This is a genomic window from Puerhibacterium sp. TATVAM-FAB25 (assembly GCF_046535855.1).
In the GTDB taxonomy this organism is placed as follows: domain Bacteria; phylum Actinomycetota; class Actinomycetes; order Actinomycetales; family Cellulomonadaceae; genus Puerhibacterium; species Puerhibacterium variabilis_A.
This window is the reverse complement of sequence record NZ_JAXUAK010000019.1, coordinates 1-57,671: the sequence shown is the minus strand read 5'-3', so window position 1 is coordinate 57,671 and position 57,671 is coordinate 1. Positions and strand designations below refer to the sequence as shown.

Here is a 57,671-nt window from a genome sequence, read left to right as displayed (position 1 = left end):
GTCGGCATCGAGCACGCCGAGCCGCTCGACGGGCCGTTCGTGACGCACCTGCGCGCGCTGGCCCGCGAGCACGGCCTCGCGATCGTCGCCGGCACCACGCTGCCCGGCACGACGCCGGTCGCCGGCGCGCCCGGGGGCGGCGCGCCCGGGGCCGACGGCGCGCCCGCCCGCCTGCGGGCGGTCAACGCCGTCGTCGCCGTGGCGGCGTCCGGGGAGCCGGCCGGGGTGTACCGCAAGGTGCACCTGTACGACGCGTTCGGCGGCCGGGAGTCGGACACCCTCGAGCCGGGCCCGGCCGCGGCGCCGCCGCTGACGCTGACCGTCGGCGACCTCACGTTCGGCGTGCTGACGTGCTACGACCTGCGCTTCCCGGAGGCGGCGCGGCGCGTGGTCGACGCCGGGGCGCAGGTGCTGCTCGTGCCCGCGGCCTGGGTGGCGGGGCCGCTCAAGGCGGACCACTGGCGCACGCTGCTGCGGGCGCGGGCGATCGAGAACACCGCCGTGGTGATCGGCGTCGGCATGGCGGGCGGCGGCGTCACGGGGCGGTCGCTGCTCGTGGGCCCAGACGGCGTCGTCGGCCTCGAGCTCGGCGAGGCGCCCGACGTGCGGACGGTCGACCTCGACCCGGAGCCGCTGGCCGCCGAGCGGCTGCGCAACCCGTCGCTGGCGAACCGCCGCTACCGCGTCGTGCCCGCCTGAGGGCGGCGAGCGGGAGGGGCGGCCGGCGTCAGAGGGCGGCGAGGAAGATCGCCACCGTGTGGCAGGCGAAGCCCACCACGGTCAGGGCGTGGAAGATCTCGTGGAACCCGAACCAGCGCGGCGACGGGTCGGGGAACCGGGTGCCGTAGACGACGGCGCCGAGGGTGTAGGCCAGCCCGCCGCCGGCCACGAGCCACACGACCGCGGGCCCGCCGGTGGCCCAGAACTGGCCCATGTAGGCCACGGCCACCCAGCCCAGCGCCACGTACACCGGCACGTAGACCCAGCGCGGCGCGCCCATCCACAGCACGCGGGCGAGCAGGCCGACGACGGCGCCGACCCAGACGATGGTCAGCAGGGCCGTCGCCGTGGGCGGGTCGAGCAGCAGCACCGCCAGGGGCGTGTAGGTGCCGGCGATGATGAGGAAGATGTTCGAGTGGTCCGTGCGCCGCAGCGCGGCGGCGACCCGGGGCGACCAGGTGCCGCGGTGGTAGACGGCGCTGGTGCCGAACAGCATGAGGGCGGTCAGCGCGAAGACGCCGGCCGCGACCTTGCCCGCCACCGGCGGGGCGAGCACCACGAGCACGATGCCGGCCACGAGCACGAGGGGCGCGGTGACGGCGTGGATCCACCCGCGCAGCCGCGGCTTGACCTGCGCGGCGGCGGTGCTGACGGTCTCGACGACGGCGGAGCGGGCCTCGCGGGCGCCGTCGGCCGCCGAGGCCATCGCCTGCTGCGCGCCGGCGGCGGCGTGCCGGGCGACGTCGACGGGGTCGGGGACGTCGGAGCGGCGGTGGGTGGCTGCGGCCACAGGGGGTTCTCCTGGCTCGTCGGGTGCAGCGGTCACAACCTACGGTCGCGTAGGTTACGCAACCGTAGCCTACGGCGGTCCGCGGCCGCCCGCACGGCGGCGGGCGTCCTGTGAAGATCGTGCGACAGGCCCCGCCGCAGCCCGCCGAGCAGCGGGGAACGCCCCGGCCGGGCGGTAGCGTGTCACCGTGCGCCTGCCCCATCCGCTCTACGGCCTCTACGAGCGGCGTCTCGCCGCCTCGCTGCTGCCGGACCGGATGCCCCGCCACGTGGGCGTCATCCTCGACGGCAACCGCCGCTGGGCGAAGTCCTTCGGCGAGCCGGCCGCCGCCGGCCACCGGCGCGGCGCCGACAAGATCGCGGAGTTCCTCGGCTGGGCCGAGGAGCTGGGCATCGACGTCGTGACGCTGTGGATGCTGTCCACCGACAACCTCGCGCGCTCGGCCGAGGAGCTGGGCGACCTCATGGAGATCCTCGAGGACGCCGTGCGCGACCTGGCCGCGTCGGGCCGCTGGCGGCTGCGCGTCGCGGGGCGGACCGAGCTGCTGCCGGCCCCGCTGGCCGCCGCGCTGCGCGAGGCCGAGGAGGCGACGGCCGACGTCGAGGGCCTCGAGGTCAACGTGGCCATCGGGTACGGCGGCCGCCACGAGATCGCCGACGCGGTGCGCTCGTTCCTGCGCGAGCAGGCCGGCCGCGGCGCGACGCTCGCCGAGCTCGCCGAGAGCATCGACGTCGAGCACATCGCCGAGCACCTGTACACCAAGGGCCAGCCCGACCCCGAGCTGGTCATCCGCACCTCGGGGGAGCAGCGGATCGGCGGGTTCCTCATGTGGCAGTCGGCCCACTCGGAGCTGTACTTCTGCGAGGCGTACTGGCCCGACTTCCGGCGCCTGGACTTCCTGCGCGCCCTGCGCGACTACTCCCGCCGCGAGCGGCGCCTCGGGCGCTGACCGCCGGGACCGGACAGGAGGACCGCATGGACGACGACGCCCGCCGGGTCACCGCCGACGAGCGCACCGCCGCCGCCACGTGGGAGGCGCTGTTCCGCACCCAGGTGGTCGTGCTGCGCCGGCTGCAGGACGACCCGATCTGGGGCCAGGTCTCGATGCGCGAGTACGACGTGCTGTTCGTGCTCGTCGAGGGCGGCGGGGCGCTGCGGCTGCGCGAGCTCACCGAGGGCATCCTCCTGGCGCAGTCGTCGGTGTCCCGGCTCGTGGAGCGGATGGAGAAGCGCGGGCTCGTCACGCGCTCCACGCCGGCCGACGACGCCCGCGGCACGCTCGTGACGGTCACCGACCTCGGCCGGCGCCTGCAGCGCGAGACCGGCGCCGAGCACGTGCGCGCCATCGGCCGGTACGTCGGCGAGGCGCTCGACGACGACCAGCAGGCCCGGCTGCGGTCCCTGCTCGAGGCCCTGCGCGCCGCGCAGGCGGACATCCCGCCGGTGGACCGCGGGCCGCGGCGCGGCCGCCGCGGCTGAGCCGCGGGGCTGCGGCAGGCCCCGTCCGGAGGCCGGGGAGCGCGCCGAGGGCACTCACCTGCGCCGACGGCGGGGCGCGGCTGGCTATCCTCGGCCGCGTGACCGGTACCACGCAAGGGAGCGCGCCGGTGGTCGAGAGCCGCAGCAGCGCCGCGCCGCACGTCGTCGTCGCCCCCGACTCCTTCAAGGGCAGCCTGGCCGCCATTGACGTCGCCGCGGCCCTCGCCGCGGGGGTGCGGGACGCCGTCCCCGACGCCCGCGTCACCTGCTTGCCGATGGCCGACGGCGGCGAGGGCACGCTCGAGGCGCTCCTGGGGGTGTGGGGCGTCGAGGCGCACGGGCTGGCCACGGTCGACGCGATCGGCCGGCCCACCACGGCGCGCTGGGCCGTCTCCCCGGACGGCACGGTCGGCGTCGTCGAGCTGGCCGAGGCGAGCGGGCTGCCGCGGGTCGTCGACGCGCCGCCCCGGCCGCTGGGGGCGCACACCCGCGGCACGGGGGAGCTGGCCGCCGCCGTGCTCGACGCGGGGGTGGCCGAGGTCCTCGTCTGCCTGGGCGGGTCGGCCTCGACCGACGGCGGGGCGGGCCTGCTCACGGGCCTGGGCGCCCGGGTGCTCGACGCCGCGGGCGCACCGGTGCCCGACGGCGGCGCCGGGCTCGCGCAGGCCGCCGCGCTCGACCTGGCCGGCCTGCACCCGCGCGCCCGCCAGGTGCGCTGGCGCGTGGCCGTCGACGTGACGAACCCGCTCGTGGGCGACCTCGGCGCGGCGGCGGTGTTCGGGCCGCAGAAGGGCGCGACGCCCGCGGACGTCGCCGCCCTCGACGCCGCGCTCGGCGGCTGGGCGGACCTGCTCGAGCGGACCACCGGCGTGCGCACCCACGACCTGCCGGGTGCCGGGGCGGCCGGCGGCGTGCCCGCCGCGCTGGTCGCGGTGCTCGGCGCCGGGCTGGAGCGCGGCGCCGACCTCGTCGCCGACTTCGTGGGGCTGCCGGCCGCGCTCGCCGACGCCGCGCTCGTCCTCACCGGCGAGGGGTCGTTCGACTCCCAGTCGGTGCGCGGCAAGGTGGCCGACGGGGTCGCGCGGCGGGCCGCCGCCGCGCCGGCGCGCCCGCCCGTCGTCGTCGTGGCCGGGCGGGTGCTGCTGCCCGCGGCCGAGGCCCGCGCCGCGGGCGTCACCGCGGCGTTCTCCATCGCCCCGGGCCCCGTCGCGCTCGACGAGCTGCTGGAGCGCACCGCCGAGCGGCTGCGCGAGACGGCGGCGCACGTCACCGCCCTGACGCTGGCCCGCGACCCCGGCGACAGCCGCCGAACAGGTCCTGACAGGGCGTCGGTATAACGTCACGTCCTCCGGGGCCCGATCCGGGCGGAGCCGGAGCCGCAGGGGTGGAAAGATCGCAGGTATGCCGACGACCCCGACCACCGCGGCGCTGGACGTGCGCCCGTACGACGCCCTGCTGCTGTACTCCTTCGGCGGCCCGAACAAGCCGGAGGACGTCGTGCCGTTCCTCCGCAACGTGACGGCGGGCAAGGGCATCCCCGACTCGCGGCTCGAGGAGGTCGGCGAGCACTACTACGGCTTCGGCGGCCGCTCGCCCATCAACGAGCAGAACCTCGCCCTCAAGGCCGCCCTGGAGGCCGAGCTGGCCGAGCGCGGGATCGACCTGCCGATCGTGTGGGGCAACCGCAACTGGGAGCCGTACACCACCGACGCGGTCGACCAGCTCGAGGCGATGGGTGCCCAGCGCGCCGTCGCGCTGGTGACCTCGGCGTTCTCCAGCTACTCCGGCTGCCGGCAGTACCGCGAGGACCTCGCCGTCGTGCTCGAGAGGCGCGGCCAGCTGGACGAGAACGGCTCCACGACCGTCCAGTTCGACAAGATCCGCTCGTACTTCAACCACCCGGGCTTCGCCCAGGCCAACGTCGAGGCGGTGCTCGACGGCTACGCCGCGCTCGCCGAGAAGGGCGGGGACGGCGCGAAGGCCCGCCTGGTGTTCGTCACCCACTCCATCCCCGACACGATGGAGGCGGCCTCGCGCACCTCGTACGCCACCTACTCGGCCCAGCACCTCGACCTCGCCCGCGTCGTCGCGGCCCAGGTGTCCGAGCGGCTCGGCCACGACGTCGCGTGGGACCTGGCCTACTGCTCGCGCTCGGGCCCGCCGAGCCAGCCGTGGCTCGAGCCCGACGTCAACGACCACCTCGAGGCCCTGGCGGCCGAGGGCGTGCGCGACGTCGTGCTCTCGCCGATCGGCTTCGTCTCCGACCACATGGAGGTCGCCTACGACCTCGACACCGAGGCCATGGCGACGGCGGCCGGGCTCGGCATGACGGCCGTGCGCGCCGGCACCGTCGGCACCCGCCCGGCCTTCGTCGAGGGCCTGGTGGACCTGCTGCTCGAGCGGGCCGCGATGGCCCGTGGCGAGGAGGTCGCCGAGGCGAGGGTCGGCGAGCTGCCGGCGTTCCGCTCGGTGTGCGTCCCGGGCTGCTGCCTGCGCCGCGACGGCGAGCCGACCGACGTGCCGGCCCTCTGCGGACAGGAGCTGTACTGATGAGCGAGCGCCCCGTCCACGTCCACGGCGACACCGGCGCCGAGGTCGACACCACGAACCTCAACGAGACCGTCCGCTACGCGATGGTGGCCGCGTTCGCCACGACGCAGGCGCTGCCGGCCGACGCGGCCGAGCGGGCCGGCGTCGTCGCCGAGGCCGAGGACGCCCTGTGGGGCGGCCAGCCCGAGGCCGACCGCGACCCCGCGCGGGCCGAGGGCGACGTCGTGGTGCGCGGCACCTACGACGTCGGCGGCCTGCGGCACGACGCCGACCTCATGGTCTGGCTGCACGGCCCGACGGTCGAGTCCGTGCAGGGCGCCTACCACCGCCTGCGCGCCTCGAGCCTCGGGGCCGCGCTGGAGCCGGTGTGGTCGGTGGTCGCCGTCCACCGCGCCGCGGAGTTCAACAAGGCCCACGTGCCGGCGTTCCTCGCCGGCGAGCGGCCGCGCGACTACCTGTGCGTGTACCCGTTCGTCCGCTCCTACGAGTGGTACCTGCTGGCCGACGACGAGCGCCGCGTCATGCTGCGCGACCACGGCATGGCCGCGGCGGGCTACAAGGACGTGCGGGCCAACACCATGGCCACGTTCGCCCTGAGCGACTACGAGTGGCTGCTGGCCTTCGAGGCCGACGAGCTGCACCGGATCGTCGACCTCATGCGCGACCTGCGCGCCACCGAGGCGCGCCGGCACGTGCGCGAGGAGGTGCCGTTCTTCACCGGCCCGCGCGTGACGCTGGCCGCGTGGGCGGCGAACCAGCCCCTGGCGGACTGACCCGCGCCCGTCCCCGACCCCGAGACCCGGGTCCCTCGGGGGTGTCCGCCACCGGACGCCCCCGAGGACCCGGGTCTCGGCGTCTGTCGGGGTCCCGCGTCTCCGGGTTCTCGGCGCCGCTCAGCGCTCGCGGTTGCGGCGGCGGATCGCCTCGGTGAGCACGGTGGCGAACGTCGTCCACGCCGCGTACGGCACCAGGGCCGCCCCGGCGCCGGGCCGGGCGGCGCCGCTGCGGGCCGCCAGCCCCCAGGTGCTCGCGGCGAGCGCGCCGGCCACGGCGACGGCGGCGCCCTGGCGGCGGAACGCGAAGAACGTCCAGCACCAGCCGGCGTTGAGCGCCATGTTCACCGCCAGCGCGCGCTGGTAGGAGTCCTTCTCCGCGCCCCGCATCTCCCGCTGCGCCGCCAGCGAGGCGCCGATGCTCGACGCGTACAGCGCGGTCCACACGACGGGGAAGACCTCGGCGGGCGGCTGGAACGGCGGCTTGCGCAGCTCGCGGTACCAGGCCGAGCGCGCGCCGCGCGCGGAGGCCACGCTGCCCGCGACGGCGGCCGCGACGGGCAGGGCGACGGAGGTGATCACGTCTCGGGTCCTCATGCCGGAACGCTAGGGGCCGTCGTCGCCGCCCGCCTCCGGGCCCCGGCCGCCGTCGGCGTCGCCGGTCCGGAGGACGGCGGTCCCGACGACGGCGAGCGCGCCGGCGTCGTCGTCGCGCAGCACCCGCGGCGCCAGGCCCGCGGCCGCGACGGCCGCCGTCGCCGCGTCCACCTGACCCGCGCCGACCTCGAACAGCACCGACCCGCCCGGGGCGAGCCAGGCCGGGGCGCCGGCGACCACGCGGCGCACGACGTCGAGCCCGTCGGCGCCGCCGTCGAGGGCCGCCCGCGGCTCGTGCTCGCGCGCCTCGGGCGGCATCGTGGCGATCGCCGCCGTGGGCACGTACGGTGCGTGGCACAGCAGCACGTCGACCCGGCCGCGCAGGCCGGGCGGGAGCGCGGCGTAGAGGTCGCCCGTGGTCACCTCGCCCGCCCACGGGGCCACGTTCCGGGCGGCGACGGCGGCCGCGACGGGGTCGACGTCCGCCGCGTGCAGGGCCGGGCGGACGCCGCGGCCGGCCAGCCGCCGCGCCACGACCGCGCCGAGCACGCCCGCCCCGCAGCACAGGTCGGCGAGCACGGGCGCCCCCGGGTGCGCGCCCGCCGCGGCGGCGGCGAGCAGCGCCTCCGCCTCGGCGACCAGGAGCAGCGAGCGCTGCCGCGGCACGAAGACCCCGGGCGCGACGGCCCAGCGCTCGCCGTCGAGCTCCACCCAGCCGAGCAGGTGCTCCAGCGGCTCGCCCGCCGCCCGCCGCGCGACCAGGACCTCCAGGCCGGCGTCGTCGCCCGCGGCCTCGAGCAGCAGCGCCGCCTCGTCCTCGGCGAACACGCACCCGGCCGCCCGCAGCCGGGCGGCGACCCGGGCGGCGGCGGCGGCCTCCTCCGCCGCGGGGCCCGCCGTCACGGGTAGAGGCCGCGGATCTGGTGCGCCTCGGCCACCCGCTTGACGCCGATCGTCAGCGCCGCGTCGCGCAGCGACAGCCCCTCGCGCCGGGCGTGCTGCGCGACGTCCTCGTAGGCCGCGACCATGCGGTGCTCGAGCTTCTGGGCGATCTCCTCGGCGGTCCACCAGTAGGCCTGGTTGGCCTGGACCCACTCGAAGTAGCTGACGACGACGCCGCCGGCGTTGGCGAGCACGTCGGGCACCACGGTGACGCCGTTCTTCGCCAGGATCCTGTCGCCCTCGGTGGTGGTGGGGCCGTTGGCGCCCTCCACGACGAACCGGGCCCGCACGTCCGGGGCGGTGTCGGCGTCGAGCACGCCCTGGATCGCGGCCGGCACGAGCACGTCCGCGTCGGTGCCCAGCAGCTCGGCGTTGCTCACCGGGTCGCCGCCGTCGAACCCGACCACCGAGCCCGTGGCGCCCACGTGCTCCAGCAGCCGCGTGACGTCCAGGCCGTCGTCGGCGCGCACGCCGCCGTGCTGGTCGCTCACGGCCACCACGCGGGCCCCGCGGCGGGCGAAGATCTGGGCGGCGTGGCCGCCGACCTTGCCGAAGCCCTGGATCGCCACCGTGGTGCCCTCGAGGCGCTCGCCCGCCTCCTGCAGCGCCGCCTCGGTGACGTGCACGATGCCGGCGCTCGTGGCGGTGCCGCGCCCCAGCGACCCGCCCACGGCGATCGGCTTGCCGGTCACCACGGCGGGGATCGTGTAGCCGCGGTTGACCGAGTAGGTGTCCATCACCCACGCCATGGTGCGCTCGTCCGTGCCCATGTCGGGCGCCATGATGTCGGTGTCCGGGCCGATCATCGGCATGATCTCCGACGTGTAGCGCCGGGTCACGCGCTCGAGCTCCGCCGTCGAGTGCTGCGCCGGGTCCACGGCGACGCCGCCCTTGGCGCCGCCGTACGGCAGGTCGACGATGGCGCACTTCCACGTCATCCACATGGCCAGCGCGCGCACCTCGTCGATGTCGACGGACGGGTGGAAGCGCAGGCCGCCCTTGCCGGGGCCGCGCGAGACGTTGTGCTGCACCCGGAAGCCGTGGAACAGCACCGTGGTGCCGTCGTCGCGGCGCAGCGGCACCGACACGTGGATCTCGCGGCGCGGGGTCGCGAGCATGGCGTGGATGCCGTCGTCGTACCCGAGGTGCTCGACGGCGCCGGCGAGCTGGGCGTGGGCGGTGGCGAGGGGCGACTGGTGGGTGGTGGCGGTGATCGACTGCGTCGTCACGAGAGCTCCTCCAAGCAGCGCCGCGGGTCCGCCGGCGGCGCGGGTTGCGCGGCGCGGGATGTGCGCCTCGTCACCCAACCTTGCCAGGCCGGGGGCGGGCCGTCGACGCCGCCGCGGGCCGGGACGCCGCGTCCCGGCAGGTGGGACGCGGCGCCCGCCGGGGCGAGCGGGGAGGGCTCAGTGCCCGAACTCGTCCGAGTCGGTCACGTGCTCCTCGCCGCGGTCGAGCCCGTCGAGCGCGGCGAGCTCGTCGTCGGCCAGCGCGAAGTCGAAGATCGCGAGGTTCTCCGCCTGCCGCTGCGGCGAGGCGGACTTGGGGATCGGCACGTAGCCGCGCTGGGTGTGCCAGCGCAGCACCACCTGCGCCGGGGTGCGCCCGTGCCGCTCGGCCAGCCCGGTCACGACCGGGTCGGCGAGCATCTCGGCCGGCTTGATGGGGCTCCAGGACTCGGTGACGACGCCGTGCCGCGCGTCGGCGGCGACGCTCGCCGCGCGGGTGGCGTACGGGTTGAGGTTGATCTGGTTGACGTCGGGCGCCACGCCGGTGGCCTCGACGATCCGCTCCAGGTGCGCCGGCTTGAAGTTCGAGGTCCCGATCGCGCGGACCTTGCCCTCCTCGAGCAGCCCGACGAGCCCCTCCCACGCCTGCGGGTAGGTGCCCTGGTCGGGGTTGGGCCAGTGGATGAGGAACAGGTCGAGGTACTCGACGCCGAGGCGCCGGACGCTGCGCTCCCACGCCGTGCGCACCCCGTCGACGCTGTGCCAGCGCCGGTTGAGCTTGGTGGTGAGGAAGACGTCCTCGCGCGGCACGCCGGCGTCGCGCAGGCCGCGCCCGACGCCCGCCTCGTTGCCGTAGTTCTCGGCGGTGTCGACGAGGCGGTAGCCCGCCTCCAGCGCCGTGCGCACCGCGGTGGCCGCGGCGTCGTCGTCCAGGGGCCAGGTGCCCAGGCCGATCGCGGGGAGCCGCGCGCCGTGGGCCAGGGGGAGGGTGGGGACCGTCGTCATGCCCGGCACGCTAGCGGGGCCCGCCGCGCGGCGCGCGAGGCGGGCCCCACCGGTGCCGGCGATCGTCCGGCGGCTCAGCGCGCGAGCCGCCACGCGGCCGGCAGCAGCGCGCCGGCCAGCAGCGCCTTGAGCGCGTCGCCGGCCAGGAACACCCCGGCGCCGGCCCACAGGGCCGCGGCCGGCGCCATGCCCGTGGTCAGCGCCAGCCACGGCACGCCGACGGCGTAGACCGCGGCGGTGCCGGCGGCGTACGCGGCCACGGTGGTCAGCACGCGGCGGTCGGCGCCCCGGCGGGCGAGGCGGCCGACGACGAACGAGGCGAGCACGAACCCGACGAGGTACCCGCCCGAGGCGCCGGCCACGGCCTCCCAGCCGGAGGCCCCGCCGGTGAACACCGGCAGCCCGACGACGCCCGCGGCGAGGTACAGGCCCTGGGCGAGCGCGCCACGGGCCGGGCCCAGCGCGGCGGCGCCGAGCAGCACCGCGAACGTCTGGCCGGTCACCGGCACGGGCAGCCCGGGCACCGGCACGCGGACCTGCGCGGCCAGCGCGGTCAGCGCCGCCAGGCCGACGACGAGCGCGACGTCGCGGGCCACGGCGCGGCCCCGGTCGGTCGCGGGCAGCAGGTCGGCCAGCACGAGGCCGGGGCGGGCGGGCAGGGGCAGGGCGGTCGGCGCGGTGGTCATGGCGCCGACGCTACGGGCGGCGGCGGCGGCCGCGGGCCGTGCGCGCGTGCAGCGTCCCGGGCGTCCCGTTGTGGGGACCCGCCAACTCCCTGGCGCCCGTCGCCGACCCGGGCGCCGGCCGGTTGTCGGGTTCCTCCACAGCGCAGGTCTCGGCGGGGCTTCGGCGGGTCCGCGGGGTCAGGCCCGCCGGGCGCGGCGCCGGAACGACGACGGCGTCTCGCCGGTGAGGCGGGCGAACTGGCGGGTGAACGACGGCTGGTCGTAGAACCCGGTCGCCGCCGCGACGTCGGCCAGGGGCGTCGTCGTCTCCGCCAGCAGGTGCGCGGCCCGGTCGACCCGCGCGCGCAGCACGAGCTGGCGCGGGGAGAGACCGAACACACGACGCACCCGGCGGTCGAGCGCGTCGGGGGAGCAGCCGGCCAGGGCGGCGAGGCCGGCCACGGTCAGCGGGGCCGACGGCGTGGCGTCGAGGTGCGCCTGGATCCCCGCCGCGAGCCGGCTCATCGCGTCCATCGTGGCGTCGTCGGCGTCCTGCGAGCGCAGGTCCTGCGAGACCGACACGAGCCCCACGACCGCGCCGTCGGGCGTGCGCACCGCGAGCTTGGAGGTGAGGAACCACCCGGGCGCGCCGCCCGAGCGGCGGATGAGCTCGAGCTCGCCGCGCAGCGGGCGGCCGGTGCGCAGCACCTCGGCGTCCTGCGCCTCGTAGCGCTCGGCGAGGTCGGGCACGAACAGGTCGCGCGCTCTGCGCCCGACGACGCCGCGGCGGGAGCGCTCGTGGGTGCGGCGCACGAACACCTCGTTGACCAGCACGTAGCGGCCCGTGGCGTCCTTCGCGCAGAACATCACCGCGCTCAGCTCGTCCATGAGCGCCACCATGGCCGGGGACAGCGCGGCCAGCAGCGCCTCGGCCTCCGGCCACGTCGTGTTGTCGGAATCCCGTGCCATGGCGGGGCCAACCGTACAAGACGAGCGGGCGGCGGCGGGGGCACCCTGGCCCCATGAGCACCGTCACCACGAACCCCGGCCCCGACGCCGGGCCGGGCCGGCCGGGTCACGAGCCCGCGCCGGCCCCGGGCCCCGCGCCCCGCCTGGCCGACCTCGTCGACGACGCCGTCGACCTGGCCGCCCGCTGGGCCGCCGCCTCCACCGCCGAGGGCGGCCCCACCACCCGCGCCGACCGCCGCGCCCGCGGCGACGCCGAGCGCCTCGGCCGCCTCGTCGCCGACCCGGCCGGCCTGCGCCTGGCGCTCGGCTTCGTCGACGACGTCGCCCGCCCGCAGGACGTGCGCGTGGCCGCCAAGGCCCTCGCCGGCCTCGGCGCGCGCGCCGGTGACGCCAGCTTCCTCGGCGCGGTGGACCGCACCCTGTTCCGCCTGGGCGCGAAGATGGCGCCCGCCCTGCCGTCGGTCGTCGTGCCCGCCGCACGCGTGCGGCTGCGCCAGCTCGTGGGCCACCTGGTCGCCGACGCCGGCGCCGGGCTCGGCAAGCACCTGGCCCGCACCCGGGCCGAGGGCTACACGCTCAACGTCAACCTCCTCGGCGAGGCCGTGCTCGGCGAGGACGAGGCCCGCGCCCGGCTGCAGCGCACCATCGACCTGGTGCGCCGGCCCGACGTCGACTACGTGTCGGTCAAGGTCTCCTCCGTCGCCGCGCAGCTGGTGACGTGGGACCTCGAGGGCAGCAGGCAGCGCGTCGTCGAGCGCCTGCTGCCGCTGTACCGCGCGGCGCGCGACCACGGGGTGTTCCTCAACCTCGACATGGAGGAGTACCGCGACCTGGCCCTGACCACCGCGGTGTTCACCGAGATCCTCGATCGCCCGGAGCTCCGCGACCTCGAGGCCGGCATCGTGCTGCAGGCCTACCTGCCCGACGCGCTCGGCGCGCTCGACGGCCTGACGGCCTGGGCCACGGAGCGCGTGGCCGCCGGCGGCGCCCGCATCAAGGTGCGCCTGGTCAAGGGTGCCAACCTCGCCATGGAGCAGGTGGAGGCCGAGCTGCACGGCTGGCCGCAGGCGCCCTACACCACCAAGGCCGACGTCGACGCGAACTACCTGCGGGTGCTGGACGCCGCCCTGACCCCGGAGCGCACCCGCGCCGTGCGCCTGGGCGTGGCCTCGCACAACCTGTTCCACGTGGCCCTGGCGGTGCTGCTGGCCCGCGGCCGCGGCGTGAGCGAGGGCATGGACCTCGAGATGCTGCAGGGCATGGCGCCCACCGAGGCGCGCGCCGTGCGCGCGGAGTTCGCCGAGGACGGCGGCCACGTCGTCCTCTACACCCCCGTGGTGCGCGACGAGGACTTCGACGTGGCCATCAGCTACCTGGTGCGCCGGCTGGAGGAGAACGCCGCCGAGCAGAACTTCCTGCACGCCATGTTCGCCGGGGCGGGCGAGGGCGGGCAGGGCGGTGAGGGCAGCCAGAGCGCCTCGGACGAGGCCATGGGCCGCCAGGAGCAGGCGTTCCGCGCCGCCGTCGGCGCGGCGGTGCCGTTCGCGCCCGAGGCCGTGGCCCCGCGCCGCCGCCCGAACCCCGCGCTGCTGCCGGGCGCCGCGGCGCCCGACGGCGCGCCCGCCGCGCCGCGCGAGTCCGGCACCGCGTTCCGCAACGCCGTCGACACCGACCCGGCCGTCGCCGAGCACCGGGCCTGGGCGCAGCGCGTCGTGGGCCCGGGGTCGGGCCACGTGCCGGTCCAGGCGCCCGCCGTCGCGACCACCGCGGAGGTCGACGCCGCGGTCGCCCGCGCCGTCGCCGCGCAGCGGGCGTGGGCGCAGGTGCCGCCGGCCGGCCGCGCCCGGGCCCTGCGGGCCGTCGCCCGCCGCCTGGAGCAGCGCCGCACCGACCTGGTGGCCGCGATGGTGCACGAGGCCGGCAAGACGGTCGCCGAGGCCGACCCCGAGGTCAGCGAGGCCGTCGACTTCGCGAGCTTCTACGCCACCTGCGCCGAGGCGCTCGAGCAGGTCGCCGGAGCCACCTTCACCCCGGACGGCGTCACGCTCGTCACCCCGCCGTGGAACTTCCCGGTCGCCATCCCCACCGGCGGCGTCGTCGCGGCGCTCGCGGCCGGGTCGGCCGTGCTGGCCAAGCCGGCCCCGCCCACCCCGCGCTGCTACGAGGTCGCGATCGAGGCGGTGCACGCCGGGCTCGCCGACGTCGCGGCCGGGCTCGGTCTCGCCGAGGACGTCGTGCGCGACGTCGTGCAGTACCTGCGCGTGCCCGACGGCGACCTGGGCCGCCACCTCGTCACCCACGAGGACGTGGCCCGCGTGCTGCTCACCGGCTCGATCGAGACGGCCGAGCTGTTCGCCGCCTGGCGGCCCGAGCGGCCCGTGCTGGCCGAGACCAGCGGCAAGAACGCCGTCGTCGTCACCCCGTCGGCCGACCTCGACCTCGCCGTCGCCGACGTGCTGCGCAGCGCCTTCGGCCACGCCGGCCAGAAGTGCTCGGCGGGCTCGCTGGTCATCCTCGTCGGCTCCGTCGGCGACCCGTCGACCACGACGGGCGAGCGGTTCCGGCGCCAGCTCGTCGACGCGGTACGCTCCGTGGCCGTCGGCCCGGCCACCGACCTGGCCACGGTCATGGGCCCGCTCACCGAGCCGGCCGAGGGCAAGCTGCTGCGCGCCCTGACGGCGCTCGAGCCGGGGGAGACGTGGCTCGTCGAGCCGCGCCGGCTGGACGCCGAGGCCGAGCGTGCGGGGCTGGAGCCCGGGCGGCTGTGGACGCCCGGCCTGCGCGACGGCGTCGCGCCCGGGTCGTTCTTCCACCTCACCGAGGCGTTCGGGCCCGTGCTGGGCATCATGCGCGCCCGCGACCTCGACGAGGCGCTCGCCCTGCAGAACCAGGTGGCGTTCGGCCTCACCGCGGGCCTGCACTCCCTCGACGACGAGGAGATCGCCACCTGGTGCGAGCGCGCCGAGGCGGGCAACCTCTACGTCAACCGGCACGTCACCGGCGCCATCGTGAACCGTCAGCCGTTCGGCGGCTGGAAGGCCTCGGTGGTGGGCCCCGGCGCCAAGGCGGGCGGACCCAACTACGTGGCCCAGCTCGGCGCGTGGTCCGACGCCGCGCCCGTGCCCTCGCGGGGGAACGACCCGGCCGGCTGGCTGGCCTGGGCCGAGGCCGACGACGCGCGCGTGTGGGCCGCCGACCTCGGCGCCGCGCACGACCCGTCCGGGCTGCGCGCCGAGGAGAACACGTTCCGCTACCGACCCGTGGACCGGGTGACCGTGCGCGTCGGCGACGGCGCCCTGCCGGTCGAGGTGCAGCGCGTGCTGGCCGCCGCCCGCACCGCCGGCGTGCCCGCGGTCGTCGTCCCCGAGTCCGACGCCGGCTGGGGCGTGCCCACGCAGGCGCCCGTCTCGCACGCGGACTTCGCCGCCGCCGTCGCCGAGGGCCGCGTCACCGGCCGGGTCCGGGTCGTGGGCGCCGCGCCCGGGCTGCGCGAGGCGGCCGCGCACCGGCTCGGCACGGTGACCGTGATCGACGGGCCGGTCCTGGCCAGCGGACGGCGCGAGCTGCTGACGTTCGTCCGCGAGCAGGCGGTCAGCCGCACGCGGCACCGGTACGGTCACGTGCGCGACTGACGTCGCCGACGGCCGGCGCCGCCGGCACGGCGGGCGGTGCCCGCTCCTCCTCCGGGGGCGCGGGCGCCGCCCGCCGTGCTGCGCCCGGCCCTGTGCGCCCGGCGGATTTCACCCTCGACTCGCCCGCGCGTGCGGGAACTCGGGCGCGACCTACGATGAATGGGCCATTCACGATCGGTGGTGCCCGCGGGGTAAGGTCTCCCGGCCGCCGGCGTACCGGCGGCCGCACGCACCCACGCTAGGAGCCCTCGCATGCAGCTCATGCGCCGCAGGTCGATCGAGGCCACGATCGCCTCGTCCGACGAGCCGGAACGCCACCTCAAGCGGACCCTGGGCGCCTGGGACCTGGTGGTCCTGGGCATCTCGGTGGTCATCGGCGCCGGCATCTTCTCGAAGGCGGCCCAGGTCTCGGCCACGCAGACCGGCCCGTCCGTCGTCATCTCGTTCGTCATCGCCGGCGTCGTCTGCGCGCTCGCCGCGCTGTGCTACGCCGAGTTCGCCTCCCACATGCCGGTCGCCGGCTCGGCGTACACCTTCTCGTACGCCTCGATGGGCGAGCTGCTGGCGTGGATCATCGGCTGGGACCTGATCCTCGAGATGTTCTTCGCCGCGGCCGTCGTGGCCAAGGCCTGGGGCCTGTACCTCGACAACTTCCTGAACGTCTTCGGCCTCGGCGGCGTGGACGCCAACGGCGTCGCCTCCGGCATCCACAACACCGTGCAGGTCGGCGGCGTCTCGTTCGACTGGGGCACCACGCTGCTCTTCGTCGTGCTGGCCGCGCTGCTGACCGCCGGCACCAAGCTCTCGACCCGGTTCACCGGCGTGCTGACCGCGATCAAGGTCGCGATCGTGCTGCTGATCATCGTGGTGGGCTTCGCGTTCTTCAGCGCCTCGAACCTCAGCCCGTTCGTCCCGAGCGCGGAGTCGTTCGGCGGCTCGAACGCCCACTCCACCGCGCTGACGCAGACGCTGTTCTCGTTCCTGGCCGGGGCGGAGCTGTCGGTCGGCGGGGTCATGGGCATCCTCGCCGGCGCCGGCACGGTGTTCTTCGCGTTCATCGGGTTCGACGTCGTGGCCACCGCCGCGGAGGAGACCAAGGACCCGCGCAGGAACGTGCCCCGCGGCATCCTCGGCGGCCTGGCCATCTGCACCGTGCTGTACATCCTGGTGTCGCTCGCGCTGTCCGGCATGGCCACGCCGCAGCAGCTGCGCGACGCGACGCCCGACAACGGCGCCTCGGCGACGATCGTCACAGCGTTCCAGCTGCAGCCGGACGCCCCCGCCTGGGCCGCCCAGGTCATCACCGTGGGCATCCTCGTCGGCCTGACCACCGTGGTGATGGTGCTCATGCTCGGCCTGACCCGCGTCGTGTTCGCCATGAGCCGCGACGGCCTGCTGCCGCGCGGCATGTCGAAGACCTCCGCGAAGCGCGGCACCCCCGTGCTCATCCAGGTCGGCTCCGCCGTGCTGCTGATCCTCGTCACCGCGTTCTTCCCGGTCGACGTGCTGGGCAACATGGTGAACATCGGCACGCTGTCCGCGTTCGTGCTGGTGAGCTTCGGCGTGCCGATCCTGCGCCGGCGCCGCGAGCGCTCCGGCGCCGGCTACGACACCGAGGCGTTCCGCGTGCCGTGGTCGCCCGTGCTGCCTATCGTCTCCGGCGTCCTGTGCCTGTGGCTCATGCTGCAGCTCGACGTCGAGACCTGGCTGCGGTTCCTCGTGTGGCTCGCGGTCGGCTTCGCGATCTACTTCCTCTACGGGTACCGCAACTCCCAGCTCGCCAAGCACCCGGAGAACATCGCCGCGGACTACCGCGAGGCGCTCCAGGAGTCGGTCGGCGTGGAGGAGTCCCGCCGCTGACGCCCCGACGTCCGCACGCACGACGACGGCCCGCACCCCGCGAGGGGTGCGGGCCGTCGTCGTGCACGGCGTCGCCGCGGCCACGGTGCGGCGACGCCGCTGCGCGCGCGGCTACGCGCTGGCGCCCTCCACGAGCCGCGGCGTGAAGACCCGCGACGCCGGCGCGCCGCCGGCCATGAGGTCCAGAAGCGTCGACGTGGCGCCCGCGGCGAGCTCGACCACGGGGTTGCGCACGGTGGTCAGGCGCGGGGAGGTGCGCTCCGGCCCGCCGAGGTCGTCGAACCCGACCACCGAGACGTCCTGCGGCACCCGCCACCCCGCGGCGGCGAGCACCCGCATCGCGCCCTCGGCCATGAGGTCGGAGGCGGCGAAGACCGCGTCGAGGTCGGGGTGGTCGGACAGCAGCCGCTCCATCGCGGCGACGCCGCCCGTCACGGTGAAGTCGCCCTCGGCCACGGCGTCGGCGGGCAGGCCGGCCGCCGTGAGCTCGGCGCGCCAGCCCTCGAGGCGGTCCACGGCCGCGGTCATGTCCAGCGGACCGGTGATCGTGGCGACCCGGCGCCGCCCCGCCGCCAGCAGGCGCCGGGTGGCGATCCGCCCGCCCTCGACGTTGTCGACGTCGAGGTAGGTCACGGCCCCGCCGAACGGGCGGCCGATGAACACCACCGGCACCGCGTCGACGCGCTCGAGCCGGTCCTCCCTGTGGTGGGAGACGACGATGGCGCCGTCAACGTGCCCGTTGCGCAGGTAGCGGGCGAGGTGCCCGGGCGCCTCGTCGGCGCGGGCGAGCAGCAGCACCAGCTGCAGCTCGGTGCCGACGAGGCCCTCGTTGACGCCCACGAGCACCGCGGAGAGGAACGGGTCGGACAGCAGGCGCTTGTCCGGCTCGGAGACGACGAGGGCGATCGACTCGGTGCGGCGGGTCACGAGGGACCGCGCCGCCCGGTTGGGGGCGTACCCCAGCCGGGCGATCGCGTCCTCGACCGCCGTCAGCGCCGCGGGGGAGACGCGGGCGCCGCCGTTGATCACCCGCGACGCCGTCGACCGGGAGACCCCTGCCTCCCGGGCGACGTCGTCCAGGGTGGGGACGGCGCCCGCCGCCTCCGCCGCCGTCGCGCCCGCCGCACCCGTCACCGTGTCCGTCACCGGACCAGTGTCCACCGCGGTCACGGCGGTCGTCACGGCGGTCGTCACGGCGGTCGTCACGGCGGTCGTCACGGTGCGGTCACCGGGCGGGCACGACGCCCGTGCGCGCCACCTGCCCGTACCAGCGGCCGGAGGCCTTCACCGTGCGCCGCTGCGTCTCGTAGTCCACCCGCACCAGCCCGAACCGCTTGCTGTAGCCGTGCGCCCACTCGAAGTTGTCCATGAGCGACCAGGCGAAGTAGCCGCGCACGTCGGCACCGGCGTCGATCGCCGCCCGCACGGCGCGCAGGTGCGCGTCGACGAACCCGAGCCGGTCCTGGTCGTCGACGAAGCCGTCGGCGTCCGAGACGTCGTCGTAGGCGGCGCCGTTCTCCGTGACGTACAGGGCGACGCCGCGCGGGCCGGTGTAGTCCTGCTGCAGGCGCAGCAGCAGGCGCGTCAGGCCCTCCGGCTGCACCTCCCAGCCCATGGCCGTCGTCGGCAGCCCCCGGGAGCGGTGGTGCACGCCCTCCGGGACCGGCGTCGGCGGCAGCAGGGTGCGCACGGGGGCGTCCGCGGCGTCCTCGCGCACGCCCTGCGGGCGGTTGGCCCCGGCGGCCGGGTCGCCGTCGGGCGCGGGGTGCCCGGACAGCGCGCCGCCGTTGTAGTAGTTGACGCCCAGGGCGTCCAGCGGGGTGGAGATGACGGCCAGGTCGCCGTCCTGCACCAGGTCGGCCAGGCCGTACGGCTCGAGCAGCTCGAGCACGTCGGGGGCGTAGGCGCCGGCGAACACCGGGTCGAGGAAGAACCGGTTGAAGGTCGCGTCCTCGCGGCGTGCGGCCTCGACGTCGGCGGGGTCGGTCGGGTCGACCGGGTCGGCGACGGTGAAGTTCAGCGTGATGCCCAGGGTCGCGTCGGGGTCGGCCTCGCGCAGCGCCTGGGTGGCCAGGCCGTGCGCGAGCAGCAGGTGGTGGCCGGCCGCGACGCCGTCGGCCCGGGACTGGCGCCCCGGGGCGTGCTCGCCGCCGGTGTAGCTGAGGAACGACGAGCACCACGGCTCGTTGAGCGTGGTCCACACGCGCACGCGGTCGCCCAGCGCGTCGTGCACGGTCATGGCGTACTCGGCGAACCGGTAGGCCGTGTCGCGGCTGGTCCACCCGCCGGCCTCCTCCAGGGCCTGCGGCAGGTCCCAGTGGTAGAGCGTCAGCCACGGCACGATGTCGCGCTCGAGCAGCTCGTCCACCAGGCGGGAGTAGAAGTCGAGGCCCTCGGGGTTGGGGGCGCCGCCGTCGGGGCGCACGCGCGCCCACGAGGTGGAGAACCGGTAGGCGCCCAGGCCGAGGTCGGCCATGAGGGCGACGTCCTCGCGGTAGCGGTGGTAGTGGTCGCACGCCACGGAGCCGTCGTCGCCGTTCTTCACGGCGCCCGGCACGCGGCAGAACGCGTCCCAGATGGAGTCCTTGCGGCCGCCCTCGGCCGCGGCGCCCTCGATCTGGTAGGCCGCGGTGGCGGTGCCCCACAGGAAGCCGGGCTCGAAGCCGACGGCGTCGGTGGCCGTCGGCAGCGTCAGCGGCTGGGACGGCGTGAACGGCACGGTGGTGCCGAGGGCGGGCAGGCGGGGCCCGGGGCGGGGGGTGCGCGCCGACGCGGCGAGGCCGGCGGCGCGGTCGGGGTTGGCGGTCATCCCTTGACGGCTCCTTGCATGATGCCGGCCACGAGCTGGCGGCCGGTGAAGATGAAGATGACGATCAGCGGCAGCGTCACGAGGAACACGCCCGCCATGACGAGCGAGTAGTCGACGAAGTAGTTCGACTGCAGCGACCGCACGACGAGCGGCAGCGTGGGGTTGTTCTGGTTCAGCACGATGGACGGCCAGAAGAAGTTCGTCCACTGCTGGACGAAGGTGAACAGTCCCAGCATCGCCGCTGCGGGCCGCGCCGCGGGCAGGGCGATCGACCAGAACGTCCGGAACATGGACGCCCCGTCGACGCGCGCGGCCTCGATGAGCTCGTACGGCAGCGCCTCGCCGAGGTACTGCGTCATCCAGAACACGCCGAACGCGGTGACGAGCGCCGGCACGATGACGGCCTGCAGCTTGCCGATCCACCCGATGTCCGACATGAGGATGTACATCGGGATGACGCCGAGCTGCGTGGGCACGGCCATCGTCGCGATGACGAACACCAGCAGCGGCCCGCGCCCGCGGAAGCGGAGCTTGGCGAACGAGAAGCCGGCCAGCGTCGAGAACAGCACCACCGACAGCGAGGTCAGGACGGCGACGGCCACCGAGTTCCAGGCGGCCTTCCAGAAGTTGATCGCGTCGGAGCCCATGACGTCGGCGAACCGGTCGAGCAGGCTCCCGTCCGGCAGGAGCTGCGGCAGGGCGCTGCGCGAGATCGCCTCCGGGGTCGACGACCCGAGGATCAGCGTGAACCAGATCGGGAACACCGACACCAGCAGGACGACGCCGAGGAAGGTGTAGGTCACCCAGCGGGGCCGGCGCTGGTGGCCGCCGGTGGCGGGGCGGCGGCGGGCCGCGGCGCGGGCCGCCGCCGGGCCCGCGGTCTGGGCGACGACGGGGACGGAGCTCATCGCTTCCTCCGCTCGGTGGTGCCGGTCTCGGGGGCGCCGGCCTCGGGGGTGCCGGCCTCGGGGGTGCCGGTCTCGGGGGTGCCGGGCCGGACGGCGCCCGGCTCGGGGACGGTCGCGGTCTGGCCGGCGGCCGCGGGCGGTGCGACGAGGGCACGCCCGGACGGTGCGGCCGTCCGCCCGCGGCGACGGCCGCGGCCGGGCTCGGCGCCCGACGTGGCGATCCGCCGGGTGACCAGGAAGTTGACCATCCCGATGACGATGATCAGGAGGAACAGCAGCCAGGCGACGGCCGCGGCGCGGCCGAAGTTCTTCTGGTTGCCCCACGCGACGTCGTACAGGTACAGGACCGTGGTCATCCACTGCCGGTCCGCCCCGCCGAGGCCCTGCGCGTCGTACATGCGCGGCTCGTCGAAGATCTGCAGCCCGCCGATCGTCGAGGTGATGACGACGAAGATGATGGTGGCGCGGATCTGCGGCACCGTGACCGAGAAGAACTGGCGCACCCGGCCCGCGCCGTCGATGATCGCGGCCTCGTACAGGTCGCGCGGCACCGCCTGCATCGCGGCGAGGAAGATCAGCGCGTTGTAGCCGGTCCAGCGGAAGTTGACCATCGAGGCGATCGCCACGTGGCTCGCGAAGGTGTCGGCGTGCCAGCGGACCGGGTCGACGCCCACCAGGCCGAGCAGCTCGTTGATGAGGCCGTACTGGTCGGCGAAGAGGCGGCCGAAGATCATCGACACCGCGACGGGGGCGACGACGTAGGGCAGCAGCACGCCCATGCGCCAGAAGGTCGCGGCGCGCAGGTTCTGGTCGAGCAGCGCGGCGATCGCGATGGCGACGACGACCTGCGGCACGGACGACAGCACGAAGATCGAGACGGTGTTGCGCAGCGACTTCCAGAACGTGGGCTGCGCGAGCACGTCGGTGTAGTTCTGCAGGCCGACGAAGTCGCCCTGGCCGCCGAGCAGGTTCCAGTCGTACACGGACACGACCGCCGTGTAGACGAGCGGGAACAGGCCGGTGGCGGCGAACAGGACGAAGAACGGCGAGATGTAGAGGTAGGGCGAGACCTTGACGTCCCAGCGGCTGAGTCGCTGGGAGAAGCCGACGCGGCGCGGCGTGCGCTCGGTCGGCCCGCCGAGCCCGCGCGTGGGCTGGGTGGGCGAGAGGACGGCCATGGTGTGTTCCTGGGCTCCGGGGTCAGGGACCGGGACGGGCGGCGGGGTGCGGCCGGGGCCGGGGCGGCGTGGCGCCGCCCCGGCCCCGTCCCGTCACAGACCCAGGTCCTGGAAGGCCTGGAGCGTCTTGTCCCACGAGGAGGCCGCGTCGTCGGTCTTCTCGACGTCGACGCGCTTGATGCCGTCCTGCACGGTGGTGTGGATCGCGAAGTAGTTCGCGCCCTTGAACGGCGCGCCCTCGATGGCCTGCGCACGGTTGACGAAGATCTCGCCGACCGGGGCGTCGTTGAAGAACGCGTTGGTGAACGACTGCACCTGCTCGGACTCCTGCGCCTCCACCTGCGACGGGAACGTGCCCGCGCTCTCGAAGGCCGCGGTCTGCTGGGCCGGGTCGGTCAGCCAGGCCGCGAGCTCCTTGGCCGCCTCGGCGTTCGGGCCCGAGGCCGGGACCGTGAGGAACGAGCCGCCCCAGTTGAGGCCGCCGCCGGGGAAGACGTCGGCGACGTTCCAGCCGGTGACGCCGCCCGAGCGCTCCTCGATCGGGCCGGTCATCCACGCCGGGCAGATCATCGTCGCGAAGCCGTCGTTCTGGAACGCGGCGTCCCAGTCGCCCGACCACTGCTCGAGGCCGGCCGACAGGCCGTTCGTCGTCGACTGCTCGAGGACGGTGTCGTAGATGTCCTTGATCTCGGCGTTCGACGCGAGGTCCTTGGGCGTGCCGTCCGACTCCTCGTAGGCGTTGTCGATCTGGTTGACCATCGCCTGCGACAGCGACATCGCGGAGTCGTACCAGGCGGCGTCGAGCTTGGCGGTGAACTGCGCGCCCGCGGCGAAGTAGTCGTCCCACGTCGCGTCCTCGCCGCCGAGGAGCTCCGCCACGCCGGCGGGGTCGCTCGGCAGGCCCGCGGCCTCGAAGAGGTCGGCGCGGTAGCAGATCGCGCTCGGGCCGATGTCGGTGCCGTAGCCGATGAGCTTGCCGTCGGGCGTCGTCGCCTGCTGGACCTTCCAGTCGACCCAGCGGTCGGCCAGGGCGGGGTCGGTCAGGTCGGCGAACAGGTCGGGGTACTGCATGAGCTCGGGCAGCCAGTCGACCTCGATGGCCTCGATGTCCGCGAGGCCCTCGCCGCCGGCGGCGAGCTTGGTCGTGAGGTTGGTGCGGGCGTCCTCGGACTTGGCCGCCTTCGTCTGCTTGACGGTGACGTCCGGGTGCTCCTCGGTGTACTTCGCGAGCAGCTCGTCGGTGTAGCCGAAGTCGTTGAACGTGGCGACGGTGAGCTCGATCTTCCCGCCGGACGAGCCGCCGTCCGACGAACCGCCGCCGGACTCACCGCCCCCCGAACCGCAGGCGGTGAGGGCGAGGGCGATGGTGGCGGTGCCGGCGAGCGCCATGGCGGCGCGGCGGCGCGGGGTGCTGCTGAGCACGGTGACTCCTTCGTCGGTGGACCCGGGCGGCATCGACGCCGCTCCGGCGTGGTAGCGCTCCCACATCGCTGTGGTAGCGCTCCCACGGTCGGTCGGGAGGATCCTGCTGTGCCCGTGCGGGCCGTCACAAGGGCGCGACGCGCTCTGTGACGAAGTCGTGATCTTGGGGCGCGTGTCAGCGCACGCCGGCGAGCCAGTCGCGGCCGGCCTGCTCCTCGGCGGCGAGCGTGCCGCGCAGGGTGCCGGTCGCGGCCTCCTCGACGACGCCGCCGAACAGCGGCACGGCCGCGCGGACCTCGCCCGCGTAGACCTGGCGGGTGCCGCCGTCGGGCAGCGGCTCGAGGCTCAGGGTGCCGGTCATGCGCACCGGCGTGCCCGCGATCTCCAGGGCGACGGTGCCGACCCGGCGGTCGCCGGTCGGGGCCTCCCACGCCTCGGCCTGGCGCACCTCGAGGCGCTCGCCCACGAACGGGCGCGCCTGCGCGGGGATCTGGTCGGTGGGCAGCGAGCGGCGCACGACGACGGTGAGCGCGCCGTCCGGCGCGGCGTCGACGTCGACCTGCTCGACCGTGCCCGGACCCGTCGAGCGCTCGGCGCGCCAGCGGACGAACTCCTCGTCCGCGAGCATCGCGGCGACGTCCGCGACGGGCGCGGGGTAGGTCTGCTCGACGGTCAGGTGCACGAGCCCTCCTCGTCAGTGCCCGACGTCGGTGCCGGACGTCGGTGCCGGTCCCGGTGTGCGGCACTCTACCCGGGCGTCGCGTGGGACGGGGCCGGTCGCCGGTGGTGCGCCACGTACGCTGAGGGCGTGTCCGCCATGAGTGACCTGATCGCCCAGCATGCCGATGTCGACGCCGCCGACAACGAGTGGCTCCAGCTGCTGGTCGGCGACTGGCAGGTCGTCTCGGACCTCGCGTTCGCGGACCTCGTGCTGTGGCTGCCCACCCGCGAGGGCGGGTTCGTGGCGATCGCGCAGGCGCGCCCGTCCACCGGCGCCACCGTGCACTACGACGACATCGTCGGGTCGATGGCCCCGGAGGGGCAGCGCCCCCAGCTCGAGGCCGCCCTGCGCGAGGTGCGGGCGCAGCGCTCGCGCGAGCCGCGCTGGTTCGGCGCGTACGCGGTGCGCGAGGAGGCCGTGCCGGTCGTCCACGAGGGCCGGGCGATCGCCGTCCTGGCGCGGCAGACCAACCTCGGGTCGGGCCGCACGCCCAGCCGCCTGGAGCTCAACTACGTCGAGGCCGCCGACGACATCATGGGCATGATCGCCCGCGGCGAGTACCCGTCGCCGAACGGCGCCACCGGCCCGCGCCGCGGTGCGCCGCGCGTCGGCGACGGGCTCATCCGCCTCAACTCCGAGGGCGAGGTGCTGTACGCCTCGCCGAACGCGCTGTCGTGCTTCCACCGCCTCGGCGTCATCGGCCCCCTCGTGGGGCAGTCGCTCGTCGAGGTCACCAGCGGGCTCGTCGAGCACCAGTCGACCGTCGACGAGTCGCTGCCGCTCGTGGTCATGGGCCGGGCCGCGTGGCGCACGGACATCGAGGCCCGCGGCGTCGCGCTGTCGCTGCGCGCGCTGCCGCTGACGGACCAGGGCCAGCGCATCGGCGCGGTGCTGCTGTGCCGCGACGTCACGGAGCTGCGCCGCCGCGAGCGCGAGCTCATGACCAAGGACGCGACCATCCGGGAGATCCACCACCGGGTCAAGAACAACCTCGCCACGGTGGCGGCGCTGCTGCGGCTGCAGGCGCGGCGCATGAACATCCCGGAGGCCAAGGCGGCGCTGGAGGAGGCCACCCGCCGCGTCGCCACGATCTCCCTCGTGCACGACTTCCTGTCCCAGACGCTCGAGGAGCAGGTGGAGCTGGACTCCATGCTCAAGCGGGCGCTGCGGATGACGGCGGACGTCGCCTCCACACGCACCGCCGTGCGGACGGTGCAGGAGGGGTCCTTCGGCATGATCCCCGCCGAGGACGCCACCCCGCTGGCCCTGGTGCTCACCGAGCTGGTCACCAACGCCGTCGAGCACGGGTTCCCCGACGGGCGCGAGAGCGGCACCATCCGCATCGTCGTCGAGCGCGACGGCGCGCAGATGCGCGTGGTCGTGGCCGACGACGGCGTGGGCCTCGGCGAGGAGGACATCGCCGAGCTCGGCCGGCAGTCGCGGTCGGGGCTCGGCAACCAGATCGTGCGGACGCTCGTGACCAACGAGCTCAGCGGCAGCATCGACTGGCGCGCCCGCGCCGGCGGCGGCACCGAGGTGGAGATCCAGGTCAAGCTGCGCGACGGCTCGCACCGCGGCTGACGCGCGCCGGCCGCGGACGCGACGAGGCCCCCGTCGCCAGGGCGACGGGGGCCTCGTCAGCAGGTGTCCGTGCTCAGCCGGCGCGGCGCGCGCGGGCCGTGCGGCGCTTGAGGGCGCGGCGCTCGTCCTCCGACATGCCGCCCCACACGCCGGCGTCCTGGCCGGACTCGATGGCCCACTTCAGGCAGGTGTCGACGACCTCGCAGCGACGGCAGACGGCCTTGGCCTCCTCGATCTGCAGGAGGGCGGGGCCGGTGTTGCCGATCGGGAAGAACAGCTCCGGGTCCTCGTCCAGGCAGGCGGCCTTGTGGCGCCAGTCCATGTCACTTCTCCTTGGTTCGGGTGCTGCGGCCGCGTCGGGCGGGGCGCGCCGTGTCGGCGGCGCCCGGGCACGACGTCCGCGCCGATGGCGCGCGGAGGGCACAGGACGGCCGGCAGTACGACGGGTGTGCGGGAACTGTCTTCAAGATTCACACCTGGTGAAGAAGCACACAAGAGGTGTCCTGCAGATTTCTGTCCGGTAACCCTTGAGGCTTTCCTCACAGTGTCGTGAAACCCCAGGTCGCAGGTATCGTGGCGAGCCATGCCGCACACTGACCAGCCCGGACGTCCCGACGGCACCGGTCGTAGTGCCGGTCGGGGCACCGATCGGGGCACCGATCGTGGTGCCGGTCGTGGTGCCGGTCATGGTGCCGGCCGCGGCGACGCGGACGGCGGCGACCACGGCGGCGCCGAGCCCGGTGGCCCCGATCGTCCGACGCCGCCCGGCGCCCTGCGCGCGCTGCTGGTCGCAGTCGTGCTCGAGGCGCTGGTGCTGACCGTCGCGGCCGTCGTGGTGGCGGTCGAGGCGATCGGCGGCGGCTCCGACTCGGTCGCGATGAGCGTGTTCCTCGTCGTCTTCGCGCTCGGCATGGCGTGGGCGCTCCTGGCCGCGGGCCGCGTGCTGCGCGCCGGGCGCCACGGGGGCCGGTCCGTGATCATGACGTGGCAGATCTTCCAGGCCGTGGTGGCGGCGAGCATGCTCGCGTCGGGTGCCACCGCAGCGGTGCTGGGCGGCGTCGGCCTCCTCGCGCTCGCCGTGGCGGTCGCCGTGCTGCTGCTGACGCCCAGCGTCGTGCGGGCCACCACGGACTGACCCGGCCCCGTCAGGGGCGCGCCACCTGGAGCGGCGTGGCCGCGCCGTCGACCACCAGGGCGCCCCGCCCCGCCTGCCGCACCCCCGGCTCGACGACGTCCTCGAGCGGGCTGGCGAGCACCTCGTCCGCGCCGCGCTCGCCCGGGTCCAGCAGCACGCCCGTGCGCCCGGCCCGCAGGTGGGCCAGCAGCCCCCGGTGCGCCAGGAGGGCCGCCGTGGTCGTGCACGCGGCGACGACGACGGCGCCGCCCTCCGCCGCGAGCTGCGCCAGGCGCTCGACCTCGGCGGGCAGCGCCTGGGCCAGCGTGTCGGCGTCGTCGACCACGAGCACGGGGCGGCGATCGGCCGCGCCGCCGAGCGGCGGCTCCGCGCGGCCCAGGTGCGCGAGCACCGCCCGCACGCCGTCGGGCGTCGGCGCGGACGCCGGCGCCGCGTGCGCCTCGGCCCGCAGCGCGGCGTCCCGGGCCAGGACGGCGACCGGCCGGCCCTGCCGCGCCAGGCCCCGGGCGAGCACCCGCAGCGTCGTCGTGCGGCCCGACCCGCGCGTGCCGGCCACCAGCGCGCCGGCGGCGAGCCGCAGGCCGAGCGGCGCCGCCGCGTCGCCACCGACGCCCACCGGGACGCCGCCCGACCTCGGCAGGTCGTCGGACCTCGGCAGGACGTCGAGCCGCGCCGGAGCGTCGGACCTCGGCAGGTCGTCGAGCTGCACGAGGTCGGGCAGCGGCAGGACGCGCAGGGGAGCGGTGCCTGCCGCCGTCCTGGTGCGCCCGGCCGCCGGCGCCGCACCGCGCGCGTCGGCGGGGTCCGGCAGGAGGACCTGGCACTCGACCGGGTCGCCGGCGGCGAGCCACACGCCGCGGCCCGGGGCACGGCCGCGGCCCGCGAGCGACGACGGCGCGCCGAGCAGCACGTCGGCGTGCGCGTCGCCGGACAGCAGCACCAGCCGGGGGCCCACCCGCGGGGCGAGCCCGGCGACGGACGGCGTCTCGGCCGTGACGGTGAACGCCGCGCCCCCGGCGGCGAGCGCCGCGGCCAGCGGGTCGCGCACGGCGGTGGCCACCGCGGCGCGGAGCCCCTCGACGTCGTCGACCACCACGAGGGTGGGCGCGGTCGGCGTGCCCGGACGCGTGGTCGCCAGCGCCCGCAGGAGCCGGCCCGCGCGGCGCGGGTCGTCCGGCCCGGCGAGAGTGCCGAACCCGGGGTGCGCGGTCAGCGGCGCGAACCGGTCGCGGGCCGAGGGCGGCACCAGCGCGTGCACGTGCCAGCCCCGGTCGAGCGCGGCCCGGGCGAGGGTCAGGGCCGCCGTCGTGCGGCCCGAGCGTGCCCGCCCCACCACGGCGAGGTGGCCCGCGGCCGGGTCCCACCGCACCGCGGTGCGGCGCTGGGCGTCGGGCAGGTCGCCGAGCGCGAGCGGGAGAGCCGCGCCAGAAGTCGCCTCGGGCGCGGCGGCACCGTCGTGCGGTGCGTCGCCGGCGGCCGCGAGGTCGGCGGCCCGCGCGACGGTCGGCAGGGGCGGCAGCCACGGAGCCGACCCCGCGGCGCACCCGAGCCGCGCGGCGGCCGCGCGCGCCTCCGCCACGAGCCGGTCGAGGGGCGTGCCGCCGACCGTCCGGGCGCCCGCCTCCGCGCCGGGCCCGGCATCGGGACGGCCGCCGGTCCCCGGGCCGCCGTCCGCGGGGCCGTCCGCGACCCCGGTGGACGCCCACCCCGGCGCACGCCGCACGGGCGGCCGGGCGCCCGCGGCGGCCGACGCCTGCGCGCACTGCAGCACGACCGGCGGCGCAGGACCGACCCGCAGCACCGCCCGTCCGGGCGCGGTGACCGGGATGCGGGCCGCCGTCGGGACGTCGAGCACGTCGTGGGAGTCGGCGGCGTCGACGACCCGCAGCGCGAGCCGTGCGGAGACGTTCGCCCGCACGTCCGCGCTCACCGCACCGGCCGGGCGCTGGGTGGCCAGCACCAGGTGCACGCCGAGCGACCGGCCCTGGGCCGCGACGCGCAGCAGGCCCGGCAGCAGCTCGGGCACGTCGTCGGCCAGCGCCCGGAACTCGTCGAGCACGACGACGAGCCGCGGCAGCGTGCCCGCCGGCAGGGCCGCGACGTCGGCGACGCCGTGCCGGGCGAGCAGGTGCTCGCGCGTGCGCAGCTCGGCCCGCAGCCCGGCGAGCGCGCGCCCGGCGAGGCCCGCGTCGAGGTCGGTGACCTGGCCGACGACGTGCGGCAGCCGGGCGCACGCGCCGAACGAGGCGCCGCCCTTGAAGTCGACGAGCACGAGGGCCAGGTCCTGCGGCGAGCGGCCGAGCGCCAGCCCCAGCACGAGGGACTGGAGCAGCTCGGACTTGCCGGAGCCGGTGGTCCCGGCCACGAGCAGGTGGGGTCCGTCGCCGACCAGGTCGAACCGCACCGTGCGGCCGGCCGCGTCCACGCCCAGCGGGGCGGCCCACGACGCCGCCGCGGCCCACGCGACGGCGATCCGCTCGCCCGCCGGGCCGCCCGTCGGGCCGGTCGGCGGGCCGAGGAGCGGGGCGAGCGGCACCACGGCGGGCAGGCGGGGGTCGGCGGGCTCGGTGCCGCCGTCCGGGGTGCCGTCGGGGGTGCACGAGCCGGCGGGGGCGCCGGCGCGGAGGGCGGCGACCGGCCGGGCGAGGGCCCGCAGCCCGGCGAGCCGTCGGGCGAGCCGCTCCGCCCAGACGGCGCTCACCCCGACCAGGGGCTCGGCCGTCACGGTGCCGTCCGCGGCCGTCCGACGGACGCGGGTGCCGGCCTCGCCGTGGCCCGCGGGCTCGGCCGCCCCCGCAGCGGTGGCGCGGCCCGCCGGAGCGACGCCGGTCGCGTCGGCCGGGACGACGTCGAGCACGCCCCGGCACCACGCGGGCACCGTCGCGCCGGGCGGCAGGAGCAGCACCACGGCGCCGCCCGAGCGCACCACCCCCTGCGCGGCCGCGCCGTCGGGCGCGGCGACGGGTCCCGGACCCGCGTCGACGACCAGGAGGCGTGGCCCGGCGTCGGGCAGCCAGCCGCACCACGACCACGCCGGCCGCCCGACCCCGCGCACCGCCACCGCCGCGCCGCGGGCGGCGAGGTCCGCGACGACGGCGCGCGCGACGGCGAGGGCTGCCTCGCGCGGCCCGCGCACCGCCAGGGCGCCGTCGGCCAGCAGCGGCCGTGGTGCCGGCGGGCCCGGCGCCGGACCCGCGGGCCAGGCTGCTCCGGGCCCGGCCACGCCCGTCGGTGCGGGGCCCGGCCCGCGCGCCCGCAGGGCCGCGGCCCACGCCGCGTCGGACGCGCGGTGGGCGGCGAGGACCGCGAGGGCGAGGCCGGCCGGGTCGGCGCCCGGAGCGGCGGCGGCTCCGGCCGGCGCGTCCCAGCCGAACGGGACGGCCGCGCCGACCCGCACCGCCGGGCGGGGCTCGGGGGCGCCGGAGCGGCGGGCCCGCCGGGCGGCGAGGAGCTGCGGCAGCACGGCGAGCAGGCCGACGAGCGAGAACAGCGCGAGGACCGGCTGGCGCAGCACCGCGGCCAGAGCGAGCGCGCCGGCCACGGGCAGCAGCGCGGCGAGGAACGTCGAGCCCGGGCTCCCGGCCGCCGTCGGGCCCCGGTCGTCCGCGGAGGAGGAGGCGAGGAGCGCCCCGGCGTCGCCGCCGGGCCGCACGGCGTAGGCGACCCCGGTGCCGTCCGGGCCCGGCCCGGTGAGCACGTCGCCCGGCCGCCAGCGTCGCGGCAGGCGTCCCAGCCGGACGCGACGCAGGCCGCCCGCGGGCGTCGCGCGGCTCAGCGCGGGCACGGACCGCCGGGCGTCGGGGCGCCCGCGCGCCGGGAGCCCCGGCCCGCGGCGGGCCCACGGGCGGGGGCGACCGTCGTCGCCCCGGCGGACCCGGACGGCGACGTGCCCGCGCGCGCCGGCACGCACCTCGACCCCGCCCGGCAGGCGCACGCGCCCGCCGGCCGCGAGCGCCGCCAGCTCGCCCGCCTCGCGGCCGGCGACGCGGGCCAGCACCCACGCCGCGCCGACGGGCGTCACGGGGCCCGGGGACCCCGGCCCGGGCGGCACGGCGGGCCCCGGCCCGACGGCGGCGAGCGTGGCGCCGGGCAGCAGCGGACGCTCGCCGGCCACGACGCCGTCGTCCACCGCGACGCCGTCGACGGCGAGCGGGACGTGCCGCAGCTCCGGGCGGCGCAGCAGGTCGGCGAGCTCGCCACGGACCTCGCCGAGGCGCGCGCCCGCGGGCAGCAGCACGTCCTCGCCGGGATGCACGGTCACGCGCACCCCGGCCGCGGCGGCGGGCGGCGGGGTCATGGCGACCAGGGTGGCCCAGGCGCGGCGCCCGCCGCCGGGAGCCCTGTGGACAACGGGCTGTGGGCAGCCGGCCGGTGCCCGCACGACGACGGCGCCCCGCGAGCCAGGCTCGCGGGGCGCCGTCGGGAGGTGCGCAAGGCGCACAGGGGCCTCACTCGGCGGCGAGCGCCTCCACGGGGGAGGTCCGCACCGCGGAGCGGCCGGGCAGCACCGACGCCAGCAGGCCGGCGGCCAGCGCCACCACCGCGACCAGCGCGACGTCCCGCCACGGCACGCTCAGCGCCACGTCGCCCATGATCCCGAGCGCGGCGAGGGACCCGGCCCAGCCGTAGACGAGGCCCAGCACGATGCCGAGCACCGCCCCGACACCGGCGATGAGCATGCCCTCGATGGCGAGCATCCAGCGCAGCTGGCCGGCGGTGACGCCGATGGCGCGCATCGTGGCCGACTCGCGCCGGCGCTCGATCACCGACAGCGACAGGGTGTTCGCCACGCCGATGAGCGCGATGACCACGGCCACGGCCAGCAGGCCGAGCACGATGCCGAGGGCGGTGTCCACCACCTGCTCGAAGCTGACCCGCTCGACGGCGGCGCCGCTGACCGAGGCCAGCTCGCCGGTGTCGGCCACCGCGTCCTGCACGTGGCCCACCGCGGCGCGGACGTCCGCCTCGGGGTCGAGGGCCACCCACATGGTGGAGGTCACCGGCTGCGAAACGAGGCCGCGCAGGTCGGCGGGCACCACGAGGACGTCGGCGAGGGCCACGTCCGTGGTCGCGAGCTCGAGCGTCACGGTGCCCGCGTCGCCGGTGAGCGTGATCGGGTCGCCCGCGGCCAGGCCCCAGGCCTCGGCCGCCCCGGTCGCCACCACGGCGGTGCCGGGCGCGAGCGCCCCGACCGCGGCGTCGCTGCGGACCGCGGCCGCCGCCGCGTCGCGGTCGACGCCCTGCACGGTCACGACGACCTGCTCGTCCGACGCCGTGCCGTCGCCGAGCGTGGCGACGCCCGTCTCGGGCACGGCGACCGCCGCGACCTCGTCGACGGCGCCGACGGCGTCGACCACGGCGTCCGGCAGCACCGTCGTGCCGCTGTCGTCGGCCTGCGTGCCCTCGACCGACACGTCGACGGGGTACTGGCCGTCGAGCTCGTTCGTCAGGCTGGTGCGGGCGCTGGCGGCACCGGTGGACATCATCGCCACGAGAGTGACGCCGATGAGCAGGGCCGTGCTGGTGGACGCCGTGCGGCGCGGGTTGCGCAGCGTGTTCGCGGCCGCCAGCCGGGCCGTCGGGCCGGTGGTGCCCACCAGGCGCCCGGCCAGGCCGGTGACCTTGGGCAGCCAGTACACCGCGGACACCGCGACGCCGACGAACGACGTCGCCCCGCCGAGGATGCCGAGCGCGAGACCGAGCGACGGCTCCTGGGCCACGGTGCCGAGCGCCGCGCCGCCGGCCAGCAGCGCGAACCCGCCCAGGGTGGCGAGGACGGACAGCACGAGGCGGACGCGCCCGGCGCCCTTCTCCGTGGTCGGCGCGTCGAGCGGGCGCAGCGCCGCCAGCGGCGCCACGCGGGTGGCCACGCGAGCCGGCACCAGGGCCGCCGCGACGGTGACGAGCGTGCCGACGACGACCGGCAGGACCACGACCTGCCACGTCAGGCTGATCGTGGCGGGCAGGGCCGCCGCGACCGGGCCGGTGCGGGCGACCCACAGCGCGAGCTGGCCGAGGCCGGCGCCGACCACCACGCCGAGCACGGAGGTGACGACGCCCAGGACGGCGGCCTCGAGCAGCACGCCTGTGCCCACCTGCCGCTTCGAGGCGCCCACGGCGCGCAGCAGGGCGAGGGTGCGTGCCCGCTGGGCGACCAGCACCTGGAAGGTGTTCGTGATGACGAGGCCGGCCACCAGCAGCGCGATGGACGCGAAGGTCAGCACGAAGATGAGGAACATGAGGTTCTCGCCGCCGGTGAGCTCGGCGGCGGCGGCCTCGGCGTGCTCGTCCGGGGTCACGACGTCGAAGGACGAGCCGAGCGTCGTGGCCAGGTGCGCGCGCACCGCCTCGAGGTCGGTGCCGTCGGCGAGCAGCAGGCTCGCCTCGGCGTAGGTGACCTCGGCGCCCGTGGTCTCCGCCTGCCACCGGTCGAAGGTGTCGCGGGTGACCACGCCGACGCCGGCGTACATGCCGTAGGCGTTCTTCGGGTCCGCCACCAGGCCGGTGACCGTCACCTGCTCGACGACCTGGTCGTGCTCGCCCGCCTCCGGGTCGACCGGCACGTCGCGCGCCACGTCCACGGTGGAGCCGACGCCGAGACCGAGCCGCTCGGCGACGTCCGGCGGCAGCGCCACCTCGTCGGGCGCCGTCGGCATCGTGCCGTCGGCGAGCTCGAGCGGCATGAGGCGCGAGTCGTCGGGCTGCGGCAGGAAGCCCTGGTAGATGGTCCGGTTGCCGCGGGTGAGCCCTTCGAAGACCAGCGCCTGCGGGGCGGCCGTCACGACGCCGGAGGTCGTGGCGACGGACTCGAGCTGCGCCGCCGAGAGCTCGCCTTCACCGGCGGGCTCGACCACGAGGTCGGCCGCCGCGTACCGGGCGGCGATGGAGTCGTACGTGGAGCGGGTGATGAGGTTGCCGGCCAGCAGCGTCGCGGCGACGAACGCCGTGCCGATGACGATGGCCACGCCGGCGGCGGCGAGCCGTCCGACGCTGCGGCGCATCTGTGCCAGGGTGATCCGGATCATCGGGCGCCCGCCTCCCCGGCGGCGCTCGCGCCGGCACCGGGCACCGGCGACTCGAGCGAGCGCAGGGCGTCGAGGCCCGCCAGCACGGCCTCGGGCGTCGGATCGGTGATCTCGCCCGCGATCCGGCCGTCGGCCAGCAGCACGACGCGGTCGGCGTACGCGGCGGCGGCCGGGTCGTGGGTGACCATGATGATCGTGCGGCCCAGCTCGCGGACGCTGCGGCGCAGGAAGCTGAGCACCTCGGCACCGGAGCGCGAGTCCAGGTTGCCGGTCGGCTCGTCGGCGAACACGACGTCCGGCTTGGCGATGAGCGCGCGGGCGATGGCGACGCGCTGCTGCTGGCCGCCGGACATCTCGCTGGGCCGGTGGCCCAGGCGCTGCTCGATGCCGAGCGTGCGCACCAGGGTGGTGAACCACTCGCGGTCGACGGTGCCGCCGGCCAGCTCCACCGGCAGGGTGATGTTCTGCTCGGCGGTGAACATCGGCAGCAGGTTGAACTGCTGGAAGACGAAGCCGACGCGGTCGCGGCGCAGGAGCGTCAGCTCCTTGTCGCCGAGCCGGGTGATCTCGGTCGAGCCGACGAACGCCTGGCCGCTCGTCGCCGAGTCCAGGCCCGCGAGCAGGTGCATGAGCGTCGACTTGCCGGAGCCCGAGGGGCCCATGATCGCCGTGAACCGGCCGGCGGCGAAGTCGACGTCGACCGTGTCGAGGGCGCGGACGCTCGAGGCGCCCTTGCCGTAGGTCTTGGCCAGGCCGCGCGCCCGCACCGCGGCGCCGGGGGCGCTGCGCTGGCTGGGAGTCGCGTCGGCGACGGGGACGAACGTGGTGCTGTCCACGGGTGCTCCGGTCTGTAGTCGCTGGGTCGAGCCGACGAGGGTCGGCTCCCATCACCCAGGACGCTACGGAACCGCAGGTCAGCGGTCGTCAGGCCGGAGGCTGGTCCTGCCGCCGCCGTGTCATCCCGTGGTCGTACGCCGGGTCCGCCGGACGGCGGTCAGGACGTGGCCCAGGGCGAGCCACCCGCCCAGGCGTGGTACGAGGTGACCTCCATCCACACCGAGACGCGCGGCGACGTGCGGTTGGCGTAGGCCTGGCCCGTGTAGTGCTTCGCCAGGCGGTCGATGTCGGCCAGCCCCTCGTCGTCGACGATCTCCGTGACGCGCCCGCGCAGCGAGACGTGCCGGTACCACTCCTCGCCGTCGAGGACGGTCAGCGAGACGCGCGGGTCGGCGCGCAGGTGCTCCAGGCGCGCGCGGCCGGCGTCGAGGTTGAGCAGCACCCGCCCGGCGTCCCACAGGTACCAGGTGGCGACGGTGACCGGCGCCCCGCTGGGGCTGACCGTGCCCATGACGGCGGGGTACGGACGGCGCAGGAGGTCGACGAGCTCGGCGGGCAGGGGCGGTCGGGGCACGGGTCCTCCTCGGTCGGGCCGGCCGCCTCGGCCGGCGTCGCCGCCAGGGTAGGCGAGCCCTAGGCGCCGGGCCGCACCAGGCCCGTCTCGTAGGCCACGACCACGGCCTGCACGCGGTCGCGCGCGCCGAGCTTGGCGAGGATGCGGCCCACGTGCGTCTTGACCGTCGCCTCGGCGACGAACAGGTCCTGCCCGATCTCGGTGTTCGACCGGCCGCGCGCCATGAGCTCGAGCACCTCGCGCTCGCGGTCCGTGAGGCGGGCCAGCGCCTCGTGCTCGGCGGGGGCCGCCGCCGGCGGCAGCGCCGTGACGAGGTGCCCGAGCAGGCGGCGGGTCGACGACGGCGCGATGACGGCGTCGCCGCGGTGCACCGTGCGGATGGCGGTGAGCATCTCCTCCGGCGGGGCGTCCTTGAGCAGGAACCCCGAGGCGCCGGCGCGGATGGCCTCGAGCACGTACTCGTCGAGGTCGAACGTGGTGAGCACGATGACGCGCGGGCCGGCCTCGGCGCCGTCGGAGCCGCCGTCTGAGCCACCGTCTGAGCCGCCGTGAGGGCCGCGGTCGGCGCCGTCGCCCGCGGCGCCCGTGAGGCGCGCGGTGGCCGACAGGCCGTCGAGGTTCGGCATGCGCACGTCCATGAGGACGACGTCGACCGGCGTCTGGCGCAGCACGCGCAGCGCCTGGAGGCCGTCGGCGGCCTCGGCGACCACGGTGAGGTCCGGCTGGGAGTCGATGACCATGCGGAAGCCCGCGCGCACGAGCTGCTGGTCGTCGACGAGGGCCACCCGGACGGGGCCGTCGGTCGGCTGGTCGGTCACTGCGTCGACTCCTCGGGTGCGGGTGGGGGTGCGGGTGCGGGTGCAAGGACTGGTGCGAGGCCGGGCGCCGGCGCGGGGGAGCGGTCGGCCGGCGCGTCCACGACGCCCGGCCCCGCCGGCAGCGGCATGGCGAACCGTACGCGCCACCCGCCGCCCGGACGAGGACCGACGGTCACCGTGCCGCCGAAGAGGGCGGCACGCTCCCGCATGCCGAGCAGGCCGAAGCCGGGCCCGCCCGGCGCGCCGGGGGCGATGGCGCCGCCCGGGCCGCCCTGGCCGCCCGGCGCGTCTGCACCGTCCGCGGAGGCCGCGGCCCCGCGCCCGTCGTCGGAGACCGCCAGCTCCACCGCGCGGTCGGTCCAGCGCAGCGCCACGGTGACGGTGGGGGACGGGCCGGCGTGCTTGCGCACGTTCGTCAGCGCCTCCTGGCAGATGCGGTGCAGCGTGAGGCCCGCGCCGGGCGGCAGACGGCGCGGCGTGCCCACCCGCACCAGCGACACCTGCATGCCGCTGCCGCGCGCCTGGGCGACGAGGGACTCGAGGTCGGCGTCGTCCGGCTGCGGCGTGAGCGGGGCCGCCCCGCCGGCCGGTGCGCCGGGAGAGGCGTCGAGGGCCGCGGGCGCGCCGCCGGGCAGCGGGACGCGCGGGGCCGCGTCGTCGTCGGACCGCAGCACGCCCAGCAGGCGGCGCATGTCGGCCAGGGCGGCGCGGCCGGTCTCGGAGACGACACCGAGGGCGCGGGCCGCGGCCTCGGGGCTCGTCGCGGCGGCGTACCGCCCGCCGTCGGCCTGGGCGATGATCACGGTCAGGGAGTGGGCCACGATGTCGTGCATCTCGCGGGCGATGCGCGCCCGCTCGGCCGACGTGGCGATGCGGGCCTGCTGGTCGCGCTCGACCTCCAGCCGGCGGGCGCGGTCGCGCAGCGCCTCGACGGTCTCGCGCCGGGCGCGGCGCATCAGCGCGAGGGCCCAGACCGCGACGGCGCTGACCGCACCCATGAGGCCCATGCCGACCGCGCCGGACAGGTCGCCCACGACCAGGTAGAAGAACAGCGTGAGCAGCGCCGAGCCGACGAGCGCGGTGGCGATCGCGGCGCGGTGGGCCCAGGCCGGGCCCCGCACGGTCACCGCGTACAGCACGACGAGGATCGCGACGTCGGCGGGCAGCACGAGCGGCATGCCGGCGAGGACGTGGCCGAGCGCCGCGGCGGCCACGGTGGCGGTCGCGCCCACGGGGCGCACGTGCCGCCAGGCCAGCGGCGCCCAGAGGGCGACGGCCCACAGGGCCGCGGACCACGTGCTGCCGCCGTACGCCCCGCCGCCCGAGACGATGGCGGCGGAGCCGATCACCACCCACAGGCCGGTCGCGGCGACGCCGGTCGCGTCGACGGCGAACCGGTGCCGCTCCGTCCACGCGGTCCACCGCTCGTACCAGCCCATGGCCGCCAGGCTAGAGGTCGTCGCCCCGGGCGCGCGTCCCCCCACGGGTGGACCGGGTCGGCACGCGGTCGGACACGCCCCCGGGCCCGCCCGACCCCTGTCTGCCACCTGGCGGGATACCGCTACCATGGCGGAATGACCCACGTGCTTCTAGCCGAGGACGACCCGGCGATTGCCGAGCCGTTGGCCCGGGCCCTCACGCGTGAGGGTTACGACGTCGTGGTGCAAGGGACTGGTCAAGGAGCGATCGAGAACGCGACGACCGCTGACATCGTCGTCCTGGACCTCGGCCTCCCCGACATGGACGGCCTCGACGTCGCGCGCGAGCTGCGGGGCAGCGGCCTCGCCGTCCCGATCCTGGTGCTGACGGCCCGCGCCGACGAGGTGGACCTCGTCGTGGGCCTCGACGCCGGCGCCGACGACTACGTCACCAAGCCGTTCCGCCTCGCCGAGCTCCTGGCGCGCGTCCGGGCGCTGCTGCGCCGCACGCACGGGGAGTCGGTCGAGGAGGAGGAGCTGCGGGCGCAGGACGTGCGGGTCGACGTCGCCGCGCACCGCGCCTTCCAGGGCGACCGTGAGCTGCACCTGACCACCAAGGAGTTCGACCTGCTCAAGGTGCTGGTCGCCAACGCCGGGTCGGTCGTGGTGCGCGACACCCTCATGCGCGACGTGTGGGGCTCCGACCCGGTCGGGTCTACCAAGACGCTCGACATGCACGTGTCCTGGCTGCGCCGCAAGCTCGGCGACGACGCGAACGCGCCGCGCTACGTCTCCACCGTGCGCGGCCTCGGCTTCCGGTTCGAGCTCGGCGCGGCCTGACCCGTGCGCCGCCGCGTCCTGCTGGCGACGATCTCCGCGGTCGCCGTCGCCGTCGTGCTGCTCGGTGTCCCGCTCGGGCTCACCGGCGCCCGGCTGGTGCTGGACAACGAGCAGCAACGCATCTCCGACCGGCTGGAGACGCTGGCGCGCAACGTCGAGGCCGCCCAGGAGCGCGGCGACGTCGTCTCCGACGGGGTGCTGACCCGCGGCGTGGACGGCCGCACCGGCGACGTCCCGGCGCACGTGCTCGTGCAGCTGCCCGACGGCACCCAGCTCGAGGCGGGCGAGCCCGTGGAGGGCCCGTCCGTGGAGGTGGCCCGCTCCACGGAGCTGCGCGCCAGCGTCGTCATGACCGTCTCGGCGTGGCCGGTGTGGCTCAGGGCCGCGCAGATGGTGCTGCTCACCGTCGCGGCCGGGATCGTGGCGATCGCCGCGGGCGTGGCGATGGCCGTGTGGCAGGCCAACCGGCTCTCGGCGCCGCTCGTCTACCTCGCCGCGTCCGCGGAGCAGCTCGGCTCCGGGCAGGTGCGCCCGCGGCTCGAGCCCTCGGGGGTCGAGGAGATCGACCTCGTCGCCGCCGAGCTCGCCCGCACCTCCGACCGCCTGGCCGGGCGGCTGGCCGCCGAGCGGCAGTTCGCGGCGGACGCCTCCCACCAGCTGCGCACCCCGCTGACGGCGCTGACGATGCGCCTCGAGGAGATCCAGGCCGCCTCGAAGGACCCGGACGTCCAGGAGGAGGCGCGCATCTCGCTCGAGCAGGTCGAGCGCCTCGTCACCGTGGTCGACGACCTGCTCGCCGCGTCCCGCAAGTCGCAGGGCGGCACCACCGAGGCGGTGCGGCTGCTCGACGTCATGCACCAGCAGGCGGAGGAGTGGACGCCGGTCTTCGAGCGCGCCGGGCGCGCGCTGGTCGTCGACGTCTCGCCGGACCACCGCGTGCTGGCCACCCCCGGGGCGCTCGCCCAGGTGGTCGCCACCCTGCTGGAGAACTCGCTCAAGCACGGCGACGGCCGCACCACGGTCCGCTCGCGGCCCTCGGGGACCACCGGCGCCGTGGCCGTCGAGGTGTCCGACGAGGGTCCGGGCGTGCCCGACGACATCGCGCCGCGCATCTTCGAGCGCGGCATGACCTCCGGCTCCGGCACCGGGCTGGGCCTCGCCCTGGCCCGCGACCTCGTGGCGGCCGACGGCGGCCGGCTCGAGCTCGCCCAGCGCCGCCCGCCGGTGTTCGCGCTGTTCCTGCAGGGCGTGCCCCGGACGCTCGACCCCGGCGTCGTGCTGCCGCCGGGCACCACGATCAGCGCGCACGGCCGGCGCCCGCGCCGCCGGAAGCAGGGCTGAGGACCTGCGTGCGGCCTGGGGACGCACCCGGCGGGGGCCCAGGCGGGGCCGTTAGGCTGGCCGCATGACCAGCCGGGCGCAGCCGCCGCAGAGCGCGGTGGCCCCGGCCCCCGCGGAGCCCGCCGTGCCCGCCGCCGCCCCGCCCCACGCCTCCGGCCCCGTCGCGCGCGCCCGGTGGGGCGCCCGGGCCGCCGCCTGGCACCGGCTCCTGGAGCTGGGCCGGTTCGGGTCCGTCGGCGCGTTCGCCTACGTCGTCGACCTGGGCGTGTTCAACCTCATCCGGCTCTCGGACGCCCTGGGGCACAAGCCGCTCACCGCGAAGGTGGTCTCGGTGGCGGTGGCCACGCTGGTGGCCTGGCTGGGCAACCGGTACTGGACCTTCGCCGCCCGCCGGCGGCAGCAGCGCGGGCGCGAGCTCGTCGGGTTCGTCGTCGTGAACGCGGGTGGCATGCTCGTGGCCGTGGCGTGCCTCGCGGTGTCGCACTACGTGCTCGGCTTCACCTCGCCGCTCGCCGACAACGTCGCCGCCAACGGCGTCGGCCTCGTGCTCGGCACCGCGTTCCGGTACGTCGCCTACCGCCGGTGGGTCTTCACCGGCTGACCGCCCCGCCCCGGGCCCCTGACGCGCGGTGCCGCAGCAGGCCGGCGGCGTGCGGGTGGGCCCGCACCGCGGACGGCGGCCTGCCACGGACCGGGCGGCCCGGCCGCGCCGGTATCCTCGTGCCCCGTGACAGCACCCGTGATCGCCGTGGTCGGTGGAGGACAGCTCGCCCGCATGATGGCCCCCGCGGCCGGGGAGCTCGGGGTCACGCTCCGGGTCCTGGTCGAGGCGCCCGGCACGTCCGCGGCGCAGCTCGTCGTGGACGCCCCCGTGGGCGCCGCGTCCGACGAGGCCGCGATCCGCGCGCTGATCGCCCCGGCCGACGGCGAGCCCGCGACGGTGCTCACGTTCGAGCACGAGCACGTGCCGAACGCGCTGCTGCGCGACCTCATCGCCCACGGCACCCCGGTGCGCCCCGGCCCCGACGCCCTCGTGCACGCCCAGGACAAGATCGTCATGCGCCGCCGCCTCACCGAGGTCGGCGTGCCGTGCCCGCGCTGGGCCGCCCTGCCCGCCGAGCCGGGGGAGGCGCGGGCAGCGCTCGCCGCCTTCCTGGCCGAGGCGCCGGACGGCGAGGCCGTGGTGAAGACCGCGCGCGGCGGCTACGACGGCAAGGGCGTGCGCGTCGTGTCGTCGCCCGACGACGTCGCCGACTGGGTCGCCGCCGCGGCCGACGGCGCCCCGCCGCTGCTGGTGGAGGAGAAGGTGCCCTTCACCCGCGAGCTCGCGGTGCTCGTGGCCCGGCGCCCCTCCGGCGAGGTCCGCACGTGGCCCGTGGTGGAGTCGATCCAGGTGGACGGCGTGTGCTCCGAGGTGATCGCCCCGGCGCCGGACCTGTCGCCCGAGCTCGACGCGGCCGCCCGCGACGTCGCCGTGCGCATCGCCGAGGGCCTGGACGTCACGGGCGTGCTCGCCGTCGAGATGTTCGAGCACCCCGGCGCCGACGGCCGGCCGGTCGTGTCCGTCAACGAGCTCGCGATGCGCCCGCACAACTCCGGGCACTGGACCATCGACGGCGCCGTCACGAGCCAGTTCGAGCAGCACCTGCGCGCCGTGCTCGACCTGCCGCTGGGGTCCACCCGGCCGGTGGCCCGGTGGACCGTGATGGCCAACGTGCTCGGCTCGACGCTCGACGAGCTCACCGACGCCCTGCCCGAGGTGCTCGGCCGCTTTCCGGAGGCGAAGGTCAACCTGTACGGCAAAAGCATCCGCCCGGGCCGCAAGCTGGGGCACGTCAACGTCAGCGGCGACGACCTCGCCGAGGTGCGCCGCCGGGCCCGGGCCGCCGCCGCGCTGCTGCGCGGCGAGGACGCCTGACGCCGCTGCACCCAGGACCGCACCGAGCCCCGCCCCGAGCCCTGCACCGCGCCCCGCCCCGAGAGCCGCGCCGAGACCGCCGCGCCGCAACCCCCCGCACCGAGCACTGGAGCCTCCCGTGACCACCACCCCCGCCTCCCAGCCCGTCGTCGGCATCGTCATGGGGTCGGACTCCGACTGGCCCGTCATGGAGGCCGCGGCCACCGCGCTCGACGAGCTCGGCGTGGCGTACGAGGCCGACGTGGTCTCCGCCCACCGCATGCCGGTGGAGATGATCGAGTACGGCCGCACGGCGGCCGAGCGCGGCCTGCGCGTGGTCGTCGCGGGCGCCGGCGGCGCCGCGCACCTGCCGGGCATGCTCGCGGCGGTCACGCCGCTGCCGGTGATCGGCGTGCCGGTGCCGCTGCGGCACCTGGACGGCATGGACTCGCTGCTGTCGATCGTGCAGATGCCCGCGGGCGTGCCGGTGGCCACGGTCTCGATCGGCGGGGCGCGCAACGCCGGGCTGCTCGCGGCGCGCATTCTCGCGGCGGGCACCGACGCCGAGGCGCTGGCGCTGCGCGAGCGCATGGTCGCGTTCCAGATCGAGCTCGGCGAGGTCGCGCGGGCCAAGGGCGACGCGCTGCGGGCGCGCCGCTCCGGCGCGCAGCGCACCGGCTTCGGCGTCTGACAGTCGCCGCCGGCTCGGGTCAGGACCCGGGCAGGCCGCCGACCGCGCCGGGCTCGAGGTTGCCGTCGCGCACGTCCGCCCAGAACTGGTCGACCGTGTCCGGGTCGAGCAGCACGGTCGCGCCGACGCCGCCCGGGCGGTAGCCGAGGTCCTCGATGGGCGGGGTGCCCGTGACGCCCCCGGGGCCGTTCGCCGCGCGGAACGCGAGCGCCAGCCGGCCGAGGTCGACGACGTTGCTGTCCTCGTCGACGACGAGCGCGCCCAGGCCGGCGCCCAGCAGCGACACCTGCCGGCTCGGCTGCACCAGCAGCGACGGGTCCTGCACCTTGCTGGTGATGGCGCTGATGACCTGGCGCTGCCGCTCCGCGCGGCCGATGTCGCCCTTCGGGTCGGAGTAGCGCATCCGGGAGAACGCGAGCGCGGTGGCCCCGTCCGCCTCGTGGCAGCCGCTCTGCCAGACCAGGTCGCTGCGGGAGTCGTCCACGTCGTAGTCGAGGCACAGGCGCACGCCGCCGACGGCGTCCACGACGTCCTCCACGCCGCCGAAGCCGATCTCGACGTAGTGGTCGACCTTCATGCCGCTGAGCTCCTCCACCGCCTGCACGAGGAGCGAGGGACCGCCCAGCGAGTACGCGGCGTTGATCTTGTTGGCGTCGTGGCCCGGGATCTCGGCGTACGTGTCGCGGGGGATCGAGATGAGCGAGGCGGGGCCGCTCGTCGGCTGGTGCAGCAGCAGGATCGTGTCGGTGCGGGCGCCGCTGGTGGCGTCGTCGACGCCGCCGCTGCCGCGGGCGTCCGAGCCCGCGAGCAGGTACGTGGTCCCCGGCGTCGCCGTGGCGGTCGACAGCGCGTCGACGTGCTGGATCTTGCCGTTCGCCCACACGAGGAGGCCGACCGGCCAGGCGAGCAGCAGCAGGAGCACCACGACCACGGCCAGCCCGGCCACGCGGCCCTTGCGGACGCGCAGGCGGCGCTCGGGGCCCGCCGTCGCCGGCACGGGCCGGGAGCCGCGAGGGGCGCCGGGACCGCCCGGCGCCGGGCGGGCGGGGCCTGCGGGCGTCGCGCTGCCCGCGACGCGCCGCGGGGCCTGCGCCGGGCGCTCCGGCATGAGCCGGGTGCCGCCGTCGCGGCCGGCCTGCGCCCCGGCCGCGCCCGCGGCCCCGCCGGTCCGTCGCGGGGGGACGGAGCGCGGCGCGCCCGAGCGGCCCGCGGACGGCGTCACGGGGATCTCGCGGGAGGACTGCCGCCGCACGCGCGGCTGCCCCGCGGCCGGCGCCGCGTCGTCGGGGCGGGCGATGCGCCCGCTGCGCGGGCGGTCGCCCGACACGGAGATCGCGTCGTCGGCCGACGGCGGGCGCGCCGGGCGGCCCGACGGGGTGAAGGACGGGGGGACGTTCCGGGAGTCGCTCATGGGATCACCCGCACACGGAGGTGACGTCGGCGCCGGTGAAGGCCTCCCGGCCGGCCTTCTTGGTCTCGGTGGGGCTCGGCGTGGGCGAGGGGCTCGCCGTCTCGGAGCCCGTGGGCGCGGCGTCGGCGTCGTCCGCGGCAGCGTCGTCGACCGTGGTGCCGTCGGTGGCCGTGCCGTCGGTGGCCGTGCCGTCGGTGGCCGCGCCGTCCGCCGTCGCGCCGTCCGTCGCCGCCGGGGTGGGGGCGTCGGGGTCGTAGTCCAGCGGGCGGTCGAGGCGCAGGTTCTCCCAGACCCGGTCCGCGTCGTCCGTCCACACGACGTTCGCCGCGTTGTCCGGGTCGTACGCGTTCGGGACCGTCATGAAGGTGATCGTGTCAGGCCGGACGTTGCGGGCGGAGTACGCCAGCCCGGCGAGTCCCTGCACCGACGCCAGGTCGTCGCTCATGGTCAGCGAGCTGGTCACGGCGCCGAGGAAGCGCAGCAGCGCGGGGGAGTCGGTGAGCATGTTCTTGCCGAGCACCGTGCGGGCCAGCGACGCCATGAGCTCCTGCTGGCGCCCGATGCGGCCCAGGTCCGAGCCGTCGCCCAGGCCCTGGCCCTTGCGGGCCCGGGCGTACTGCAGCGCAGTCTCGCCGTCGAGGGTCTGGGCGCCGGGCATCAGGTGGAGGTCGTCGGCCTGCGGGGCGTAGATCTCCTCCGGGATGCAGACCTGCACCCCGCCGAGCGCGTCGATCATCTTCTGGAAGCCCGCGAAGTCGACGACGATGAAGCCGTCCATCCGCGTGTCGGTGAGCGACTCGATCGTCGTCATCGCGCACAGCGCGCCCGAGGCCACGTCCCCGCCGCCGATGACGCCCTGGGCGAAGGCCGCGTTGAACTTCGTGCCGTACAGCGGCTTGGTGGTCGTGCCGCCGGTGGTGGGGCAGGACGGGACGTCGACCGTCGAGTCGCGGGGGATCGACAGCAGCTCGACCCGCGTGCGGTCGGCGGAGATGTGCATGACCATCGTGGTGTCCGAGCGGGCACCCTCGGTCACGCCGCCGAGGTTGCCGTTCTCGCCGCTGCGATCGTCGCTGCCCATGAGCACGATGTTGAGCGCCGAGCCCGCGTTGGGGTCGTCCGGGGCGACGGCCTCCGGACGGTCGACCGTGGCGAGCAGCGAGTCGGTGTCGACGCTGTCGATGTTGCCCGTCAGGGTGAGCGCCGCCGTCGCACCGCCCGCGACGCCGAAGGCCAGCACGGCGGTCAGCACCATGCCGACGGCCCGCGCGACGCGGTGGTGGCGCAGGGCCCGCGCGTGCATGGGGCGGTGCGCGGTGCGCGCGGAGGGTGCCGTGCGCACCGGGCGCGCTGCATGACGGGGACTCACGGGGACCGAGGGTATCCGCCTGCTGTCGCGAGGAGAGAGACGGTCCGGGCTCGCGGTGTGAAGGGATCGTGCACAACGCCTCCGGTACGCTGACCGGCGTGATCCACCCAGCGCCCGCCGGCGGCGTGCCCGCTCGTGGCGACCGCGAGCAGGGCGACCTCCCGCAGGTCGACGGCGAGAAGGTCGTCCTCGTGATCGTCACCCGGCACCGGCGCGAGCTGCTCGCCGAGTCCCTGCGGGTCGTCGCCTCCCAGACCCGCCGCCCCGACCACCTCGTGCTCGTCGACAACGGGCCGGACCAGGGCGTCGGGGACCTGCTCGACGACCTCCCCGTGCCGGCGACCTACCTCCCGTCGTCCCGCAACCTCGGCGGCGCGGGCGGCTTCGCCCTCGGCATGCTCACGGCGCTGTCCCTCGGCGCGGACTGGGTGTGGCTCGGCGACGACGACGGCCGCCCGGGCGACGAGGCGGCGCTCGCCACGCTCCTGGAGGTCGCGCGGGAGCGGGACCTCGCCGAGGTCTCGCCCGTGGTGGTGAGCATGTCCGACCCGGACCGGCTGGCCATCCCGCTGCGCACCGGGGGGCTGACGTGGGCCCGCACGGTCGACGAGATGGCGCGGGAGACGGGCGCCGACTTCGTGCCCGGCATCGCGGCCCTGTTCAACGGCGCGCTGTTCCGGGCGTCGGCGCTCGACGTCGTCGGCGTGCCCGACTACCGCCTGTTCCTGCGCGGCGACGAGGTGGAGGTGCACCGGCGCCTGGTGCGCTCGGGCCTGGCCTTCGGCACCACGCTGCGCACCCGGTTCCGCCACCCCGACGGCTCGTCGGAGTTCCGGCCCATGCTGGGCGGCCGGTGGCGGGCGCAGGACCCGCAGGACGCCACGAAGAGCTACTACACCTACCGCAACCGCGGGTACCTGCTGTCCCAGCGCGGGATGCGCCGCCTCGCCCCGCTCGAGGTCGTCCGCTACGGCCTGTACTTCGTCGCCGAGCGCCGCGACCCCCGCGCGTTCGTCCGCTGGCTGCGGCTGCTGCTCGCCGGCCGCGGCGAGCGGTTCTTCCGGGCCTGACCCGGGCTGACCTGCTCGGGGGTCCGGTCGGGGGGCCGCTCGGGGGGCCGCTCGGGGCCCGGTCCGCGGCGCCCCGGGGGCGGCGCGCCCCCGGACGTGCGACGGTGAACGGAATGTGATGATTCGCCGGGTGCCCGTCGGCGGCGGCAGGACGCCGTGCGGCGCACGTTAGGCTGTCCGGCGCTGCCATCCCCCATCCGAGGAGTTTCTACGTGGATGCCGATCTTGTCGTCGTGGGGTCGGGCTTCTTCGGCCTGACCGTGGCCGAGCGGATCGCCCAGGAGCACGGGCGCAAGGTCCTGGTCATCGACCGGCGCCCGCACATCGGCGGCAACGCCTACAGCGAGGCCGAGGAGACCACCGGCATCGAGGTCCACCGGTACGGCGCGCACCTGTTCCACACGTCCAACGAGCGCGTGTGGGAGTACGTCAACCGGTTCACCGCGTTCACGAGCTACGTGCACCGGGTGTACACCACGCACAAGGGCGAGGTGTTCCCGATGCCGATCAACCTCGGCACGATCAACCAGTTCTTCCGTGCCGCGTACGGCCCGGACGCCGCCCGCGAGCTGATCAAGGAGCAGGCGGCCGAGCTCGGCGGCAAGACGCCGGCGAACCTCGACGAGCAGGGCGTGAACCTCATCGGCCGCCCGCTGTACGAGGCGTTCATCCGCAACTACACGGCCAAGCAGTGGCAGACCGACCCGACCGAGCTGCCGGCGTCGATCATCAGCCGCCTGCCCGTGCGCTACACGTACGACAACCGCTACTTCAACGACACGCACGAGGGCCTGCCCGTCGACGGGTACACCGCGTGGCTGGAGCGGATGGCGGACCACCCGAACATCGAGGTGCGGCTCGGCGTCGACTTCTTCGACGCCTCGCAGCCGGTCAACAAGGGCAACGTCGTGGGCAACGTGCCCGTGGTCTACACCGGCCCGGTGGACCGGTACTTCGACTACGCCGAGGGCGACCTGTCCTGGCGCACCATCGACCTGGAGGAGGAGGTCCTCCCGGTGGGCGACTTCCAGGGCACCTCCGTGATGAACTACGCCGACCCCGACGTGCCGTACACCCGCATCCACGAGTTCCGGCACTTCCACCCCGAGCGGGACTACCCGACGGACAAGACGGTGATCATGCGCGAGTACTCGCGCTTCGCCGAGCGCTCGGACGAGCCGTACTACCCGATCAACACGGGCGAGGACCGCGAGCGGCTGCTGAAGTACCGCGACCTCGCGGCCCAGGAGACGGACGTGCTGTTCGGCGGCCGCCTCGGCACCTACAAGTACCTCGACATGCACATGGCGATCGGCTCGGCGCTGTCGATGGTGGACAACAAGCTGGCCCCGCACTTCGCGAAGGGCGCCGGCATCGAGAGCGGAGGCGTCGAGGCGTGAGCACCCAGACCCAGCCGAGCGACGTGCGCGTCCTGCAGCGCGTCGTCCTGCCGCTGCAGCCGGACCAGGACATCCTGCCGCTGTACGTCGAGGGCCCCGTCGGGGCCACGCTGACCGACCCCGCCGGCCGGTCGCTGCCGGTGGCCGCGGAGCACCAGGACGTCGCGCACGTGCTGTCGCGCCGCTCGTTCGAGGTGCAGCCCAAGACCCGCGCGTCCTTCGGCACCTACTTCAACGCCTTCCCGGCCGCCTACTGGCGCAAGTGGACGGTGGTGGAGAGCGTGCGCCTGGTGGCCACCGTCTCGGGCAGCGGCTCCTTCTTCGTCTACCGCTCCAACGCCCGCGGCAACACCTACCGCGTGGAGGGCGAGGCGTTCGAGGGCGCGTCCGGCGCGACGATCACGTTCCAGCTGCCGCTGTCGAACTTCGCCGACGGCGGCTGGTACTGGTTCGACATCGTGGCGAACGGCGAGGGCGCGACGCTCGACGAGGCGCGCTGGGAGACCGACTCGGACCGCGCGCAGGGCACCGTGACCGTGGGCGTCACCACGCTGAACCGGGCGGACGACGTCGTCGCGCTGCTCGGCCAGCTCGCCGCGGACCAGGCGCTGCTCGACATCCTCGACCGGGTCACCATCGTCGACCAGGGCACCCAGCACCCGGAGGACGCCGACGGGTTCGCCGACGCCGAGAAGGCGCTCGACGGGCGCCTGCGGATGATCCACCAGGCCAACCTCGGCGGCTCCGGCGGGTTCTCGCGCGGCATGAGCGAGACCCTCGACGAGGGGGTCAGCACCTACCACCTCATCTCGGACGACGACGTGCGCACCGAGCCCGAGGGCATCCTGCGCGCCGTGACCTTCGCGGACCTCGCGCGCCGCCCCACCATCGTGGGCGGCCACATGTTCTCGATGTACGACCGGTCGCACCTGCACTCCATGGGCGAGCGGGTCAACCCGTGGCGCTTCTGGTGGGGCTCGGTGCTCGAGGCGCCGGACGGCCACCACCTCGACAAGCACGCGCTGCGCGCGGCGCCCGAGCTGCACCGCCGGATCGACGTCGACTACAACGGCTGGTGGATGGAGCTGGTCCCGGTCTCCGTGATCCGCGAGATCGGCCTGTCGCTGCCCATCTTCATCAAGTGGGACGACGCCGAGTACGGCCTGCGCGCCCGCGAGGCCGGCGTGCCCACCGTGTCCCTGCCCGGCGTGGCCGCGTGGCACGTGCCGTGGACCGACAAGGACGACTCGCTCGACTGGCAGGCGTACTACCACGAGCGCAACCGGTTCGTGGCCGCGCTGCTGCACTCGCCGTACGACCACGGCGGCCGCCTGGTGCGCGAGAGCTTCTACCACAACGTCAAGCACCTGCTGGCGTCCCAGTACTCCGTCGTGGAGCTGCGCAACCAGGCGCTCGAGGACCTGCTGACCGGCCCCGAGCACCTGCACGCCGAGCTCGACACCCGCCTGGCGCGCATCCGCGCCACGCGGGCGCAGTACGACGACGCGCGGATCGAGAAGACGCCGGGCGCGTACCCGCCGGTGCGCCGCAAGAAGGTCTCCAAGCACGGCGACCAGGCGCGGCTGCCCGCCGGCCGCGTCGGCAAGTACGTCGGTGCCGCGCTCGGCGCGCTCAAGGCGATCCGCCCGACGAGCGACCTGAGCCGCCAGCACCCCGAGGCCGAGGTGGCCGCGATGGACGCGCAGTGGTTCCTGCTGTCGCGGTTCGACTCCGCGGTCGTCTCGCTGGCCGACGGCTCGGGCGCCGCGTTCTACAAGCGCCAGCCCGAGGAGTTCCGCCGCCAGCTCGAGCGCTCGGTGCTCCTGCACCAGCGGGTGCTGCGCGAGTGGCCCGCCCTGGCCGCCCGGTACAAGGGCGCCTTCGACGACCTCGTCGGCCAGGACGCGTGGAAGGCGACGTTCGCCCGGACGGAGAAGCAGAGCAAGTGACCGGAACGACGGCCGCGCCCCTCGCCATCCCGGGGCAGGGGCGCGGCCTTCTCGACGTCCTCGACCGCCGCTACCTGCTGAGCCTGATCGTCCGCAAGGAGCTGCGGGTCCGGTACCGCGGGTCGGTGCTCGGGATGGCATGGACGTACGTCAAGCCGGCGATCCAGTTCGGCGTGTACTTCCTGGCCCTGGGCATCTTCCTGGGCCTGCGGGACACCGTGCCGGACTACGCGGTGTACCTGTTCTCGGGCATCGTGGTGATGAACTTCTTCGCGGAGGGGTTCGGCAACGCCACGCGCTCGCTGGTGCAGAACGCCCCGCTGATCAACAAGATCTACCTGCCGCGCGAGCTGTTCCCCGTGGCGTCCCTGTGGGTCTCGGCGGTGCACTTCCTGCCGCAGCTGGTCGTGCTGCTCCTGGGGGCGTTCGTCGGCGGCTGGCGCCCCAACCTCGCCGAGCTCGCGGCCGGCGTGCTGGGCTTCCTCATCGTGGCCGCGTTCGCGCTGGGCCTGGGGCTGCTGTTCGGCGCCGTCAACGTCTTCTACCGCGACGCGGAGAACTTCGTCGACCTCATCATCATGGTCGCCACCTGGGTCTCGCCCGTGCTGTACCACTGGAACCTCGTGTACCAGGAGGTGCCGCGGTGGCTCTGGTACGTCTACCAGGCCAACCCGCTGACGGCCGCGGTCGAGCTGTTCCACTACGCGTTCTGGTACGGCGCGGCCGGTCGGCCCGAGGTGCTGCCGGGCGACATGCAGACGCTGCCGGACCACCTGTGGGCCGTGGGCGGCGTCGCCGTCGTGGTGGTGACGGTCGTGCTCGTCGCCGGCCAGGTCGTCTTCCGGCGCCTCGAGGGGCGCTTCGCCCAGGAGATGTGATCGTGCCTACCACCTACATCGAAGTCGCGGACGTCGCGAAGCGGTTCACGCTGCGGCACAACCGCTCCCTCAAGGAGCTGGCCGTCGCCGCGATCCGCGGGAAGAACCTCTCGGACACGTTCCTCGCGCTGGACGGGGTCTCGTTCGACGTCGCCGAGGGCGAGGCCGTCGCGCTGCTGGGGTTCAACGGCTCCGGAAAGTCGACGCTGCTCAAGTGCATCTCCGGCGTGCTGACGCCGGACACCGGGTCGGTCCGCACCCGCGGGCGCGTGGCGGGGCTCATCGAGGTCGGCGCCGGCTTCCACCCGGACCTGACCGGGCGCGAGAACGTCTACCTCAACGGCGCGATCCTCGGCATGTCCAAGGAGCAGATCGACTCGCGCTTCGACGAGATCGTCGCGTTCAGCGAGATCGAGCGGTTCATCGACACCGAGGTGAAGTTCTACTCCTCGGGCATGTTCCTGCGCCTGGCGTTCGCCGTGGCCGTGCACTCCGACCCCGAGGTGTTCCTCGTCGACGAGATCCTGGCCGTGGGCGACGAGCCGTTCCAGCGCAAGTGCCTCGACCGGATCAAGCAGCTCAAGGGGGAGGGGCGCACGCTCGTCATCGTCAGCCACGACCTCGACATGGTCGCCCGCCTCTGCGAGCGCGGCATCCTGCTCGAGCACGGGACGATGGTGGCGGACGGCCCCGCGACCGACATCGTCCGCCGGATGCGCGGCGAGGCCTGACCCGCTCGCGGCAGACACCCGCGGCGAGAGCGAGGGCCGGCGCGCCGGCCCGCCCGCCGCCGCACCGACGGAAGGGAACCGATGCTGAGCAGCTCCCCGGCACTGCCGGTGGACATGACGACCCGCCTGCAGGAGGGCGTCGAGGGCGCCCGCAGGCGCGGGTGGTGGGTCGTCGCGGCGGTCGCCGTGGTGGTGAACCTCGCGGTCACCGTCAAGGTCGGCCTCACGGCCGTGGAGCCGGAGCTGCCCTTCGACGAGCTGCACCTGCTGCAGCTCGCCCGCCTCCTGGCCGGCGAACCGGTGCCGGACTTCGGCAGCGCGGGCTACTACCCGCTGTGGGGCATCCTCCTGACGCCGCTGTGGTGGTTCCTCGACGACCCGGGCACCGTGTACCGGGCAGCGTCGGTGGTGGGTCTCGTCGTCGGGGCCGCCACGATCTGGCCGCTGGCGCTGGTGGTGCGCCGTGTCGGGCTGAGCCTGCCCCAGGCGGTCGCGGTCGCCGCCGTCGTCATGACGCTGCCGGCGCGGGCCATCCAGGCCGACTACCTGATGAGCGAGCGCCTGCTGTTCCTCGCCGTGACCCTGGCCGCGCTCGCGGCGTTCCGGCTGTGGGAGCGCACGACCGTGCTGCGCGCCGTCGTCTTCGGGCTCGCCGTGGCGCTGGCATACCTCACGCACGTGCGCATGATCACGCTGGTGCTCGCCAGCGCCGTCTGGCTGCTCGCGCTGCTGCTCAAGCGCTGGGCCGCGGCGCTGGCCGGCCTCGCGACGCTCGCCGCGGGGTACCTCGCCGCGGACCGGCTCGCCGGCTACCTCAACGAGCTGCTCACCGGCGCGTCGCCGTCGCAGAGCGACGGGTTCCTGGCCAGCATGCAGGACTTCCACCTGACCAACTTCGTGCGGGTCGTGCTGAGCCACACCTGGGCCCAGCTCGTCGGCTCCTTCGGCCTCGTGGCGGTCGGGTTCGTCGCGGTGGTCGTCTGGTCGTGGGCCGAGGTGCGCAAGGGCCGGCTCGGGCGCGCGTGCTGGGTCTTCGGCGTCTTCGTCGCCACCTTCCTCGTCTCCGCGCTCGCGTGGTCCAACACCGAGGACCTGTGGAGCGCCGGGTGGCGGCGCCTCGACGCCTGGGTCTACACCCGCTACCTCGACCCGGTCTCGGGGATCGTCGTCGCGCTGGGCCTGGCGGTGCTGGTCGCCGGCGTCGTGCGGACCCGCGCCTGGGCGTGGGCGACCGGCGCCGCGGTCGCGGTCGCGGCGGCCGTGGTCCTCCTCGTCGCGCCGATGGCGCCGACCTGGGCCTACATCACCCCGGTGCATGTCCCCGGCGTGCTGCCGTTCGCGTGGACGCTGCCCGACGCCGGCTACGACACGCCGCTGCTGCCGTCGTTCACGAACGCCAACCGGTTCTGGCTCCTGGCGTCCCTCGCCGTCGTGGCCTGCCTCGTCGCCGCCTTCCTGCTGCGCCGCCGGACCAAGGTGGTCGTGGTCGGCGCCCTGGTCGTCGCGTCGCTCACGACGCTCGCCGCGGACCGCGCCTCGGACGCCTACCGCGCCGGGCAGGGCCTCGACCCGGCGTCGACCGTGGGCTTCGAGCAGTTCCTCGCCGAGCACGACGTCGACACGGTGGGCTGGGACTTCTCCTGCAACCGCGACATGCTGTCGCGCGGCGCCGGCCTCAACTACGTGGGCTACGAGCTGCTGCCCGACGTGATCACCGAGCGCGTCGACTCCGCCTGGGACGACGACCCCGACCTCGACGTGGTCGTCTCCTGCTGGGGCGGGACGCGCCTGCAGAACAGCGGGGCCCTGCACCTGGAGGGCTACGAGATCTTCGAGGCGTGGGTGTGGGTCATGCCGGGCGCGCTGCAGGACGAGCTGCTGGCCGACGGGACCCTGACGCCGGCGGGCTGACCGCACGAACCCGCCGCGGGGGCAGGACCGCCACCCCGCGGCGGTACCCTGGGGCGGTCCTGACGTCGAGCCACGGAGGCGGCTTTGAAGGTCCTCGTGACCGGGGGTGCCGGGTTCATCGGTGCCAACTTCGTCCACCAGACGGTGCGGGAGCGTCCCGACGCCGAGGTGACGGTCCTTGACGCGCTGACCTACGCGGGCGACCGCGGGTCGCTGGCGGCCGTGGCCGACCGGGTCACGCTCGTGGAGGGCTCGATCACGGACGCCGCGCTGGTCGAGCGCCTGGTGGGGGAGTCGGACCTGGTGGTGCACTTCGCCGCCGAGTCGCACAACGACAACTCGCTGGCCGACCCGTCGCCGTTCGTGCAGACGAACCTCGTGGGCACGTTCACGCTGCTGGAGGCCGTGCGCAAGCACGGCGTGCGGTTCCACCACATCTCCACCGACGAGGTGTACGGCGACCTGGAGCTGGACGACCCGGCGAAGTTCACGCCGTCGACCCCGTACAACCCCTCCAGCCCGTACTCCTCGACCAAGGCCGGCTCGGACCTGCTGGTGCGCGCGTGGGTGCGCTCGTTCGGGGTCCAGGCCACGATCTCGAACTGCTCCAACAACTACGGGCCGTTCCAGCACGTGGAGAAGTTCATCCCGCGCCAGATCACCAACCTGATCGACGGGATCCGGCCCAAGCTGTACGGCGCCGGGCTCAACGTTCGGGACTGGATCCACGTCGAGGACCACAACACCGCGGTGTGGGCGATCGTCGAGAAGGGCCGCATCGGCGAGACGTACCTCATCGGCGCCGACGGCGAGAAGAACAACCTCGAGGTCGTGCAGACGCTGCTGGAGATCTTCGGCCGGGACCCGGGCGACTTCGAGCACGTGGGCGACCGCCCTGGCCACGACCTGCGCTACGCCATCGACGCCACGAAGCTGCGCGACGAGCTCGGCTGGGCGCCGCGGTACACCGACTTCCGCTCCGGCCTGGAGGCGACGGTCGAGTGGTACCGGGCGAACGAGGCCTGGTGGCGCCCCGCCAAGGCCGCCGTCGAGGCGAAGTACGCCGCCCAGGGGCAGTGACGCGGACGGCCGCCCGTCCGACCAGGAGCGATGCTCCGCAGGGGGCCCTCCCGGCCGGGCAGGGCGGCCAGTCGCTAGACTGTTCGCCGGTCAGGCCCTCCCCACCAGCCGACAGAAAGCCGTCATGAAGCTCTTCGTGCAGATCCCGTGCCTCAACGAGGAGGAGACCCTTCCCCTCGTCCTCGCGACCATCCCCCGCGAGATCCCGGGCATCGACGAGATCGAGATCCTCATCGTCGACGACGGCTCGACCGACCGCACCGTCGAGGTCGCCCGCAACCTCGGTGTGAAGCACTTCGTGCGCCACACCCGCAACATGGGCCTGGCGCGCTCGTTCCGCGACGGCGTCGACTACGCGCTCAAGCAGGGTGCGGACATCGTCGTCAACACGGACGGCGACAACCAGTACCCGCAGGAGCGGATCGCCGACCTCGTGCAGCCGCTGCTGCGCGGCGAGGCCGACATCGCGATCGGCGACCGCCAGACCGCGACCATCGAGCACTTCTCGCCGTTCAAGAAGGTCATGCAGAAGGTCGGCTCCGAGGTCGTGAACTTCGCCGCCGGCACCGACCTGCCGGACGCCGCCAGCGGCTTCCGCGCCTACTCGCGCGCCTCGCTCATGCACCTGAACGTCGTCACGCAGTTCAGCTACTGCATGGAGACGATCATCCAGGCCGGCAACAAGCGCCTGCGCATCGCGAGCGTGCCGGTCACCACGAACCCGAAGACCCGCGAGTCCCGGCTGTTCAAGAACATCTGGCAGCACATGGGCAAGTCGGGCCAGGCGATCTCGCGGTCCTACATCATGTTCAAGCCGCACACGGTGTTCGTGACGCTGGGCCTGATCTTCCTCGTGGCCGCGCTCGTGCCGTTCGTGCGCTTCCTCGTGCTGTGGTTCGCCGGCAGCGCCGGCGGGCACATCCAGTCGCTGATCTTCGGCACCGCGATGCTGGTCGCCTCGCTGCTGTGCTTCGCCCTGCTGGTGATCGCGGACCTGCAGAAGACGAACCGCGTGCTGCTCGAGGAGACGCTCGAGCGGCTCAAGGAGATCCAGTACGGCACCGTCTACGGCACGGGCGACCTCCGCGCGGCCCTCGAGGCGCACCGCCCGACCACCCGCGCGGTGCCGCCGGCGCTGGACACCCTGCTGCCCGGCGCGCTGGGCGGGGACGGTGCGCCGTCGGCCGGCGGCCTGCCCGCGGCGGACGAGGCGCGGCCCGCTCGATGATCGCGGCGTTCGGCACGTACGACGCCCGCAAGCACCCGCGCGTCGCCGTGCTGGTCGCGGGCCTGCGCGAGCACGGGTACGAGGTCGTCGAGCTCAACCGGCCTCTCGGCTTCTCGACCGCCGAGCGGGTGCGGATGCTGCAGCAGCCGTGGCGCCTGCCGCTGCTGGTGCTGCGCCTGCTCGCGTGCTGGGCGGGGCTCGTGGGCGACGCGGCGCGCCTGCGCCGGCGCTCCGGGCGGCCGGAGGCGGTCCTCGTCGGCTACATGGGCCACTTCGACGTCGTCCTCGCGCGGCTGCTGTTCCCGCGCTCGCGCGTGGTGCTCGACCACCTGATCTTCGCGGGCGACACCGCCAGCGACCGCGGCGCCACGGGCCTGCGCGTGCGGCTCCTGACGCTCCTGGACCGCGTGGCGACGGCCTGCGCCGACGTCGTGGTCACGGACACCGAGGAGCACCGCGCCATGCTCGCCGCGCCGGGCAAGGGCGTCGTCGTGCGCGTCGGCGCGAGCGACGAGTGGTTCGCGGCGGCGGACGCCGCGCAGCGCGCCCGGCGCGACGGCGACCCGCTGCGGGTCGTGTTCTTCGGCCTGTACACCCCGCTGCAGGGCGCGCCCGTGATCGGCGAGGCCGCCGCGCGGGCGCTGGCGGCGGGGGTCCCGCTCGAGCTCACGATGGTGGGCAGCGGTCAGGACCACGCCGCCGTGCGCGCGCGCCTCGACGGCGCCGCCGCCGTGACGTGGCACGACTGGGTCGGGCCGGAGGAGCTACCGGCGCTCGTCGCGTCGCACGACGTGTGCCTCGGCATCTTCTCGGACACCCCGAAGGGCCGCCGCGTCGTGCCGAACAAGGTCTACCAGGGGCTCGCGGCCGGCTGCGTCGTCGTCACCTCGGACACCGCGCCGCAGCGCCGCACCCTCGGCGAGGCACTCGAGCTGGTCCCGCCGGCCGACGCGGACGCGCTCGCCGCCCGCCTCGGCGACCTCGCGCGGCCCGAGCGGCTGGCCGAAGCCCGGGCGCGGGCGCTGGCCGGCCGCGCCGCCGTGCGGCCGCACGCCGTCGTCGAGCCGCTCGTCGCGGCGATGACGGCTCGGTGAGCGCCCGATGAACCTCGTCAAGCGGCTGCTCGGCCTGGTCCGCAAGCCGGCCGTCAAGTGGCTGTTCCTCGCCGTGGCGGTCGGCCTGGCCGTCTACGCCGTGTGGTCCACGTGGGACGACCTCGTGGACGCCGCGGGCCGGCTCTCCGTCGCCACGCTGGCGGGCTCCGCGGTCCTGACCGTCGCCTACGTGCTGTGCACCCTCGTGGCGTGGCGGGCGGTCCTCGCCGACCTCGGGTCGCCGCTGCCCGGCCGGGCCGCCGTGGCGGTGTTCGGCGTCAGCCAGATCGGCAAGTACGTCCCGGGCGGCGTGTGGAACGTCGTGGCCGCGGCCGAGCTCGGCGCCACCCACCGCATCCCGCGGCGCCGCTCGCTGGCGGCCATGGCCGTCGCGGTGCTCGTCTCCGTCGTCTCCGGCGCCGTCGTCGGCACCGTCTGCCTGCCGTTCGTCTCGTCCGGGACCCTGGGCGGCTGGACGTGGGCGGCCGTGGCGGCCGCCGTCCTGCTCGCGGTGCTGCTGCTGCCGCCGGTGCTGACCCGGGTCATCGGCCTCGCGTTCCGCCTCGCGCGCCGCGAGCCGCTCGAGAAGCCCCTGTCGTGGCGCGGGCTCGGCGCCACCGCGCTGTGGTCGGTGATCGGGTGGCTCTTCGCCGGTGCCCAGGTCTGGGTCCTGGCCACCGGCCTCGGCCTCGACGCGACGCCGCGCACGTTCGCGCTCGCCGTGGGCGGCTACGCCCTCGCGTGGGTGGTCGGCTTCCTCATCATCCTCGTGCCCGCCGGCGCCGGCGCCCGCGAGGGCGTCCTGCTCGCGGTGATGGGTGCGGCGATGCCGCACGCGGAGCTGCTGCTGGTGGCGCTCCTGAGCCGCGTCCTCATGACGCTCGTGGACCTGGGCCTGGCCGGCATCGGCGGCGCCCTCGCCCGCGGGAGCCGGCGTGCCGTGCCGGCGGCCGAGCCGCGGTCGTCGCAGCCCTGACCGCGGCCGCCGCGGTCGTCCCGTCCCCGTCGCCCTCGGGCCCGGCAGCCCTCGCGGCCGCCGGGCCCGTCGCCGTCCGGCGCCGCCACGGCCTCGTCGCCGGTGCCACCGTCGCACCGCCGACGCACTCCGTCGCGCGTGACCTGCCGCGCAGCAGGACGCTCCCCG

General features: G+C 75.7%; 47 protein-coding genes (1 of these 47 running past the window's edge). 25 read left to right on the top strand and 22 right to left on the bottom strand.

What is annotated here, in order from left to right; all coding sequences use genetic code 11:
- Window positions 1-699, top strand: partial view of a carbon-nitrogen hydrolase family protein gene (locus tag U5M74_RS14435; RefSeq protein ID WP_410909618.1) — the 3' portion only. Its footprint begins 147 nt before the window's first position; 699 of the gene's 846 nt are visible here — the last part of the coding sequence; the start codon falls outside the window, past its left edge; its stop codon occupies window positions 697-699.
- Window positions 700-727: 28 nt separating this feature from the next.
- Here U5M74_RS14435 and trhA read toward each other — a convergent pair whose 3' ends face one another.
- Window positions 728-1,426, bottom strand: coding sequence for a PAQR family membrane homeostasis protein TrhA (gene trhA / locus U5M74_RS14430; protein WP_410909629.1), 699 nt, complete (start codon window positions 1,424-1,426; stop codon window positions 728-730).
- A gap of 271 nt (window positions 1,427-1,697) precedes the next feature.
- On the opposite strand from trhA, the gene U5M74_RS14425 reads away from it, so the two are divergent.
- The 5 genes from U5M74_RS14425 to hemQ all read left to right on the top strand — a co-directional run bounded on the left by U5M74_RS14425 (window position 1,698) and on the right by hemQ (window position 6,312).
- Window positions 1,698-2,459 (top strand): isoprenyl transferase, encoded by a 762-nt coding sequence (locus U5M74_RS14425; protein WP_410909617.1) that lies wholly within the window; start codon window positions 1,698-1,700, stop codon window positions 2,457-2,459.
- A gap of 26 nt (window positions 2,460-2,485) precedes the next feature.
- On the top strand, window positions 2,486-2,989 hold the full coding sequence (locus U5M74_RS14420; protein ID WP_410909616.1) for a MarR family winged helix-turn-helix transcriptional regulator: 504 nt from the start codon (window positions 2,486-2,488) through the stop codon (window positions 2,987-2,989).
- Window positions 2,990-3,087: 98 nt separating this feature from the next.
- Window positions 3,088-4,326, top strand: a complete 1,239-nt coding sequence (locus U5M74_RS14415; RefSeq protein WP_410909615.1) for a glycerate kinase — start codon at window positions 3,088-3,090, stop codon at window positions 4,324-4,326.
- Window positions 4,327-4,390: 64 nt separating this feature from the next.
- Complete coding sequence (locus U5M74_RS14410) at window positions 4,391-5,539, top strand: ferrochelatase (protein ID WP_410909614.1); 1,149 nt, start codon at window positions 4,391-4,393, stop codon at window positions 5,537-5,539.
- Window positions 5,539-6,312, top strand: coding sequence for a hydrogen peroxide-dependent heme synthase (gene hemQ / locus U5M74_RS14405; protein WP_410909613.1), 774 nt, complete (start codon window positions 5,539-5,541; stop codon window positions 6,310-6,312). Before U5M74_RS14410 ends, hemQ begins: the two co-directional genes overlap by 1 nt.
- A gap of 120 nt (window positions 6,313-6,432) precedes the next feature.
- Here hemQ and U5M74_RS14400 read toward each other — a convergent pair whose 3' ends face one another.
- From U5M74_RS14400 to U5M74_RS14375, 6 genes are all read right to left on the bottom strand, one after another.
- Window positions 6,433-6,909, bottom strand: coding sequence for a TspO/MBR family protein (locus U5M74_RS14400; RefSeq protein ID WP_410909612.1), 477 nt, complete (start codon window positions 6,907-6,909; stop codon window positions 6,433-6,435).
- 9 nt (window positions 6,910-6,918) lie between these two features.
- Complete coding sequence (locus U5M74_RS14395) at window positions 6,919-7,812, bottom strand: putative protein N(5)-glutamine methyltransferase (protein WP_410909611.1); 894 nt, start codon at window positions 7,810-7,812, stop codon at window positions 6,919-6,921.
- A complete protein-coding gene (locus U5M74_RS14390) occupies window positions 7,809-9,080 on the bottom strand; it encodes a Glu/Leu/Phe/Val family dehydrogenase (protein ID WP_410909610.1) in 1,272 nt (423 codons plus the stop codon). Before U5M74_RS14390 ends, U5M74_RS14395 begins: the two co-directional genes overlap by 4 nt.
- Window positions 9,081-9,257: 177 nt before the next feature.
- Complete coding sequence (locus tag U5M74_RS14385) at window positions 9,258-10,085, bottom strand: aldo/keto reductase (protein ID WP_410909609.1); 828 nt, start codon at window positions 10,083-10,085, stop codon at window positions 9,258-9,260.
- A gap of 74 nt (window positions 10,086-10,159) precedes the next feature.
- On the bottom strand, window positions 10,160-10,771 hold the full coding sequence (locus U5M74_RS14380) for a biotin transporter BioY (protein ID WP_410909608.1): 612 nt from the start codon (window positions 10,769-10,771) through the stop codon (window positions 10,160-10,162).
- Between the two features lie 177 nt (window positions 10,772-10,948).
- Window positions 10,949-11,719, bottom strand: coding sequence for a helix-turn-helix domain-containing protein (locus U5M74_RS14375; protein WP_410909607.1), 771 nt, complete (start codon window positions 11,717-11,719; stop codon window positions 10,949-10,951).
- Window positions 11,720-11,772: 53 nt separating this feature from the next.
- On the opposite strand from U5M74_RS14375, the gene U5M74_RS14370 reads away from it, so the two are divergent.
- Window positions 11,773-15,351: a proline dehydrogenase family protein gene (locus U5M74_RS14370; protein ID WP_410909606.1), complete on the top strand. Its 3,579-nt coding sequence runs from the start codon at window positions 11,773-11,775 to the stop codon at window positions 15,349-15,351.
- A 252-nt stretch (window positions 15,352-15,603) separates the two neighbouring features.
- The gene (locus U5M74_RS14365) at window positions 15,604-17,211 is read left to right on the top strand and encodes an APC family permease (RefSeq protein ID WP_410909605.1); all 1,608 of its coding nucleotides are present in this window, start codon (window positions 15,604-15,606) and stop codon (window positions 17,209-17,211) included.
- Window positions 17,212-17,322: 111 nt separating this feature from the next.
- Here U5M74_RS14365 and U5M74_RS14360 read toward each other — a convergent pair whose 3' ends face one another.
- From U5M74_RS14360 to U5M74_RS14335, 6 genes are all read right to left on the bottom strand, one after another.
- Window positions 17,323-18,357 (bottom strand): LacI family DNA-binding transcriptional regulator, encoded by a 1,035-nt coding sequence (locus U5M74_RS14360; RefSeq protein WP_410909604.1) that lies wholly within the window; start codon window positions 18,355-18,357, stop codon window positions 17,323-17,325.
- 79 nt (window positions 18,358-18,436) lie between these two features.
- The gene (locus U5M74_RS14355) at window positions 18,437-20,020 is read right to left on the bottom strand and encodes a glycoside hydrolase family 1 protein (protein WP_410909603.1); all 1,584 of its coding nucleotides are present in this window, start codon (window positions 20,018-20,020) and stop codon (window positions 18,437-18,439) included.
- Window positions 20,017-20,928, bottom strand: a complete 912-nt coding sequence (locus tag U5M74_RS14350; protein ID WP_410909602.1) for a carbohydrate ABC transporter permease — start codon at window positions 20,926-20,928, stop codon at window positions 20,017-20,019. The genes U5M74_RS14355 and U5M74_RS14350 overlap by 4 nt, the downstream gene beginning before the upstream one ends.
- Window positions 20,925-22,106 (bottom strand): carbohydrate ABC transporter permease, encoded by a 1,182-nt coding sequence (locus tag U5M74_RS14345; protein ID WP_410909601.1) that lies wholly within the window; start codon window positions 22,104-22,106, stop codon window positions 20,925-20,927. The genes U5M74_RS14350 and U5M74_RS14345 overlap by 4 nt, the downstream gene beginning before the upstream one ends.
- 93 nt (window positions 22,107-22,199) lie before the next feature.
- Window positions 22,200-23,528 (bottom strand): ABC transporter substrate-binding protein, encoded by a 1,329-nt coding sequence (locus tag U5M74_RS14340; RefSeq protein ID WP_410909600.1) that lies wholly within the window; start codon window positions 23,526-23,528, stop codon window positions 22,200-22,202.
- Window positions 23,529-23,703: 175 nt separating this feature from the next.
- Window positions 23,704-24,210: a DUF2505 domain-containing protein gene (locus U5M74_RS14335; protein ID WP_410909599.1), complete on the bottom strand. Its 507-nt coding sequence runs from the start codon at window positions 24,208-24,210 to the stop codon at window positions 23,704-23,706.
- 135 nt (window positions 24,211-24,345) lie between these two features.
- Between U5M74_RS14335 and U5M74_RS14330 the strand changes: the two genes are divergently transcribed.
- Window positions 24,346-25,830, top strand: coding sequence for a sensor histidine kinase (locus U5M74_RS14330; RefSeq protein ID WP_410909628.1), 1,485 nt, complete (start codon window positions 24,346-24,348; stop codon window positions 25,828-25,830).
- A 73-nt stretch (window positions 25,831-25,903) separates the two neighbouring features.
- Here the strand turns inward: U5M74_RS14330 and U5M74_RS14325 are convergent, their stop codons facing one another.
- Window positions 25,904-26,152 carry a WhiB family transcriptional regulator gene (locus U5M74_RS14325; RefSeq protein WP_013839539.1) on the bottom strand — a complete coding sequence of 83 codons (249 nt, stop codon included), beginning with the start codon at window positions 26,150-26,152 and terminating at the stop codon, window positions 25,904-25,906.
- 261 nt (window positions 26,153-26,413) lie between these two features.
- On the opposite strand from U5M74_RS14325, the gene U5M74_RS14320 reads away from it, so the two are divergent.
- Window positions 26,414-26,965: a hypothetical protein gene (locus U5M74_RS14320; protein WP_410909598.1), complete on the top strand. Its 552-nt coding sequence runs from the start codon at window positions 26,414-26,416 to the stop codon at window positions 26,963-26,965.
- Window positions 26,966-26,975: 10 nt separating this feature from the next.
- Here U5M74_RS14320 and U5M74_RS14315 read toward each other — a convergent pair whose 3' ends face one another.
- The 6 genes from U5M74_RS14315 to U5M74_RS14290 form a co-directional block, all read right to left on the bottom strand.
- Window positions 26,976-31,262 carry an FtsK/SpoIIIE domain-containing protein gene (locus tag U5M74_RS14315; RefSeq protein ID WP_410909597.1) on the bottom strand — a complete coding sequence of 1,429 codons (4,287 nt, stop codon included), beginning with the start codon at window positions 31,260-31,262 and terminating at the stop codon, window positions 26,976-26,978.
- Window positions 31,263-31,413: 151 nt separating this feature from the next.
- Window positions 31,414-33,990 carry an FtsX-like permease family protein gene (locus tag U5M74_RS14310; protein ID WP_410909596.1) on the bottom strand — a complete coding sequence of 859 codons (2,577 nt, stop codon included), beginning with the start codon at window positions 33,988-33,990 and terminating at the stop codon, window positions 31,414-31,416.
- The gene (locus U5M74_RS14305) at window positions 33,987-34,826 is read right to left on the bottom strand and encodes an ABC transporter ATP-binding protein (RefSeq protein ID WP_410909595.1); all 840 of its coding nucleotides are present in this window, start codon (window positions 34,824-34,826) and stop codon (window positions 33,987-33,989) included. Before U5M74_RS14305 ends, U5M74_RS14310 begins: the two co-directional genes overlap by 4 nt.
- Window positions 34,827-34,984: 158 nt before the next feature.
- Window positions 34,985-35,401, bottom strand: coding sequence for a PPOX class F420-dependent oxidoreductase (locus U5M74_RS14300; protein WP_410909594.1), 417 nt, complete (start codon window positions 35,399-35,401; stop codon window positions 34,985-34,987).
- Between the two features lie 59 nt (window positions 35,402-35,460).
- A complete protein-coding gene (locus tag U5M74_RS14295; RefSeq protein WP_410909593.1) occupies window positions 35,461-36,219 on the bottom strand; it encodes a response regulator in 759 nt (252 codons plus the stop codon).
- Entirely contained in the window at window positions 36,216-37,658 is a 1,443-nt protein-coding gene (locus U5M74_RS14290; protein WP_410909592.1) for a sensor histidine kinase, read from the bottom strand. Before U5M74_RS14290 ends, U5M74_RS14295 begins: the two co-directional genes overlap by 4 nt.
- Window positions 37,659-37,793: 135 nt before the next feature.
- Between U5M74_RS14290 and U5M74_RS14285 the strand changes: the two genes are divergently transcribed.
- The 5 genes from U5M74_RS14285 to purE all read left to right on the top strand — a co-directional run bounded on the left by U5M74_RS14285 (window position 37,794) and on the right by purE (window position 42,406).
- The gene (locus U5M74_RS14285; protein WP_069984093.1) at window positions 37,794-38,477 is read left to right on the top strand and encodes a response regulator transcription factor; all 684 of its coding nucleotides are present in this window, start codon (window positions 37,794-37,796) and stop codon (window positions 38,475-38,477) included.
- A gap of 3 nt (window positions 38,478-38,480) precedes the next feature.
- A complete protein-coding gene (locus tag U5M74_RS14280) occupies window positions 38,481-39,818 on the top strand; it encodes an ATP-binding protein (protein ID WP_410909591.1) in 1,338 nt (445 codons plus the stop codon).
- A gap of 64 nt (window positions 39,819-39,882) precedes the next feature.
- A complete protein-coding gene (locus tag U5M74_RS14275) occupies window positions 39,883-40,419 on the top strand; it encodes a GtrA family protein (RefSeq protein ID WP_410909590.1) in 537 nt (178 codons plus the stop codon).
- Between the two features lie 126 nt (window positions 40,420-40,545).
- The gene (locus U5M74_RS14270) at window positions 40,546-41,736 is read left to right on the top strand and encodes a 5-(carboxyamino)imidazole ribonucleotide synthase (RefSeq protein WP_410909589.1); all 1,191 of its coding nucleotides are present in this window, start codon (window positions 40,546-40,548) and stop codon (window positions 41,734-41,736) included.
- 160 nt (window positions 41,737-41,896) lie between these two features.
- A complete protein-coding gene (gene purE, locus U5M74_RS14265) occupies window positions 41,897-42,406 on the top strand; it encodes a 5-(carboxyamino)imidazole ribonucleotide mutase (protein ID WP_410909627.1) in 510 nt (169 codons plus the stop codon).
- 19 nt (window positions 42,407-42,425) lie between these two features.
- Here the strand turns inward: purE and U5M74_RS14260 are convergent, their stop codons facing one another.
- Window positions 42,426-43,817, bottom strand: a complete 1,392-nt coding sequence (locus tag U5M74_RS14260; protein WP_410909588.1) for an LCP family protein — start codon at window positions 43,815-43,817, stop codon at window positions 42,426-42,428.
- Window positions 43,818-43,821: 4 nt separating this feature from the next.
- A complete protein-coding gene (locus U5M74_RS14255) occupies window positions 43,822-45,159 on the bottom strand; it encodes an LCP family protein (RefSeq protein ID WP_410909587.1) in 1,338 nt (445 codons plus the stop codon).
- A gap of 125 nt (window positions 45,160-45,284) precedes the next feature.
- Here U5M74_RS14255 and U5M74_RS14250 point away from each other — a divergent pair, with 125 nt between their 5' ends.
- From U5M74_RS14250 to U5M74_RS14205, 10 genes are all read left to right on the top strand, one after another.
- Complete coding sequence (locus tag U5M74_RS14250) at window positions 45,285-46,256, top strand: glycosyltransferase (RefSeq protein WP_410909586.1); 972 nt, start codon at window positions 45,285-45,287, stop codon at window positions 46,254-46,256.
- A gap of 212 nt (window positions 46,257-46,468) precedes the next feature.
- On the top strand, window positions 46,469-47,656 hold the full coding sequence (gene glf / locus U5M74_RS14245; RefSeq protein WP_410909585.1) for a UDP-galactopyranose mutase: 1,188 nt from the start codon (window positions 46,469-46,471) through the stop codon (window positions 47,654-47,656).
- On the top strand, window positions 47,653-49,605 hold the full coding sequence (locus U5M74_RS14240) for a glycosyltransferase (protein WP_410909584.1): 1,953 nt from the start codon (window positions 47,653-47,655) through the stop codon (window positions 49,603-49,605). Before glf ends, U5M74_RS14240 begins: the two co-directional genes overlap by 4 nt.
- The gene (locus tag U5M74_RS14235; protein WP_410909583.1) at window positions 49,602-50,483 is read left to right on the top strand and encodes an ABC transporter permease; all 882 of its coding nucleotides are present in this window, start codon (window positions 49,602-49,604) and stop codon (window positions 50,481-50,483) included. The genes U5M74_RS14240 and U5M74_RS14235 overlap by 4 nt, the downstream gene beginning before the upstream one ends.
- A gap of 2 nt (window positions 50,484-50,485) precedes the next feature.
- Window positions 50,486-51,214 carry an ABC transporter ATP-binding protein gene (locus tag U5M74_RS14230; protein WP_410909582.1) on the top strand — a complete coding sequence of 243 codons (729 nt, stop codon included), beginning with the start codon at window positions 50,486-50,488 and terminating at the stop codon, window positions 51,212-51,214.
- Window positions 51,215-51,295: 81 nt separating this feature from the next.
- A complete protein-coding gene (locus U5M74_RS14225) occupies window positions 51,296-53,125 on the top strand; it encodes a hypothetical protein (protein WP_410909581.1) in 1,830 nt (609 codons plus the stop codon).
- Window positions 53,126-53,209: 84 nt separating this feature from the next.
- On the top strand, window positions 53,210-54,205 hold the full coding sequence (gene rfbB, locus U5M74_RS14220; RefSeq protein ID WP_410909580.1) for a dTDP-glucose 4,6-dehydratase: 996 nt from the start codon (window positions 53,210-53,212) through the stop codon (window positions 54,203-54,205).
- Window positions 54,206-54,329: 124 nt separating this feature from the next.
- Entirely contained in the window at window positions 54,330-55,433 is a 1,104-nt protein-coding gene (locus U5M74_RS14215) for a glycosyltransferase family 2 protein (RefSeq protein ID WP_410909579.1), read from the top strand.
- The gene (locus tag U5M74_RS14210) at window positions 55,430-56,527 is read left to right on the top strand and encodes a glycosyltransferase (protein WP_410909578.1); all 1,098 of its coding nucleotides are present in this window, start codon (window positions 55,430-55,432) and stop codon (window positions 56,525-56,527) included. Before U5M74_RS14215 ends, U5M74_RS14210 begins: the two co-directional genes overlap by 4 nt.
- 7 nt (window positions 56,528-56,534) lie before the next feature.
- A complete protein-coding gene (locus U5M74_RS14205; protein WP_410909577.1) occupies window positions 56,535-57,503 on the top strand; it encodes a lysylphosphatidylglycerol synthase domain-containing protein in 969 nt (322 codons plus the stop codon).
- Window positions 57,504-57,671 lie beyond the last annotated feature (168 nt).

Coding starts and splice junctions, on each gene's coding strand:
- purE (WP_410909627.1), top strand. CDS start 41,897: ATGGGGTCGGACTCCGACTGGCCCGTCATGGAGGCCGCGGCCACCGCG.
- U5M74_RS14365 (WP_410909605.1), top strand. CDS start 15,604: ATGCAGCTCATGCGCCGCAGGTCGATCGAGGCCACGATCGCCTCGTCC.
- U5M74_RS14225 (WP_410909581.1), top strand. CDS start 51,296: ATGCTGAGCAGCTCCCCGGCACTGCCGGTGGACATGACGACCCGCCTG.
- U5M74_RS14345 (WP_410909601.1), bottom strand. CDS start 22,106: ATGGCCGTCCTCTCGCCCACCCAGCCCACGCGCGGGCTCGGCGGGCCG.
- U5M74_RS14400 (WP_410909612.1), bottom strand. CDS start 6,909: ATGAGGACCCGAGACGTGATCACCTCCGTCGCCCTGCCCGTCGCGGCC.
- U5M74_RS14375 (WP_410909607.1), bottom strand. CDS start 11,719: ATGGCACGGGATTCCGACAACACGACGTGGCCGGAGGCCGAGGCGCTG.
- U5M74_RS14410 (WP_410909614.1), top strand. CDS start 4,391: ATGCCGACGACCCCGACCACCGCGGCGCTGGACGTGCGCCCGTACGAC.
- U5M74_RS14325 (WP_013839539.1), bottom strand. CDS start 26,152: ATGGACTGGCGCCACAAGGCCGCCTGCCTGGACGAGGACCCGGAGCTG.
- U5M74_RS14310 (WP_410909596.1), bottom strand. CDS start 33,990: ATGATCCGGATCACCCTGGCACAGATGCGCCGCAGCGTCGGACGGCTC.
- U5M74_RS14385 (WP_410909609.1), bottom strand. CDS start 10,085: ATGACGACGGTCCCCACCCTCCCCCTGGCCCACGGCGCGCGGCTCCCC.
- hemQ (WP_410909613.1), top strand. CDS start 5,539: ATGAGCGAGCGCCCCGTCCACGTCCACGGCGACACCGGCGCCGAGGTC.
- U5M74_RS14320 (WP_410909598.1), top strand. CDS start 26,414: ATGCCGCACACTGACCAGCCCGGACGTCCCGACGGCACCGGTCGTAGT.
- U5M74_RS14420 (WP_410909616.1), top strand. CDS start 2,486: ATGGACGACGACGCCCGCCGGGTCACCGCCGACGAGCGCACCGCCGCC.
- U5M74_RS14205 (WP_410909577.1), top strand. CDS start 56,535: ATGAACCTCGTCAAGCGGCTGCTCGGCCTGGTCCGCAAGCCGGCCGTC.
- U5M74_RS14315 (WP_410909597.1), bottom strand. CDS start 31,262: ATGACCCCGCCGCCCGCCGCCGCGGCCGGGGTGCGCGTGACCGTGCAT.
- U5M74_RS14370 (WP_410909606.1), top strand. CDS start 11,773: ATGAGCACCGTCACCACGAACCCCGGCCCCGACGCCGGGCCGGGCCGG.
- U5M74_RS14330 (WP_410909628.1), top strand. CDS start 24,346: ATGAGTGACCTGATCGCCCAGCATGCCGATGTCGACGCCGCCGACAAC.
- U5M74_RS14210 (WP_410909578.1), top strand. CDS start 55,430: ATGATCGCGGCGTTCGGCACGTACGACGCCCGCAAGCACCCGCGCGTC.
- U5M74_RS14290 (WP_410909592.1), bottom strand. CDS start 37,658: ATGGGCTGGTACGAGCGGTGGACCGCGTGGACGGAGCGGCACCGGTTC.
- U5M74_RS14380 (WP_410909608.1), bottom strand. CDS start 10,771: ATGACCACCGCGCCGACCGCCCTGCCCCTGCCCGCCCGCCCCGGCCTC.
- U5M74_RS14215 (WP_410909579.1), top strand. CDS start 54,330: ATGAAGCTCTTCGTGCAGATCCCGTGCCTCAACGAGGAGGAGACCCTT.
- U5M74_RS14285 (WP_069984093.1), top strand. CDS start 37,794: ATGACCCACGTGCTTCTAGCCGAGGACGACCCGGCGATTGCCGAGCCG.
- U5M74_RS14350 (WP_410909602.1), bottom strand. CDS start 20,928: ATGAGCTCCGTCCCCGTCGTCGCCCAGACCGCGGGCCCGGCGGCGGCC.
- U5M74_RS14355 (WP_410909603.1), bottom strand. CDS start 20,020: ATGACCGCCAACCCCGACCGCGCCGCCGGCCTCGCCGCGTCGGCGCGC.
- U5M74_RS14275 (WP_410909590.1), top strand. CDS start 39,883: ATGACCAGCCGGGCGCAGCCGCCGCAGAGCGCGGTGGCCCCGGCCCCC.
- trhA (WP_410909629.1), bottom strand. CDS start 1,426: ATGGCCTCGGCGGCCGACGGCGCCCGCGAGGCCCGCTCCGCCGTCGTC.
- U5M74_RS14260 (WP_410909588.1), bottom strand. CDS start 43,817: ATGAGCGACTCCCGGAACGTCCCCCCGTCCTTCACCCCGTCGGGCCGC.